Source organism: Pseudobdellovibrionaceae bacterium (genome assembly GCA_023954155.1).
GTDB lineage: Bacteria > Bdellovibrionota > Bdellovibrionia > Bdellovibrionales > UBA1609 > JAMLIO01.
In genome coordinates this window covers 115,344-173,014 of sequence record JAMLIO010000001.1, presented here as the reverse complement: position 1 = coordinate 173,014, position 57,671 = coordinate 115,344, and the positions used below count along the sequence as shown (strand labels likewise).

The 57,671-nt window shown below is 40.4% G+C and carries 48 protein-coding genes (1 of these 48 only partly in view); 20 read left to right on the top strand and 28 right to left on the bottom strand.

Annotation, left to right across the window (positions count from 1 at the left end; all coding sequences use genetic code 11):
* The 4 genes in view from M9899_00750 to mltG are tightly spaced (at most 48 nt apart) and all read left to right on the top strand, a layout consistent with a single transcriptional unit that may run on beyond the window.
* A protein-coding gene (locus M9899_00750) for an aminotransferase class III-fold pyridoxal phosphate-dependent enzyme (protein ID MCO5112682.1) crosses the window boundary here: on the top strand, positions 1–503 show its end. It extends 874 nt beyond the left edge of the window; only the last 503 of its 1,377 coding nucleotides appear in the window; its start codon lies beyond the left edge, outside the window; its stop codon occupies positions 501–503.
* Positions 500–1,843: a hypothetical protein gene (locus tag M9899_00745; GenBank protein MCO5112681.1), complete on the top strand. Its 1,344-nt coding sequence runs from the start codon at positions 500–502 to the stop codon at positions 1,841–1,843. The genes M9899_00750 and M9899_00745 overlap by 4 nt, the downstream gene beginning before the upstream one ends.
* 9 nt (positions 1,844–1,852) lie before the next feature.
* Positions 1,853–3,355, top strand: coding sequence for a succinylglutamate-semialdehyde dehydrogenase (locus M9899_00740; protein MCO5112680.1), 1,503 nt, complete (start codon positions 1,853–1,855; stop codon positions 3,353–3,355).
* Between the two features lie 48 nt (positions 3,356–3,403).
* On the top strand, positions 3,404–4,459 hold the full coding sequence (mltG, locus tag M9899_00735; GenBank protein ID MCO5112679.1) for an endolytic transglycosylase MltG: 1,056 nt from the start codon (positions 3,404–3,406) through the stop codon (positions 4,457–4,459).
* A 110-nt stretch (positions 4,460–4,569) separates the two neighbouring features.
* Here the strand turns inward: mltG and M9899_00730 are convergent, their stop codons facing one another.
* Both M9899_00730 and M9899_00725 read right to left on the bottom strand, forming a co-directional pair.
* On the bottom strand, positions 4,570–5,568 hold the full coding sequence (locus M9899_00730) for a hypothetical protein (protein MCO5112678.1): 999 nt from the start codon (positions 5,566–5,568) through the stop codon (positions 4,570–4,572).
* Positions 5,569–5,650: 82 nt separating this feature from the next.
* Positions 5,651–6,961 carry a hypothetical protein gene (locus M9899_00725; protein ID MCO5112677.1) on the bottom strand — a complete coding sequence of 437 codons (1,311 nt, stop codon included), beginning with the start codon at positions 6,959–6,961 and terminating at the stop codon, positions 5,651–5,653.
* A 388-nt stretch (positions 6,962–7,349) separates the two neighbouring features.
* Here M9899_00725 and M9899_00720 point away from each other — a divergent pair, with 388 nt between their 5' ends.
* The 9 genes from M9899_00720 (at position 7,350) to M9899_00680 (ending at position 16,961) form a co-directional block, all read left to right on the top strand.
* Positions 7,350–7,988, top strand: a complete 639-nt coding sequence (locus M9899_00720; GenBank protein ID MCO5112676.1) for a MotA/TolQ/ExbB proton channel family protein — start codon at positions 7,350–7,352, stop codon at positions 7,986–7,988.
* A gap of 31 nt (positions 7,989–8,019) precedes the next feature.
* Positions 8,020–8,502 carry a biopolymer transporter ExbD gene (locus tag M9899_00715; GenBank protein ID MCO5112675.1) on the top strand — a complete coding sequence of 161 codons (483 nt, stop codon included), beginning with the start codon at positions 8,020–8,022 and terminating at the stop codon, positions 8,500–8,502.
* Positions 8,503–8,506: 4 nt separating this feature from the next.
* Entirely contained in the window at positions 8,507–8,983 is a 477-nt protein-coding gene (locus M9899_00710; protein MCO5112674.1) for a biopolymer transporter ExbD, read from the top strand.
* The gene (locus M9899_00705; GenBank protein ID MCO5112673.1) at positions 8,983–11,796 is read left to right on the top strand and encodes a tetratricopeptide repeat protein; all 2,814 of its coding nucleotides are present in this window, start codon (positions 8,983–8,985) and stop codon (positions 11,794–11,796) included. The genes M9899_00710 and M9899_00705 overlap by 1 nt, the downstream gene beginning before the upstream one ends.
* On the top strand, positions 11,793–12,050 hold the full coding sequence (locus M9899_00700) for a hypothetical protein (GenBank protein MCO5112672.1): 258 nt from the start codon (positions 11,793–11,795) through the stop codon (positions 12,048–12,050). The genes M9899_00705 and M9899_00700 overlap by 4 nt, the downstream gene beginning before the upstream one ends.
* A complete protein-coding gene (locus tag M9899_00695; GenBank protein ID MCO5112671.1) occupies positions 12,047–13,645 on the top strand; it encodes an AgmX/PglI C-terminal domain-containing protein in 1,599 nt (532 codons plus the stop codon). Before M9899_00700 ends, M9899_00695 begins: the two co-directional genes overlap by 4 nt.
* A gap of 22 nt (positions 13,646–13,667) precedes the next feature.
* Positions 13,668–14,387 (top strand): outer membrane beta-barrel domain-containing protein, encoded by a 720-nt coding sequence (locus M9899_00690; protein ID MCO5112670.1) that lies wholly within the window; start codon positions 13,668–13,670, stop codon positions 14,385–14,387.
* Between the two features lie 16 nt (positions 14,388–14,403).
* Positions 14,404–16,032: a hypothetical protein gene (locus tag M9899_00685; protein MCO5112669.1), complete on the top strand. Its 1,629-nt coding sequence runs from the start codon at positions 14,404–14,406 to the stop codon at positions 16,030–16,032.
* Between the two features lie 80 nt (positions 16,033–16,112).
* Positions 16,113–16,961: a hypothetical protein gene (locus tag M9899_00680; protein ID MCO5112668.1), complete on the top strand. Its 849-nt coding sequence runs from the start codon at positions 16,113–16,115 to the stop codon at positions 16,959–16,961.
* On the opposite strand, the gene M9899_00675 is transcribed toward M9899_00680, so the two are convergent.
* From M9899_00675 to priA, 15 genes are all read right to left on the bottom strand, one after another.
* Positions 16,958–17,431, bottom strand: a complete 474-nt coding sequence (locus tag M9899_00675) for a hypothetical protein (protein MCO5112667.1) — start codon at positions 17,429–17,431, stop codon at positions 16,958–16,960. The genes M9899_00680 and M9899_00675 overlap by 4 nt on opposite strands.
* Before the next feature lie 2 nt (positions 17,432–17,433).
* A complete protein-coding gene (locus M9899_00670; protein MCO5112666.1) occupies positions 17,434–18,120 on the bottom strand; it encodes a polyphenol oxidase family protein in 687 nt (228 codons plus the stop codon).
* Entirely contained in the window at positions 18,098–19,081 is a 984-nt protein-coding gene (locus tag M9899_00665) for an RluA family pseudouridine synthase (protein ID MCO5112665.1), read from the bottom strand. Before M9899_00665 ends, M9899_00670 begins: the two co-directional genes overlap by 23 nt.
* A 1-nt stretch (position 19,082) precedes the next feature.
* Positions 19,083–19,718 (bottom strand): helix-turn-helix domain-containing protein, encoded by a 636-nt coding sequence (locus M9899_00660; GenBank protein MCO5112664.1) that lies wholly within the window; start codon positions 19,716–19,718, stop codon positions 19,083–19,085.
* A 6-nt stretch (positions 19,719–19,724) separates the two neighbouring features.
* On the bottom strand, positions 19,725–20,699 hold the full coding sequence (locus tag M9899_00655) for an AAA family ATPase (GenBank protein ID MCO5112663.1): 975 nt from the start codon (positions 20,697–20,699) through the stop codon (positions 19,725–19,727).
* Positions 20,696–21,430 carry a tRNA (adenosine(37)-N6)-threonylcarbamoyltransferase complex dimerization subunit type 1 TsaB gene (tsaB, locus tag M9899_00650; GenBank protein MCO5112662.1) on the bottom strand — a complete coding sequence of 245 codons (735 nt, stop codon included), beginning with the start codon at positions 21,428–21,430 and terminating at the stop codon, positions 20,696–20,698. Before tsaB ends, M9899_00655 begins: the two co-directional genes overlap by 4 nt.
* 1 nt (position 21,431) lies before the next feature.
* Positions 21,432–23,141 (bottom strand): RIP metalloprotease RseP, encoded by a 1,710-nt coding sequence (gene rseP / locus M9899_00645; protein ID MCO5112661.1) that lies wholly within the window; start codon positions 23,139–23,141, stop codon positions 21,432–21,434.
* 74 nt (positions 23,142–23,215) lie between these two features.
* Positions 23,216–24,028, bottom strand: a complete 813-nt coding sequence (locus M9899_00640; GenBank protein ID MCO5112660.1) for a phosphatidate cytidylyltransferase — start codon at positions 24,026–24,028, stop codon at positions 23,216–23,218.
* Entirely contained in the window at positions 24,025–24,795 is a 771-nt protein-coding gene (gene uppS / locus M9899_00635) for a polyprenyl diphosphate synthase (protein MCO5112659.1), read from the bottom strand. Before uppS ends, M9899_00640 begins: the two co-directional genes overlap by 4 nt.
* A gap of 1 nt (position 24,796) precedes the next feature.
* Positions 24,797–25,357 (bottom strand): ribosome recycling factor, encoded by a 561-nt coding sequence (gene frr, locus M9899_00630; GenBank protein MCO5112658.1) that lies wholly within the window; start codon positions 25,355–25,357, stop codon positions 24,797–24,799.
* A gap of 23 nt (positions 25,358–25,380) precedes the next feature.
* Positions 25,381–26,100 (bottom strand): UMP kinase, encoded by a 720-nt coding sequence (gene pyrH / locus M9899_00625; protein MCO5112657.1) that lies wholly within the window; start codon positions 26,098–26,100, stop codon positions 25,381–25,383.
* Between the two features lie 173 nt (positions 26,101–26,273).
* Positions 26,274–26,927 (bottom strand): translation elongation factor Ts, encoded by a 654-nt coding sequence (gene tsf / locus M9899_00620; GenBank protein ID MCO5112656.1) that lies wholly within the window; start codon positions 26,925–26,927, stop codon positions 26,274–26,276.
* Between the two features lie 57 nt (positions 26,928–26,984).
* The gene (gene rpsB / locus M9899_00615; GenBank protein MCO5112655.1) at positions 26,985–27,926 is read right to left on the bottom strand and encodes a 30S ribosomal protein S2; all 942 of its coding nucleotides are present in this window, start codon (positions 27,924–27,926) and stop codon (positions 26,985–26,987) included.
* Positions 27,927–28,065: 139 nt separating this feature from the next.
* On the bottom strand, positions 28,066–29,205 hold the full coding sequence (locus tag M9899_00610; GenBank protein MCO5112654.1) for an NAD(P)-binding protein: 1,140 nt from the start codon (positions 29,203–29,205) through the stop codon (positions 28,066–28,068).
* 79 nt (positions 29,206–29,284) lie between these two features.
* A complete protein-coding gene (gene priA / locus M9899_00605; protein MCO5112653.1) occupies positions 29,285–31,291 on the bottom strand; it encodes a primosomal protein N' in 2,007 nt (668 codons plus the stop codon).
* Positions 31,292–31,417: 126 nt separating this feature from the next.
* On the opposite strand from priA, the gene M9899_00600 reads away from it, so the two are divergent.
* Both M9899_00600 and M9899_00595 read left to right on the top strand, forming a co-directional pair.
* Positions 31,418–32,797 (top strand): hypothetical protein, encoded by a 1,380-nt coding sequence (locus M9899_00600; protein ID MCO5112652.1) that lies wholly within the window; start codon positions 31,418–31,420, stop codon positions 32,795–32,797.
* A 269-nt stretch (positions 32,798–33,066) separates the two neighbouring features.
* Positions 33,067–33,951, top strand: a complete 885-nt coding sequence (locus tag M9899_00595) for a hypothetical protein (GenBank protein MCO5112651.1) — start codon at positions 33,067–33,069, stop codon at positions 33,949–33,951.
* 216 nt (positions 33,952–34,167) lie between these two features.
* Here the strand turns inward: M9899_00595 and nagZ are convergent, their stop codons facing one another.
* The 4 genes from nagZ to M9899_00575 are packed head-to-tail and all read right to left on the bottom strand — an operon-like array spanning position 34,168 to position 37,875.
* Positions 34,168–35,235: a beta-N-acetylhexosaminidase gene (gene nagZ, locus M9899_00590; protein MCO5112650.1), complete on the bottom strand. Its 1,068-nt coding sequence runs from the start codon at positions 35,233–35,235 to the stop codon at positions 34,168–34,170.
* 50 nt (positions 35,236–35,285) lie between these two features.
* Positions 35,286–36,104: an ABC transporter permease gene (locus M9899_00585; protein ID MCO5112649.1), complete on the bottom strand. Its 819-nt coding sequence runs from the start codon at positions 36,102–36,104 to the stop codon at positions 35,286–35,288.
* Complete coding sequence (locus M9899_00580) at positions 36,104–37,024, bottom strand: ABC transporter permease (GenBank protein ID MCO5112648.1); 921 nt, start codon at positions 37,022–37,024, stop codon at positions 36,104–36,106. Before M9899_00580 ends, M9899_00585 begins: the two co-directional genes overlap by 1 nt.
* A complete protein-coding gene (locus tag M9899_00575; protein MCO5112647.1) occupies positions 37,009–37,875 on the bottom strand; it encodes a hypothetical protein in 867 nt (288 codons plus the stop codon). Before M9899_00575 ends, M9899_00580 begins: the two co-directional genes overlap by 16 nt.
* 24 nt (positions 37,876–37,899) lie before the next feature.
* Between M9899_00575 and M9899_00570 the strand changes: the two genes are divergently transcribed.
* The 4 genes from M9899_00570 to M9899_00555 all read left to right on the top strand — a co-directional run bounded on the left by M9899_00570 (position 37,900) and on the right by M9899_00555 (position 43,521).
* On the top strand, positions 37,900–39,966 hold the full coding sequence (locus tag M9899_00570; GenBank protein ID MCO5112646.1) for a Tad domain-containing protein: 2,067 nt from the start codon (positions 37,900–37,902) through the stop codon (positions 39,964–39,966).
* Positions 39,967–40,097: 131 nt separating this feature from the next.
* On the top strand, positions 40,098–41,357 hold the full coding sequence (locus M9899_00565) for a hypothetical protein (GenBank protein ID MCO5112645.1): 1,260 nt from the start codon (positions 40,098–40,100) through the stop codon (positions 41,355–41,357).
* Between the two features lie 13 nt (positions 41,358–41,370).
* Positions 41,371–42,252: a hypothetical protein gene (locus tag M9899_00560; GenBank protein MCO5112644.1), complete on the top strand. Its 882-nt coding sequence runs from the start codon at positions 41,371–41,373 to the stop codon at positions 42,250–42,252.
* A 150-nt stretch (positions 42,253–42,402) separates the two neighbouring features.
* The gene (locus M9899_00555) at positions 42,403–43,521 is read left to right on the top strand and encodes an anhydro-N-acetylmuramic acid kinase (protein ID MCO5112643.1); all 1,119 of its coding nucleotides are present in this window, start codon (positions 42,403–42,405) and stop codon (positions 43,519–43,521) included.
* On the opposite strand, the gene M9899_00550 is transcribed toward M9899_00555, so the two are convergent.
* Both M9899_00550 and M9899_00545 read right to left on the bottom strand, forming a co-directional pair.
* On the bottom strand, positions 43,518–44,375 hold the full coding sequence (locus M9899_00550; GenBank protein ID MCO5112642.1) for a sugar phosphate nucleotidyltransferase: 858 nt from the start codon (positions 44,373–44,375) through the stop codon (positions 43,518–43,520). The genes M9899_00555 and M9899_00550 overlap by 4 nt on opposite strands.
* Positions 44,363–45,385: a phosphotransferase gene (locus tag M9899_00545; protein ID MCO5112641.1), complete on the bottom strand. Its 1,023-nt coding sequence runs from the start codon at positions 45,383–45,385 to the stop codon at positions 44,363–44,365. The genes M9899_00550 and M9899_00545 overlap by 13 nt, the downstream gene beginning before the upstream one ends.
* 342 nt (positions 45,386–45,727) lie before the next feature.
* Here M9899_00545 and M9899_00540 point away from each other — a divergent pair, with 342 nt between their 5' ends.
* Positions 45,728–46,549, top strand: a complete 822-nt coding sequence (locus tag M9899_00540) for a hypothetical protein (protein MCO5112640.1) — start codon at positions 45,728–45,730, stop codon at positions 46,547–46,549.
* Positions 46,550–46,603: 54 nt separating this feature from the next.
* Here the strand turns inward: M9899_00540 and M9899_00535 are convergent, their stop codons facing one another.
* The 5 genes from M9899_00535 to M9899_00515 form a co-directional block, all read right to left on the bottom strand.
* On the bottom strand, positions 46,604–48,154 hold the full coding sequence (locus tag M9899_00535; GenBank protein MCO5112639.1) for a sigma 54-interacting transcriptional regulator: 1,551 nt from the start codon (positions 48,152–48,154) through the stop codon (positions 46,604–46,606).
* A 305-nt stretch (positions 48,155–48,459) separates the two neighbouring features.
* A complete protein-coding gene (locus M9899_00530; GenBank protein MCO5112638.1) occupies positions 48,460–50,286 on the bottom strand; it encodes an ABC transporter ATP-binding protein/permease in 1,827 nt (608 codons plus the stop codon).
* The gene (gene uvrA, locus M9899_00525) at positions 50,249–53,122 is read right to left on the bottom strand and encodes an excinuclease ABC subunit UvrA (GenBank protein MCO5112637.1); all 2,874 of its coding nucleotides are present in this window, start codon (positions 53,120–53,122) and stop codon (positions 50,249–50,251) included. The genes M9899_00530 and uvrA overlap by 38 nt, the downstream gene beginning before the upstream one ends.
* Positions 53,119–55,764: a PBP1A family penicillin-binding protein gene (locus M9899_00520; GenBank protein MCO5112636.1), complete on the bottom strand. Its 2,646-nt coding sequence runs from the start codon at positions 55,762–55,764 to the stop codon at positions 53,119–53,121. The genes uvrA and M9899_00520 overlap by 4 nt, the downstream gene beginning before the upstream one ends.
* A gap of 212 nt (positions 55,765–55,976) precedes the next feature.
* Positions 55,977–57,482, bottom strand: a complete 1,506-nt coding sequence (locus M9899_00515) for a hypothetical protein (protein MCO5112635.1) — start codon at positions 57,480–57,482, stop codon at positions 55,977–55,979.
* Between the last annotated feature and the right edge of the window lie 189 nt (positions 57,483–57,671).

Below are 57,671 nucleotides of genomic sequence, written 5' to 3'. Positions count from 1 at the left end.
TCCAAAAGATGGACCTAGGCGAGTATGTGGATGTGATCACAGTGGCCAAAAGTTTACAAGGTGCTGCCACACTTTACACAGAAGAGATGAACCCACAGCCAGGATTGATTTCTGGAACTTTTGCGGGCTCAAGTGTAGCGCTGAACGTAGGACGTAGAGTTCTGGATTATTTAGATACAGATCAGTACATGGGTGCTAACGGAAAAATTCAAAAGATTCATGAGAAATTCATCAAGATGCTTAACGAACTTAACGAGACCACATGCAAAGGACTTTTGCGTGATGCAGGTGGAATGGGTCTCATGGTCAGCGTGATTCCTTTAGATGGCAGTAATGAGTCAGCGAACAAAGTAGCAAAAACTCTATACACAAACGGCATTATTGGTTTCACTTGCGGCCGCGGTCCATATAAGTTGCGCTTTTTATTACCTGCGATTTTAGAAGACAAACATATTGCTGAGGCCAAGGCCATTTTTGAAAAGACAATTCTTGAGTGTAAATGAGCTTAGATAAAAAAATTGATTCTCTTCGCAAAGCCCTCTCCATTGACAGTTCAGAATCTTCTGGCACGGGGGAGTATGCACAGTTTTTGACAAAGCTTGCCGAAGAGAATGGGTTTTCATGCTCTACTTTGTCTTACACACTTAAGGACGTCGATTTCCATAATGTTTTTATTGGTTATGGTGTGGGAATCAAAGATGATGCCGAGTTAGATTATCTTTTTGTAAATCCTTTGGATACAGAAAACCCTGGACCCTTCAGGGCTTGGTCAGAGATGGCAGAAGATCCGTTTGACTCTATGGTGAAGGGATCTCGCTTATACGGATTGGGAGCAAACTCTGGGAAACTCAGCTCACTTTTGCAATTAAGAGCCTTACTGCGCGTGGATGAAACGCAAAAACAAAAAGTAGGAATTCTGGGTACCTACGGTAGAACCTTACGATCTTATGGTGTGATCAAATTTTTGCGTGAGTGTCAGCTCAAGGTTAAAAATATTGTCGTGGGGTTCCCCACACAAAATCAAATTGTGTCCACACAAGCGGGTCGTCTAAGAATGCGCATCAGTCTTCCATTTAGCGAAAGCGAAAAAGAAATGCGCCAAAAACATGATGAGCTAGAAAACAGTTCATCTCAAAGTCAGTATTTCAACTCCAAACCCAGAGAGGCTTTGAGTGATGGAAGTTGGCAAAGAAACACGATTGTACAAAGTTTTGAGTTTTTAAATAATTTACCCGAGCAGATTGTGATTTTAGATTTGGAGGGTGGTAAAGACACTTCCTCAGAACCAAGAAGTACATTGCTTGAATTTGACCTGGCCAACGACATTCTTGATCCTATGAGTGTGAAGTTGCGCACGTTATATTCTTATCTTGCGGATTTAAACCAAGAGTTTGAGAAAGCCACAAACAAGGACTTTGAACCCTCAAGTCCACAGATCAACTTTGGGCGTGTCAAATGTGACTACGATCAAATTGAGATCTATGGTGAATGCGTTTTTCCTCCTGGAATCAATAGTGAAGTTTCAGATCAGTGGATTGGAAAATTGCGCGGGGACATTCAGAATTTAGGAGGAGACTCAAAGATTCTATCCCAAAGGTTTCCTTATTTGTTTGAGGGAGACTCTGATTTTTTACAGAAGGCTTTAGAGATCTGTGACACTAAGGAGGCCAAATCCTTAGCCTACACCACAGAAGCTGATTTATTTAAACTGGCGGGATACAATCCGTTAGTGTTTGGGCCTGGTCGATTTGAGTCGTTATTTTTACCTAATGAAAGTGTTGAATTGGAAGAGCTAGATCGAGCAGAAGAGTTTTACTTAAGCTTGATGACATCTAAAAAATAGGAGTAAGTCATGCAGTCGATTGAATTTAAAGGATCATTTATAGATGGAGCATTTCATAAAATCTCTAAAGCAGAAGAGAGTTGGACGATTCACAGTCCTGCTGATCAAAGCGATGAAGTGATTTCGATCGAAGCTTCTTATCAGGATGTGGACATGGCCGTTGAAGCGGCGGCAAAGGCTTTTACAAGTTGGTCCGAGCTTCCTATGGGTGAACGTATTTCGCATTTACAAAGGTTAGCCACTGTATTTGATGCCCACAAGGAAGAGATGGCTACTATTATCAGTCGTGAAACGGGTAAGCCTTTGTGGGAGACCCGAACAGAGGCGAGTGCTTTATCAGCCAAAATCAAAATTACAATTGAAGAGTCCTTAGACTTGGTTAAAGACGTTCGCGTTCCGAATGCGCTTCCAAGCGTGGAGGGTGTCATTCGTTATAAACCCAAAGGGGTGGCCGTAGTCTTGGGTCCATTTAATTTTCCCGCGCATTTACCCAATGGGCACTTTATTCCTGCGTTAGTGATGGGAAATACAATTGTTTTTAAACCTTCGGATAAAACTCCAGCAGTGGGGCAGTTTATGGCCGAGCTATTTAGACGAGCTGAGTTACCTCCTGGGGTTTTTAATATGATTCAAGGTAAAGCCGAAGTGGGAAGCCGACTGGTTAAGCATTCTGATGTAAATGTTATTTTATTTACAGGATCTTATGATGTGGGTCTTAGAATTAAAAGAGACACATTGGACCACTACTGGAAATCTTTGGCACTAGAAATGGGCGGCAAGAATGCGTCCATCATTTGGGAGGATGCCGACTTAGAAAAGACGGTGTATGAGAATGTGGTGGGGTCTTTTTTAAGTGCAGGACAAAGATGTTCATGCACTAGTCGTATGTATGTGCACGAGAAAATTTATGATGAATATGTAGATAAATTCAAGAGACTGACTAAAGGGCTTAAGGTGGGACATTGGGCCAAAGATCATTTCATGGGATCTTTGATTGATGGCGATGCTTATCAAAGATTTTTCCGTTTTCAGGAGATCGCAGAAAGAGAAGGCGCCAAAGCAATTTTGGCAGGTGAAAAAGTAGAAAGTGAATACGAAGGCTTTTATGTTTCACCAGCGATTTATGAAGTGTCGAATGTGGATGCAAGTAGCGTTTACCAAAAGACAGAAATATTTGGCCCTAACGTGGCCGTTTACAAAGTCAAAGATTTGGATCAGACTTTAAGTTTGGTCAATCAATCTAGTTACGGATTGTCTTCGGCGATCTTCACAAAAGATAAAAAGAATTATGAGCGTGCAGTGTCTAAGCTGGATGTAGGTTTGCTTAACTGGAATAGAACAACAAATGGTTCAAGTTCTCGCCTGCCTTTTGGTGGGACTAAAAAATCTGGAAATGGACAACCCTCGGCGGCGTTTGCTGTATATTATTGCTCTACGCCACTGGCCTCACTAGAAGACGCTACAGCATTTGACAAGACGAAAATAATGCCAGGGATAGATTATAATATTTAGATTTACTTACGGAGATTGCGAATCTACAATAAAAATACGGGAGGCAGGATGAAGTTCCTAGTTGGTCTTGTTGTAATTGCTTTATCTGTAGTGTTCACGGGGATGATGAGCGGGTATTTAATCCTTAACTCCACGCTCAACTATCAAGCACCTCTTATATTTGAGATATCTAAAGGTGAAACTTTTAACAGTGCATTACAAGATGTAGCTAAAGACGTTAAAGGTTTTCCAATGAGAATGGCTAAAATTTATATTAAGCTCAGTGGCTTATCTAAGTCACTCAAGGTGGGAGAGTATGAAATCCCCGCAGATCAAAGTGCACGCCAGATCATTGAGTTTATGACTAAAGGACAAAGCATTGAGCGTGTGGTCACCTTTCAAGAGGGGCTTAATATTTTTCAGATTGCTGAGATTTTAGAACAGAATCGTTTGACGACCAAACAAGAATTTCTTGCGGCAGCCAGAAACCCTGATTTGATTATGGAACTATTGGGTTTTAGAGCGGATTCTATTGAAGGGTATCTATTTCCTGATACGTACAAACTCCCTAAATCTTGGACGGCTGAGCAGTACATACGAACTTTTGTGAGTCATTTTAAAAAAGTTTGGGCTTCGGTAGAAATTCAAAATAAAACAGGAATGATCAGACATCAGGTGGTCACCTTAGCCAGCATTGTTGAAAAGGAAACGGGCGCACCTTTTGAACGCCCTATGATCAGTTCAGTCTTTCATAATCGTTTAAAAAAATCTATGCGTTTACAAAGTGATCCCACTACAATTTATGGTGTTTGGGTTCAGACAGGGGAAATGCTTCGGAACATTACAAGAAAAGATTTGCAAACCTCAACACCTTATAACACATACACTGTGAATGGATTGCCTAAGGGTCCTATTGCAAATCCTGGTAAAGCGGCTCTAGTCGCAACAATGAATCCCGTAGAAAGTCAGAATTATTTTTTCGTAAGTCGAAACGATGGGACTCATAAATTTTCTAAGACCTACAAAGAGCACCAAGAAGCAGTAAGACAGTTTCAGCTTGATCCCAGAGCACGCCAAGGAAAATCATGGCGTGATTTAAATAAAAATAATAGCGCCAATAACTAAAATTTGATTTTCTCAGCTCTCAACTCTCAACTGCCTGCATTCTTGCAGGCTAGAGTAGACACAGTGGTGGGGTAAATCTTTGCCATGAGGCTGTGTGAACTAGTTTTAAATTACAGAGCAATATTTAAGAAATGATCGTTAAATCTGTTATTGGGTGATGAAGTGGACTCGACAAGATCTAGTTTTCCACTGACGCTGATTTCAACAGTGGGTACGGCAGAGCCTTTTTGTCCAGTAGATTCGTTGATAAGATTTGTTTCGATAATATTAGCACCAAAGTAGCCTAAATTTTCGGTTACAATCTTTAATCCTGTGGGAAGCTCTTGATCGGCACTGACTGTGATATGACTGTTATAAAAGATCACATTCTTGGCTTCAATTGTTAGATGAGTATTTAACAGACTAAGGCCACCACAAATAATGACCGTTTCTGCGATATAGCTGCTGGTTTCGGCATTGTAACCTAGGCCTTCGCTGTCGGGTGTGAACTCTATAGTATTGGGTAAAAAGGGGCTATTGCTTTTTGCGATAAAATTCTCTGCTTCAATAAGATTGCAAAATCCTGCATCACCAAATTGGTGAGCGGGTAAACCTAAACGGCTTTGAAATAAAATTTTAGGTTTTTGTGGTGGGGTAAGAGTGGCACCTTCAGTTGAAGTAGAACCTTTAGAATTAAAAAATAAATAAGGGCTGGGCTGTGGATCAAAAATATGGATAGCGCTTTCAGGTTTTGAGGCAAGAAGTTTCAGCGCACTATCAGCTCCCAACACTTTTATATGCTCATTGATCTTCCATTGTTGATCGTTCTCTGTTTGAAATAGAACAGGTCCTTTCAGCACAAGTTGACCTCTCATAAAGGCAAATTCAGTAGAGATATCTGTTTCGACGGGTTGTTCAGTAACACAGTTCGGACTGGCAAAGCAGTTGCTGCCATATTGGCGGTTCAAAAAATGGTCCTCGCCTCTTTCATCAAGTGGGAACTCATCATATTCTTGAACAAGGGGCTTTGATGCGAACTTTTCTTTTTCTATACATCCAGAAAAGACAAACAAGCCCACGATAAGGCTTGTTGTTAGGTTTATAGTAAGAGTTGTGTTTTTAAGATTCATTTGCTGACCTCAATAAAAGTTTGTGAAGGTGAGCTAAGCCGACTTTTAATTAAAAGTCGACTTAAGTTAAAATTTGCTTCAATTACTGCTTCAAATGATCGTTGGTGCCGTAATTTACTTTTCCATCAAAGCCAGCAGGCTTGTAGGGTTGAATTTTAACGATATCGTTAAACGGAGTATATCTGCTATCTAATACGATTTCGTTTGTTGTTCCATTATAAGAAAAACCGTTGTTCATGACCATAGTTCTTTCCCAGACTTGGTTGCCCTTTTGAGTCCAGCCTAAACCTTCAGGAAGAGACTTGTTTTCTCTTTCCATTTCAACAAGCAGTTGTTCTGCTTTGTTGGCGTCAGTGATTTTTCTTGTGATAACAATCTTTAAATCATTTGGATCAGCAGGTTTTCTAGATAAGAAGAAAGTTTTAAGTGCAACTTGCTTTTCTACATCATTACCAACATCCGTTAAAATATCGGCAATATTACCACACAAAGAGTAAGTCTTATTCTCAGTTGCAGCGGCAACTTCATAGTATCTTACACCAAATGACATAACATACGCAGAAATAGACTTTGCTTCTTCAGGAGTAATGCCACGTGCTTTTTCTTGAATACAAGCATAAGCATTAGTCTTTCCGATATCTGAAGGTGGTTGTAAAATAACGGGTGCAAAAATATGCCCACGCTTTCTTATCACACCATCATTTTCTTTATCTTCATAAGTTAGATATTTATTGAAAAATTCTGAATAACGAGAAGTTTCATAAATTCTATCATCCTGTGTATTACCAAAATCAGTCACAGGTACGCTTGTTCCTGGGCGAGCACTTTGATCTTTACATTGAGATTCATAAGCAGGATGTTGATCAAGGTCTCTTGAACAATCATCTTCATTAGTTACGATCATAGTTAGTTTTACGGCACTAGGATCTAAAGCCTTAGAAGCGATCACTTTTTCCCAAGTTTTCTTTGCGGCCTCAAGACCTCTTTCATCGCCATCACCAGAAACTAAAGTGGTATTGATACACTTTCCGATATCTTGGCTTAAGCGAGCAAAATCAAAACCTGTTGCAGTTCTATAATTTTGAACTTGGAGAGACGTGATTTCGCCTCCATTATAACTTGTGGTTGCACAAAAGATATCAAAGTTAAATCCAGTTTGGACTAACTTTTGTGTAAAAGCTGGAAAGCTATGTTCTAGCTTTTTTTGTGCATCCGCCATTGATTTAGTAGGGTCACCAATGATTACCATTTGTAATCTTTTGGGTTCATTGGCTGAAAGCTTAACATTCATAGATGCTGATAAAAGTGCAATAGATGCATCTCTTTCTCCGCAACCTACAAATAGTGAGCTGACGTAAAGCCCTCCTAATATATATATCCACATACGTTTCACTGTAACCTCCAATAGGCATACGTTTACGAAGGGTACTTATCAAAGTTTATGCCATTTAAAATAAGGCCGTGTGGGCGTTATAGATGATAAAACTTTGGTGAAAGTGACAAATAGTGTCTCTTAAAAAAGAAATAATTTCGTTTTAGAGCTTGAAAAGGGCTGGAATCAAAAGAGTAAGAGTTAGGTGCCTTAAAACAGACATAATTTGTCACAAGAGAGGGTTTGGGGGCCGTGGATTTGAGGTTTAAGTAGAATTTTTGTCAAACCCTTGATTTTGTAAGTGCCTGGAATCACTACATTTTGAGCTTATTTCTAAATAAATACATCTGGCATAGGTGTTGCTCATTAGCATGAAGTCAAAAACCTAATGTAAGAAGGAGTTATTATTATGTCAGGAATGATGTCAGTTATCGAATCTGTAAAAACGAGTGGAGCACCAGGATTACTAATCGTAGGCTTAGGTGCAGTAGCGACCTTTATTATTATAGATAAATACAGAACATTAAATTGGCGCACAAAAGAAGATTCTGGTGAGCTTATGGATTCTGTAAAAGAATATCTATTAAAGGATCAAGTAGGAAAAGCTATCACTTTATGTGATGCCCACAAATCAGTGCCCGCATCTTATGTGGTTAAAGCGATTCTTGAAAGATCAAATAGAGATGAGGCTTCAATGTTAAATGCAGCAGGTTTAAAGCTTGCACAAGTTGAATCTTCAATTTCTAAGAGATTAGATTATTTACCAGCTATTGCAAACGTTGCAACTTTGGTTGGATTGTTTGGAACAATCATTGGTTTAATTATGTCTTTCTCTGCTTTAGGTAGCGTTGAAGGTGCGGCTAAGCACGAAGCACTATCTGCAGGTATTTCAATGGCAATGAGTACAACAGCGATGGGTCTTGCTGTAGCAATCCCTGTATTGATGGCTTTTGCGCATTTAAATAACAGAATGAATAAGTTAATGGACCAAGCTGAACAATATGGTTCGATCACTGTCGATATATTAAAAAGCCGTCTGTTTAAATAATTTGACTTAAGTAAAAACGAGAGAGGATACGATGAAAACTCTAAAACTAAAACGTAAAAGAAATAACGCGGAACATGAGGATTTAGATTTATCTCCGATGTTGTCGTTAATGGTGACCATCATTCCGCTATTATTGGCATCGGCGGTATTTTATAAAATTCGTATCTTCGACTCTTCTGTTTTTCCAACGTCAAATAAAGTGGAACAAAAAGATGGTGCCGACGAGCTTCCAGTTACCTATGTTGAAATGGGTTCAGGTAGTAAGGCCATTATTTTAGTTAAAAAAGGCGAGAAGACTCTTTTTAGAACAGAAAAGAACATAAAAGAACTAGATTCGGCATTTAAGAATCTTATTGTTCAGTTTCCTGAAATGAAGTCATTAAAAATCAGCTCGGATAAATCTGTAAGCTATAAAGATTTAATTCTTGTTTTTGATAAAGCAAAGCAACCTATTGGTGAAGATAAGAAGTCATTATTTGATGATGTAAGTCTTGACGATATTTTTAAGGGTTAAGGTTATGAGAAATAGAAGAAAAAGAAAATCAGTCCAAAAAGTGCAATTAACAGCACTTGTTGATGCGTTTACAATTCTTATTGTGTTCTTTTTGTTTCAGTTTTCGGCTGATCCAGAAAACATTAAACCTGAAGATAAAGTAAATCTGCCAATAGCAGAAAATGCTTATGCAACAAAAGAATTAAAAAACGTAAATGTTATTATAAGCGATAAGTTTATTAAAATTAACAACGAAGAAGTATTGAGACTTAATTCTGGAGAGATTTTATCAAATAACTTACATAAACTAGACTCTGAATTCATTGAAGGTCTATTTGATAAAATTCAAAAAGATGAAAATTTACAAGAAGAAAAAGAGCAACAATGGGTCATTTTGGCGGATGAAAAGATTCCGTATGAAACAGTTAAAAAGACAATCTATACCTTAGCGGTATCTGGTTTTACAAAAATTAAACTTGCATCCACAGTGGAGTTTAAATAATGAAGAACTATATTATTAAAGGCTTTTTAATTATTTTTACATTTCAGAATGCGCTAGCTTCTGATTATGTAGATACTTTAATTAAAAAAGAAAAAGTCACAGAATCGGAATTTATTGCTCATCATAACGAAACAGAAGCAATTAAAAGCGTTATTGATTTGATCCAAAAACACCAGGGTAAGCCTCTTGAGGCAACGCTTAGACATAGATTGGCAGATCTTTATGTAAGACAATCACAAACAAGAAATTTCGTTGATCAAATTAAAAAACATAAAGGTAAAGATTTAAAAGATGTATTTTCAACTTTACCAAGCAAAACTGAGCTTCTTAAAAAAGCTGTACTTGAATTGCAAACAGTTGAAAAGCAATTTCCAAGGTACCCAGATATGGACGTAGTACTCTATACAATGGGGATGTCTTATTTTAAAATGGCTGAGACCAATCTGGCGGAAAGACCATTTTTAAAATTAACAAAAAGTTACCCAAAGTCTACATTATTACAAGACGCAAGACTTTTGCTTGCTGAGATTTATTATTTTCAAAAAAATTACCCTACAGCCATTCAGTATTTTACTTACATAGCAAATGATAAAGATAACAAAAGTCAAAGCTATGGGTTTTATAAAAGAGGATGGGCACATTTTTATTTAAATAAATTTACCCCTGCCTTTAATGATTTGAAAACAGCCTATCAGGTCTCGTTGGCAAGCAAGGATAAATTTGATCTTAAGCAAGAAAGCTTAGATGATATGCCATTGTTTGCTGCTGAAATCTTTAAGGGCAAACAAATTGAAACAGAGTTTTCTAAGTTTATTAAAGATAAAAATAGTCTTGAAAACGTATTAAACGCACAAGCTGTGGTCTTTTCTGAAAGAGCAGCTTATCACGATGAGATTGCGGTTTTAGATGTGCTCTATAAGAGAAAAAAAGCCATCTCAGATCAATTTGATTTAGGATACAGATTAGCAAAAGCTCACGAAAATACTGACAATTTAGTCCAAATGTCTAGATACTACAAACTATCTGATAAATTGTTAGATAAGAAAATAGATCAAGGTACAAAAGATGAGTTTTTGGTTTTTGGACGAAATGTTGTTAAACAAAGATATAAAGAATGGGTCAAAGGGGACAAAAAGTTTAATATTGTTCCAGTCATTGAAGTGGGTGACTTAGCTCACGAACACATTAAAGATCAACTTGAAAGATCTAAGTTCATCAACGTTTTGGCTGATTTGAATGTTGACGTTAAAAATTATGCTAAAGCCAGTCATTACTACGAGATGGCCAGTGACCTGACGAAAGAACCAGGTTTGGCTCATGATTTAATGTATTCCTCTTTATATACGTTGGAACAATCTATTGTGAAGCAAAAATGGAAGTCTGATCAAGTAGAGAGACAACGCGTGTTGGTCGGAAAGTATAGAAAGAGATTTCCAACAGGACAACACATGATTGACATCCTTTATAAGTATGCACGTGTTGAAAATGTACATGGAAGTAAAAAAATCGCTCTAGAGGTATTTTTAGAGCTAGGTGAAAAGTATGCGTCATCTATCAAAGGGCAAGAAGCTCAAGATTTTGTTGTAGATATCTACAATAAAGAAAAGAATTTTGAAGCTATCAATGCGTATTTAGAAAAAGTAATACCTAAAACAAACAATGCTAACAGAAGAAATATGTTAGCGGATGTGTATGATAAATCATTTTTTTCTATGGCACAGATTGAGGAATCAAAAAGAAACCATACAAAAGCTGTTGAGCACTATAGTAATTACTTAAAGAAATCAGTTTTAAAGAAAAATCTTGTTGAAGCTAAATGGAACATCCCAATGGCTTTAGAGAAAGGCAAAAAATATAAGGCCGCAGCAAATGCGTACGTGGATTTTTACAGAACAAATTCAAACCATAAGAATGCAATCCCAGGTCTTGAACAAGCCTTTAAGCTTTATGAAAAATCTAAAGATTTAACAAATATGGAAAAAACAGCACTTCTTTTGGAGCAAAATACTCAGGGCGTAGCAAAGCAAGAGTGGAAGTTTGCTAGAGCCAAAGTGCAAGTTTTATCTAAGAAAGAGAAAGAACCAGAGACACTGTTTTACTCTTTAGTTAAAGAGACCAGTGGTAAGTTGAATGAAACTGTTCATCAGTACCTTTTTGACCATGTGGATAAAGGCCGTTCTGGTTTTAAACAGGCTTCACTCAGAGTGTTGCAGACAGGAAAAGAGCCATTTAAATCTGAAGCCTTTATTCGTGTAGGTATAGAATATCTAGGTGCCAATAACGTGAAAGCGGCGCGTGCAAAATTTAATGAAGTGCTAAATTCCAAACAAGCTCTTGCGGAATCAAAAGCTAAAGCGTCAATTTTTGTCGCAGAAATGGATGTTAAACAGCTAAAAATTACAGCCCCAGCTGGGACTTTGAATTTTGATCAAGCCGTGAAATATCTTGAAAGTGTTATGGCTAGAGTGACACCTGTGAATCAAAGACTACAAGCCGTCTTGGGATTCAATCACGCAGAAAGCTCTCTCAGAGCGTATTTAAAGCTAGCTCGTGTATATTTGGACCTTGGAGTGGTTTTAAACCAAGTCAATGTGAACGATAAGCCAGATTTAAAATTAGCCATCGAAAGAGAACTAAGAAACATAAAAATGACAACAAAGACGTCGTTTTATGAATCTTATGAAATGGCATTAAATTTGATAACAAAAGATAGAAGTTTAAAGAGAAAGTATAACAGCGAACTTAAAAAGATCAGAAAAGAATTTGATGAATTCTATGATGCTCAGAGAGTCGCAGTTAGAGGTGGACAATGATTAGAACGTTAGTGATATTGCTTAGCCTTCAGCTATTTTGCGCTGAGGCTTTTGCAGCAAAAAAAGTCTATAAATACCGAAAGTCTCAAGATCATAAATTTACAGGATCTGAGTTGATGGGTGAAGGATTTGACCCATCGGGTTCAATCATGAACGAAGAACACCCACAAACTTTTGATTACATTTTTGATAAAGAAGTAAAGGTATTAAAAAAAGTAAATAAACTGTCTAAGTACGTTGGGAGATCCTTATGAAAAACCCTATTTTAGTCGTAAAGTATTTTAAAAAAGATGCGTTATACACGACTCAAATTTTAACTCCCAATACTGAGTCTGCAATTGCTGTTGGTCAAAACTCAAAAGTTAGCAATGGTTTTTTTGGCGTAGATTTTAGTTTTAATCAAGATAAGCAAACATGGGATTTGTGGGTTAATGCAAAGAAAAGAGTTTTGTCTACAGATAAAAAGATCAAGGTTTCAGACAGTGTAAGCATTATGATTTCTGAGCCACCAATATTGAACGTTGCTCCATTGACAGTAGATAAAGGGACAGTCAGAAAGATCCAAGTGAAGGTTTTGGATGCAAAAGGTGGATATATTGAGTCTGATCTTTTGCCCAATAAAAGAAAGCAAACTTATAAATTTGCCCAAACAAAGCTTAAGATCAGTAGACCAGAGGGAAAAGACTGGGAGAAGATACACTCAACGCCTAAAGGCTATAGTGTTTTTGTAAAAACTGTTGAAGTTCCAAATGATTCAGATTTAAAGAAACCAGTTGCTTTTAGTTTATATGAAAAAGATCTTATTAAAAAAGTTGCAATGGCTTATGCTGGTGTGATCCTTTTAACCTTAGGAATTTTTTATGCTCATAAATTATTCCAGCATTTCTTTAATAAGGATAAAAACTTTGATGTAGTTAAAATTGATGAGAATCTTTTAGAAGAAAAACGTGAGTTGATCTTCAAAGAAAAACCAAAAGTTGTTAAACCATCTGAAACGCCTGTTTCTAAAAAGAAAGCTGTAGCAAAAACGGTAAAAGCTTTTGAAAAATCTAAAAAAGTAGAACAAGGACAACCGAAAAAGGCGATTGCAGAAAAGAAAAAGACCAAGAGCAGTGGTGGTGGTGCTAAAGGTACTAAAGTTGCTGTTGAAGGTGTAAATTCAAATAAAATGAAAATCACTCAAGGTCGTACAGGCGCTAAAGGCCACTACGGTCAAGCAGATGCAACACAGTCTAAGTTAAGTAAACTTTCTGGGCTGAGTGGTTCTATTGGTTTCAATGCCTCATCTACCAAAAAAGCCAACAACCTTTATGAAAAAGGTACTGGTGGAGACTTTGCTTCTTTAAGAAAAGGAAGCCCAACAGGAAAAGAAGGTGGCAGCGGTATTGGTGGCAGCGGATCAGGTACGCATGGTATTGGTTCTTATAAAGTAGGTGGAGTAGGTACATTGTCATTGGGCGGAGCCGCTCGTGGTGGTGGTACAGGTGCTTCATTGTCACAAGGTAAAACAAGTAAAGGTTATGTAGATGGTCTAAGTGAAGAGATCATTGTTGCTGGCGGTTTGGATCGTTCAGTAATCGAAAGAATCATCAGACGTAACTTAGGTGATATTAACTACTGTTACGAAAGACGTTTGAATGCCAGACCTAATTTGTCTGGTGTATTTGAAGCTCAATTTTCAATTGGTGCGAACGGTAGAGTTCAAAATGTGAAAGCCGCAAGAAATTCATTAGCTGATGGTATTTTGGATCAATGTATTCGTAACTCTATTAAAAATTGGCAGTTCCCTAAACCAGTGGGTGGAACGGTTGTGAACGTAAATTACCCATTTATTTTAAAATCGACTTGATAAGAATTTGAAGGAGCGAGTGATGAAAAAGCTATGGATGGCAATTATTCTTGGAGCAGTAAGTTTGAGTGTTCAAACTACAACTGCTTTTGCCCAAAGTAAAAGAATAAATACCCGACAATTGGTAGAAGACTATTGGACCCCTCAAGAAAAGAAATATGCTTTAATTCAAAAAAGATATTTCGTTAAAGAAGGCAGACCTATGCTTTCAGCAACAGGTGGGATTCATGTCAATAACCCTCAACATGATGGTTATTTTGGTACACTATCTCTAGGATATTACTTTACTGAGAAATGGGGTATTGAAGGACATTACTCTACATCTTCTTTACAAAACAATGATTTGATTAAAGAGTTAGAAGATCTTTCAAGCGGAGCAGCCACTCTTAATAGAGGTAAGACTAAGTCTTATATGGGTGCTTCAATTAACTATTCTCCGATCTATGCGAAGATGAGTTTATTAGGTTATAAAATCCTATATTTCGATTTAATTTTATCAGGACATTTAGGACAAACGACCTATGAACAAGCCAGAGATACAGGCAGTCCAACTCAGTCAGCTTTGACGTTTGGTGTAGGCTTGTCTCAAATCTTTTATTTGAATAAGCACTGGTCTGTAAGATTTGATTTTACAAATCGTTGGTACAATTCAGAAGTTGTGGAATATGATACAGGAAGTAAAGTTAAGGATCGTTGGATTAACGATACTATGTTGGGAATCGGCGCAACAGTAATGTTGTAAACTCTAGGAGTCGAACGTGAAATTTTTAAAAGTATTTGTACTTTTATTGCTTACCTCAAATGTTTCTAAAGCAGAATGTATTGATCGCATTGTAAGCTTCAGAGCAACTCAAAGAGGAGACCTGAAAACAGCAGAGTGTTTTCATAAACACAAGTTGTATTCAGAATCTTTGCCTTTGTTGACAAAGTTGGCTGAAAACGATTCGGCGGCACTAGAGTATCTATTGGCGAATTTGCCATCAGGTTATGAATCTGTGGTTGAAAGCTTTCTATCAAGAATCAAACCTAAAAGTTTATCCTCAAAAACCCAAGGTGATTTTATTTATTGGAGAGCTTTAGGTTTAAACCGAAAAGAAAAGTATTCTGAAGTTCTAAGCTTCACGAAAGACTTTCCAGCAAAACATGCCAAATATAATGAGATTCTTTATTTTAGAGGTGTAGCCTATCTAAACGCTAAAAATCATAAAGAGGCAGAAAGATTATTCTTACAGGCTCAAGAGAGATTATCTAAACTGAAAGTTAAAAACAGCAAAGAGCAGTTATTGACAGACGTGGTGTCTTCGACTCTTGGTAAAATGTATTTGACTAAAAAAGATTATAAAAAGGCCGAGGAACAATATAAAAAGATCAGTCCTCAAAGTCCTATTTGGTATGAAAACCTTATGGAATTAGGTTGGAACCAGTTGGCAAGCAAAAATTATTCTGAGACTTTGGGTAATATGTACTTTGTGGATCAAAATACAAATAGAGCAGCATGGAAGCCAGACACTTACATCATTCGATCTATTGCGTTTTTGAATCTGTGTTATTTTTCAGATGCTAACGATGCTTTAAAAATTATTGAAACCTTCTATAAGAAACTATACGAAGAATCTATTGTAGCTCATAGAAAAAAACCAAACTATTATAATCTATTGGTCCAAAGCATTGGTTCTAAACTTGATACTTATGTGGGTGGAGTTCCTGTTCCGCTCTTGCGATATGCAGCTATTGATATCGACTTTATCCATGTTCAAGAATCTATTAACAATTTGATTGATGAAATCGAAAGTCAGAAAAATCTTGAAAATCAAATCGTTAAAACAGTAAGTAAACATGAAGACTACAGAATTTCAAACATTGATAGGATTGCAAAATTAAAGTCTGATATTGCAAACCTTAAAGGTAAAAAACGTGCTGAAAAGCAACTTGCAAAAAAGACTGCTGAACTTGCCGAAGCTCAAAAAGAGTACGAAGGGTTAAAAAGCTCTATCACTTCTTTGAGTAAAGGCGTGAACTGGCAGGTTGAAAAATTAGCCAGTAAAGTTAAAAGTCTACAAAATCTACAAAGCAAACTTGAGGTCAATGCTGCTCAAATTTTAAATGTGAAAGTGGATAATGCTCTAGCATCTTTAAAGGAAAAGCTTGATCAAGCTGAGTTGATCCGTTTTGAAATCTATTCGAGATCGGGAAACAACATCAGATTTAGACTAGCTGGCGGTAAAATTGAGGACAAGGAAAGCAAAGAAACAGCCTTTAAAGCCTTTGGTTCTAAGGAGCTGAAATGGGATTATATTGGCGAAATTTGGAAAGACGAATACGGTTCTTTGAATTCTGCTGTAAAAGACCAATGCGATAGCCTCAATAAAGCTGCGCGTAAAGAGTAAAAATAGCAAAAACAAAAATAATAGCTGTTTGTAAGGTCATTTTTTGGTATAAAAAAATGACCATTTTTTTAGGACGTAATATGAAAAAAATAGCACTAATAATGACGATTATGGGACTAGTGACGGCTTGCACTAGTGACAGTGGTACGCCTAGTTTTACGGGGAATCCAAGTACTCGAGGGTTCTGTGGACGCCCAGATCAACCATATAAAAATCCTATTACAAATGATATTGATCCTGAAGAGTATGAAGTGGTTGCGGAAATTGAGGCTGGGGAGTACGCCGCTGAACAGGTTTTGGTTTATTACAGAGAATCAGAATCCGATCTTGAAAGTCCTCAGGCTTTAGGTGTACAGGGTCACGTATTTTTAAACGATACTTTTGCCCAAAAGACCTTTATTAAAGACTGTGCTCGTGGGCTTGAATTTGGGTCGGAAGGTAAGCACGAAGTCACATTGCCTATTAAAGTTCAATTGAATGCAGATAAGACATGGAAGACCATTCAGGCAGCCAAATATGCTATTGAATATAGTCCCAAACTGAGTGAAGGATTGGTTTTCAAAGCCGAGTTAGACGAGAGCGCAAGTCCTGCCAGTGATGATCGTGATTATGTTGAGACGATGGTCATCATGTCTGCTAAGCCTGCTAAGATCAACGATGTGTTTGAACCTAAAAGCTATGAAGAGTTCAGAGATCTTTATATCAAATCTAGATTTTTGGATCGTGTTATGGGCGTAGGGTATGTAGATGTCACACGTGAGTATGATAAGTATTTAAAGCGTGAAGAAAGAAAACACAAAAAGCTTTTGGCGTTAAACGAAAAGCCACGCAAAATATTTCTACAAATTGAAGCTCAGTCAGATCCAAAAATCTATGCTCGAATTCAAATCAGCAAAGTCAAAAAAGTAGAAGAAAAGTCAGAGGATTAGAATACGGGATTTTGTGACGGGTCTAATAATTTGAACTCTTCTAAAATAGGGTCATACTTATAGATATTTAAAATAGGACTCATAGAGCGGTCGTAGGTGGGAGCCAGAATTTCCAAATCTCGATCAGAATCGATATTGGCAATAGCCAGGTTTGAGGCGCGTTCCTGAATTAAAATATGACCGTCAAAAGCCCCACGCAAATTTAGTTTTTTATGCAGTTCGTTTTGAGGAACTCCCTCCTCATCAGTAATCAGAAAATAAACTTCTAACCACAGTTCGGGTCCTTCTTTGATTTTTAAAATTTTAAAAGGGTGTGGTCCTCTTAATGTGGTTGTTTCTATGGAAGCCAAAATAGTTCTCTGAGATGCTCCTCCCCATTCGTTGATGAACGATCGGGCTTTTGGATTTAGATACATAAAGATGGCTAGAGCAGTGAGTAACGTTGATGCCACAATAGAGCTGAGTTTCATTCCTATCCCTTTTTCCAAACCAGACTTAAGTTGCGTTCTTGTGTTTGTTGATCCCTTCTATAGCTATTGTAGTTCTGGTCTGTAAAAGTGTCGATTTTTAATTCAAAAATCTGGGCTAGAGGAAAGTGAGCCTGGAGTTGCTCACGAGCAAAAGTGCTTAGACAAAAGCAATGTCGGTCATTTAAAACTTGTAATGCTTGAGATTGGGGATAACTCTGTTGAATCTCTTGAAATAATGTGGAACCAATTTCGTAGCTCTGAGCATGAATATGCGGTCCGATATAAAAGCTATGATAGGGGGTCTGTAAAGACTTTGAATATAATTGATCAAGGATACCGCCAAGTAGTCCTTTACGACCGCAGTGTAAAATAGCAATGTCAGTGTTGCTAATGGCAACAAGAGGCAAACAGTCCGCAGTACGTACAACCAAAGCTTCAGAGATGTTAGCTGTTTGTAGACCGTCGCAAACAATACTGTCATTTAAGGGTGTGGATAAAATAATGTCAGTATGTTGTTGATTCATAAACGAAGTATGAAGTTGATTGGTGCTCACATAGTCCAGCAATTGATCGAAATTAAAGTGTTTATTTCCAAATATAATAGAATAACCGTTGATTTCTAGAAGATGTCCCATTTGAGTGTCGGCATTTGAAAAATAAAAGGCATCAAACTGCGTGATTCTGTTCATTCAGAAAGTTTATCAAGTTTTCAAAGCTTAAGGGTAGTGGAACCTTAAAGCTTAAGTCTTTTTTAGTTTTAGGATGAACAAAGCGAAGTTCTTCTGCAAATAAAAGCATGTTACTGATTTTTTTAATATTAGACTTTAATCTAGGGTCTTGAATATTATTGATCATATTTTCTGAGGCGTAAATGTCGTCGTGAATAATGGGATTTCCCATTTCAGAAAGATGCACACGGATTTGATGGGTCCGTCCAGTATCAAGCTGAAGTTTCACCAAAGAGACAGGGCCGTTAATCAGCACCTCGTAATGTGTTCGTGCAAATTTTCCTACTTTGGGGTTGTGACTTGAAGAGAACTTCATACGATTTTTAGGATGTCTTGTAAGGTGAGTTTCTATCGTGCCAGAATTTAGTTTAAATTTATTAAAAGTGAAGGCCTTATAGATTCGACCAGCAGTTTTGTTTTTAAATTGCTCAGCCAAATGAATATGTGTGGGTTGATTTTTAGCTACAACAATCAAACCCCCAGTTTCTTTATCCAATCTATGAACTATGCCAGGTCTGTGTTCGTGAAAACCCATCGAGAGACTTTTACAATGATACAAAAGGGCATTTACTAAAGTGCGATCGGGATGACCATTACTGGGATGAACCACCATGCCGAAATCTTTGTTGATCACAATTAGATCCTCATCCTCGTAAACAATATTTAAAGGAAGATTTTGTGGTTCTAGGGTTGTTTTTTGCGTTTGAGGAATAAAAATTTTAATCGTATCTTCATTGTTCACTAGGGTGGAGCTTCGAGTGACAATCTTTCCGTTAAGTTCACAAAAAGAATTGGTAATGATTTTTCCAGCTAGACTTCGTGAAGTACTTTCTAAATGTTGACTGAGAAAAATGTCTAAGCGCAGGGGCTTGGTAAGGCCTTGAGCTTGGATGATGATAGGGTTTGGGACGTTTGGGCTCATTTTACTCTGTATAGTGTTTCATATACATATTGGCAACTTTTTGCTCGTCCAATTCTAAAAGCTTGGCCAGCTGGACCACAAAACCTCTTACAAAAACCTTGGCAGGTAAGGAATCGAAATCGTGTGATTCTATGGCCAGAATATAGGTTTTGCTTATCTTTGATTTTTCGCTCAGTTGATCGAGAGTGATATTTTTATAGTGGCGAATTTTTTGCAGAAATGATCCATCAATTTCTGTGGCATTTAAAATCTTGGCTTCAAAATCTTCGTCATAGACATAACTGCCAAAAACAGAATGGCGAGTAGAATCGTCAGAAGATTTGGATGCAGAAGACGTTTCTGGTGTTGAAGATTCATCAGCAGTGGTAGATACGTCTGTTGTTTTGGGGCGTTTTTTTTCTATGGTCTTGTCATATTCTAAACGTCGCCCAGGATGACTGAGAACATTGTAGGCCATCTCTAAAAGCCGATTGAGCTCTTGTGTTTCTTCTTCTGAAAAGATGGTATAGAGGGCTGGGCTGGAAGGGCTATAGGCCATTTTGGCTTTTTCATAGGCCACTCTGATCTCGTGCGGGGACGCGTCGAGAGATACCTCTAGGATGTCGTAAAGAGTTTTGCCCTCAAATAGAGAATTCATAAACTATTATATAGCTATTCTAGTGAGGTTGCGCAATAGTTTGTCGTCAAAAAGGTTATCGTAAACTCGTACTAATTCATTTGAAGTGTTAGACTTAAATTGTTCGATTTGGAACGGCTTGAGGGCGCGTAAGGACTGCCAGATCGCACTCTCATAATTCACAGAACCTAGAGCCACACATTTCATATCAAAGTATTGTGCACAGATTTTTTGTATAGATTCAGGAAGCATTTGATCTTGATGTGATCTTGCTTGATTAACTAAAATTTGTGGACTGATCTCTCTGATTTTCTTTTTTAATGCACGACCAATATTGGGTTCTCTTTCTTCTAGAAAATAAAGAAGTTGAGCAGGAGTTTTTAAGTTAAATCTTTCTTTATGTAAAAGAAGTTTGGCGATTTCATCATGGCAATTTAACTCTTGGCTGGCTTTCATTAGTTGCTTATGAAAAGCTCGTTTTAAAAACTGATAAGAGTTTTCTATACTTGTGGGTTCAGGCGTTGTGACAACAACTTTTTTGTCGCTGGCTAAAAAGAACTCAATAGTTTCATTATGAGTTCCTGCTGCAAGGTCAAAAATAATGTCATCAAAATCACAAGATTTTAAAGCAGTAATTAAGTTTTGTATTTCTTCTTCACTGATTTTAAATTCAGAAGTCCAATCATCCAAGCCTTTGATCAAATACAGATTAGGAGTATTAGTAGGAGCGATGACGTCTTGAATTGTATTTACTCTACCACGAAGGAAATCCTTCAGATTGTGTCCATGAGGTTGAACGCCTAAATAGGTATGAGCATTCGCACCACCCAAGTCTAAGTCCACGAGTAAAGTTTTTCGCCCTTTTTTTGCTAAATAAATAGAAAAATTTGAACTTAAGAAGGTTTTTCCAATCCCTCCTTTACCGCCACCGAAGGCATAAAACTCTGTATCACTGTCTTTTGCTCGATCTCTCATTTTTTTAAAGGGTAGAAGAATACTCATAGTGTCCTTTTTTTATGTACTTTTAAGTCGCCTAATTTCATCTTCTCTTCGGCTTCTGAGGCTCGAATATAAAGTGGATAAGCATTCTTCCAGTCACTTTTTTCTAATTTGATGAGATCCTTTTCATGAGTAAAGTAGTGTAAATGATTTAGACAATAATTAAATCTTTCGGGCTCAGATACAAAATTCACCTTTTGGGCAAACCCTTCTGACCACGCAGTTGCTGTGACAAGCTGTCTAGGACCTTGTACGTTTAATCTTTCAACATCTTTAAACCTCTCCTCGATCTGAGCGAGGGTGAGAGTCTCTGGCAACACTTTCTCAACAATAGTATGGGATGTGTCTAAAAAGTATTGGGCTACATAAAATCTATTTTGTAGAGCAGGACGAAGTATTAGAACCTGTTGAAGTAGGTGTAAGGTTTTAGGAGCCAGCACGCCTCTAAAACTAGGGCTTAAGTAAATGGGGAGTTGATAACTGTATCCTAGACTTTTAGCAAAGTTTAAACCTACACGTAGACCAGTAAAGCTTCCTGGCCCATAAGACACCAAAATATCTGTTAAGAGTTGGGGCTCAAAATGATTTTGTGCTAGCAGCTCTTGATATTTTACGGTGAGGATTTCGCTGTGTGTGTATTCCTTATCCCAAGTACTTAGGGCGATAAGGTTTTGGTTATGAAAAAGGGCGATTTCCCCTTGAGTGGTACTGGTTTCAATGCAGAGTAGGTGCACATTACCACCCCGAGAAGAAGATGCGTTGGATGTCGTTAAATAAAGTAAATCCCATCAGTGAGGCTAAAACTACAAAACCAAATAAGAACGCAATTTCCATTTTTTGTGGACTAACAGGTTTTCCGCGCAAGGCTTCAATAGAGAAGAAAAGCAGGTGTCCACCATCAAGTACAGGGATGGGAATAAGGTTAAGCAAAAATAAGTTAATAGAAATAATGCCCATCATCTGTAGGAAATAAGTCCAGCCCACTTTAAAGCTTTGACTTGCCACTTGTCCAATGGTGAAAAGGCCACCTAAATTTTTATGCGAGACCTCTCCAAAAATCACTTTTTTGATACTGTTAATGGTCCAGACAGTCCATTTGTTGGTTTGGGCCCCAGAGTAACGTAGAGAGGCCAAAACCCCACCAGCAGGAACACTGACTTGTGCGGGAAGTTGTAGGAAAAGTCCTGGCACAATACCAATGATAGGGCGTCGTTCTTCTTGAGCTTTGGCATTCATCATAGACTTCATAAGAGGAACCACTTTGATTTCTTGCTCTTCAAAGTTCCGTAGAAATGTCACTTTAAGCTCACCTTGGGATTCATCATAGTTTTTCACTAAGTTTAAAAGCGAGTCCCACTTTGCTATAGGAGTGTCATTGATTTGTAGAATTTTATCACCCACTCTCAGTCCAGCTTTTTCTGCAGGCGAGTTAGGTTGAATATGTCCTAAGTAAAGTTCTGTGTCGTCCAGTTTACTCAGCTCTTTATTGTAAGTGGCTTGGGCAGTGACCTTTACAGGTGTGTTGGCCGCATTTTTACTTGCTGGTGCCTCAGTCACTTTCGGTGCAGGGTCTTGTGTTTCGTGAGGGGCTTCAAAATTATTACTGATACGTGAGGCCACAATGGTCATGGCTTCGCCTTCATTCAATTGGCCCAAGACTTTGTGTAGGTCACGTAGAGTGGGAGTTTCTATTCCGTTGATGGACTCCACTTTATCCAAAGGCCTAAGTCCTGCTTGTGCCCACAACGAATTTTTATCAAAGCTGATATTGGAAGCGGCAGAATACATAGTCAGACCTTCGATCTGAGGAATCTGGCTTTTGGTGCTTAAAATATTGGGGTTCTCTTGCATGGAGGTGGGGGCCGTGGCTGTCATTTCCACAGAGTCACGCAGCACTGTCAGAGTGACATCTTGATTTGGGTACTTGGCAATTTCATTTTCAAGTTGCTCAAAAGATTTGACCTCTTGTTGATTGACCTTAAGCACCTGGTCGCCAGAGCGCAGTCCTGAATTGTAAGCTACAGAATCAGGTTTGATGTCTCCAAGTGTAGAAGCCACTTGAGTCTCACCAGATAAACCGATCACAAAGAAAATCACAAAAGCTAAAATAAGATTAGCAATGGGTCCAGCAAGGACAATCGCAATGCGCGGCCAAACAGGTTGATGGATAAAAGAGTATTTTTTTTCCGTTTCAGGAACTTCAGCAGTAGGATTATCCCCATACATCTTCACAAATCCACCAAGGGGGAAGAGAGCAAGACGATATTCTGTATCTCCACGTTTGAACTTTAAAAGAGTCTTTCCAAAGCCAATCGAGAAGACTTCAACACGAACGCCAAAGTAGCGAGCTACCGCGAAGTGACCCAGCTCATGAAAAAAAATCAAAAAGCCTAACAATAAACAAAAGGGACCAAAAGTATTTAACAAGTATAAGATGTATTCCATATCTTTAATTTAACAGTTTCTGGCAAAAAGATGTAGCTCTTTGGCTCGCAAAGGGTACAAGATGAGACTTAAGACTAAAAGGACCAGTAAGATAGGCTCCAATAAAAAAATGGGGCACTCAGTAAAAGGCTGTCCGTGCGGTCTAACAGACCACCATGTCCAGGCATCAGCTGGCTGGTGTCTTTTTTATTGAAGTTACGTTTCATCAAAGAGACGACAAGGTCACCACTGATGGCGACAAAGTTAGTGAGGGCTAAAATTCCCCATACAATAAGCGGGAATTGGGCAAGATCAAAGTATTGCAGTACACCACACAGTAAGAAAGGCCAAATCAGTGCACCTACAAGGCCTTCAAGGGTTTTAGAGGGGCTGATCAAGGGTTGGAACTTGGCTTGAAAAAAGCGTCTTCCCAAGGTCTTACCGCATAGATAAGCCACCGTGTCTGCGCCAAAAACTAAAAGGATCAAAAAATAAAATTCTTTGAAATAGGTCTCTTCGCCAAAACTCATGATCGAGAAAATATAAACAGGAGCAATGAAACTATAAAAACAGGCATAGAATAAGGCCGTCAGTGTTTGATAGCTTTCTGTAATGGATTTATTTCGGTTAATCCATGGTACTAAAGCAAAGGCTAAAAAGAAAATAAGATAACTATTAAAAAACTCTGAGTAAAAAAAATGGAGCAGTAAACTTGTAGCAGAAAGCAGTGCAAAGCTGGCTGCTTGAACTTTGCTGGTCGAAAATAAACCAGAGATTTCTGAGGCGATGATAGGGGCAACCAGTGTGATTAAAACAATGGCTCCATTAAGACCAAATAGAGATAATGTGGTTACAAGTACGATCAGCGCGATCAGTGCGGAAAAGGCCCGTAAAAGGAAGTTGGTCATAAAGGAGCATCCATGTCTGTAGCGGTTGTAGCAACGTCTTGCACCTGTCCAAATCGACGTTGTCTCTGGGTATAAACCTGAAATGCACGATGCAGTTCTTCAATTGTAAAATCAGGCCATAAGAGTTTTGAGAAGTAAAATTCGCTGTAGGCCATCTGCCAGATCATAAAGTTAGAAATTCTTTCTTCTCCGCTTGTTCGGATAATCAAATCAGGATCAGGCCACGAGGCTGTATCGAGCAGTTCACTAAAACGTTTTTCATCGAGAGTGGTTTTGAGTTCTTCAGCTAAAACAGGAGAATTTAAAACCTTTAAGATGCTTCGCACGATTTCGTTACGACCACCATAGTTAAGGCCAAAGATCAAAGTTAAACCCGTGTTAGGCTGACTTTTCTCTTTAAGTTTTTGAATGCTTCTTTGTAAGGATGCAGGAAGCCTAGAGATATCACCGATAGTCTCCACTCGAATATTTTTTTCTACCAGCTTGTTACCTTTTTCGTTGAGGTGCTTTTCTAGCAAAGCAAATAAAAAATCTACTTCACGTTTTGGGCGAGACCAATTCTCTGTACTAAAAGCAAACATGGTAAGGTAGGGGACTTGGCAGCGTACACATTCTTCAATGATCAATTCAGCGATTTCAGTTCCCTTAACGTGTCCCTTAAATCTATTTAGACCTCGTTCCGTAGCCCATCTGCCGTTGCCATCCATAATGATCGCAACGTGCTTAAGGTTAGGGGTTAAATGAAATGAGGGAGAGTCACCGTTCATATTAAACTTTCAGAAGATCGGCTTCTTTTTGGGCAGCAACTTCATCCACTTTTTTAATAAAGTTATCGGTAAGAGTCTGAATTTCATCGGAGTATTTTTTTTGTTCATCTTCACTGATGGCTTTGTCTTTTAAAGCTTTTTTATAAGCCTCATTGGCGTCACGACGGCCCATACGAATGGCTACTCGAGCATCTTCAGCGATCTTTTTGACACTTTTTACAAGGTCTTTTCTGCGCTCTTCTGTAAGTTCGGGCACTTTAAGACGAATGACTTTGCCGTCATTTTGAGGAGCCATACCCAAATTAGCTTTGATCAGTGCACCTTCGATATCTTTTAGAATGCTCACTTCCCAAGGAGCAATAAGAAATGACTTTGCATCAGGGCAAGAGACACTTGCCACTTGATTTAATGGACTGGGGTTTCCGTAGTAGATCACGCGTACGCCATCTAACATACTCACATTGGCTCGGCCCGTGCGAACTTTTTGCAGTTCATCGGTAAGTGCATGAAGGGCTTGTTGCATTGATTTTTCGGCATTAGCCTTTACTGTACTGTGTTCCATTGTGTTTCCTCTCCTAGCTCTCTTTAGTTGATAAGAGTTCCAATCTTATCACCTTTTATCACGCGGGCAATGCTGCCCTTTTCAAATAAATTAAAAGTGATCATGGGCAGGCTGTTGTCCATACAGAGACTGACAGCAGTGGCATCCATAACCTTAAGTCCTTTGTTTAACACATCAATATAGCTGATCTCATTAAACATAACGGCGTCTTTATGAAGCTCAGGGTCTTTATCGTAGATACCGTTGACCTTTGTGGCTTTTAAAAGAACCTCAGCGTCGATTTCCATAGCTCTTAAAGATGCGGCGGTGTCGGTGGTAAAATAAGGGTTTCCAGTACCTGCGGCAAAGATGACCACGCGTTGCTTTTCTAGGTGCCTGATTGCACGACGGCGAATATAAGATTCTGCAATTTCGTCCATTTTGATGGCGGATTGAACGCGCGTGTCAACTCCCGCTTTTTCTAAAGCGTCCTGTAAGGCGAGGGCATTGATACATGTGGCCAGCATTCCCATATAATCAGAGCTGGCTCTATCCATGCCCTTTGCGGAAGCGGCAACTCCACGGAAGATATTTCCTCCGCCGATGACAATTCCGATTTCGACACCGAGACTGATGGCCTCTTGAATGTCTTCAGCCATTTTTGTTAAGATGTCTGTGTTGATTCCGAATTTTTGATCACCAGCAAGAGCTTCGCCAGAAAGTTTTAACAGAATTCGTTTATATTTAATTTTATTTGCAGCCATAATTGTCACCATTTGCTAAGAAGTTTTAATTTTGAGTTGTACTTAAACTGTTCTCTTGTTCGAGTTTTTGTTTGAGTCGCCTGCCTTTGTTTGCAAACACCAGAAGGTCACAAAGTGAAAAGACAGAAAAAAAGCCAAACTTGTGTTTGGCTTTTGGTGTCCATAGCTTGAAACTATGAATTCAGTTGAGCTGCGGCCACTTCCTCCGCAAAGTTAGAGACTTTTTTCTCTAAACCTTCACCCAATTCATAGCGCACAAAACGACGGATAACTAAGTTTTCACCGATACGAGCAATTGTATTGGTAAGGTGTTGCTCTACTGTGATGTCTTGGTTTTTTACAAATTTCTGATCCATCAAGCAAATTTCAGCAGCCCATTTTTTGATTTGTCCTTCAAGAATCTTTTCGATGAATTCAGGTTTTTTGCCTTCTTCAAGTGCCTTGGCTTTTAGGATGTCTTTTTCTTTTTGAATGACAGAGGCCTCGATCTCATCTTGTTTTACATATTGAGGTCCAATAGCGGCAATGTGCATACAAATGTCGCTCACAAAGGCTTTGAAGTCTTCGTTACGGGCAACAAAGTCCGTTTCAGAGTTCACTTCGATAAGAACACCAATGCGTCCTTCGCCGTGAATGTAGGATTGCACTAAACCTTCTGTTGCAGAACGGTCTGCTTTTTTTGCGGCTTTAGAAAGCCCTTTTTTTCTTAACCACTCGATGGCAGCTTCTTGATTTCCGCCGTTTTCTTCTAGTGCTTTTTTGCAATCAAGCATTCCTGCGCCAGTCATTTCTCTTAAGTTTTTTACATCAGATGCGGTAATAGACATTTTAATATCCTCTCAAAATTTAAGTTTACGAAATTGAATTTAACTCAATGCCGAGAGTTACTCAGCATTGTCATCATTATTGTTGTTTACGAATTCGTTAGTTTCACCGCGTGAAACTTCTTCTTCGATTTCAACTTCATCAGCTGTACCCGCAGCCACTAGCTTACGTTTAGAAACTTTAACCACAGAAGGTCCACCCGCAGCAGCAGCCTTAGGTTCTTCTTTAGTTTCTACTTTTACTTCTACAGCTTGAGCCACAGCTTCTTCTTTATCTTTTCTTAAGCTAGCTGTTTTTTCCCATTCTTTTGCGCCTTTCATGAAAGAATCACTCATAAGGTCACAGAAAAGTTTAATAGATCTGATGGCGTCGTCGTTTCCTGGGATAGGATAGTCGATGGCTTCAGGATCAGAGTTTGTATCGGCAATAGCAACAATGGGGATTCCCAGTTTCTTAGCTTCAGCAACAGCGATGTGTTCTTTAGTGATGTCTACAACGAACATGCAAGATGGAGATTCTTTCATGTCACGAATACCATCTAAAAAATCCACAAGGCGTACATATTCTTTTTCGATTTTAGCTTGTTCTTTTTTCGAGAAGTAAGAGATCTCGCCAGTCTCTTTCATTTTTTCGATCTTTCTCATGCGATCAATACTGTTTTTGATTGTAGAAAAGTTTGTGAGCATTCCACCCAACCAACGTTTAGTCACATAATATTGACCCGAACGGGCAGCGGCTTCTTTGATGGGTTCCATAGCTTGTTTTTTTGTGCCTACAAAGATCATCTTTCCGCCTTGAGCCGCAATCTTTTCTACAGCTTGAGCGGCAGCCTTTGCTAGCTCTAAAGATTTTTGTAGATCAATGATGTGAATCCCACCACGTGCAGTAAACACGTAAGGTTTCATTTTAGGGTTCCATCTTTGAGTTTGGTGTCCGAAGTGTACGCCTGCATCGAGCATACTTTTAAGAGTCACGCTTGGCGCGCTAGTTTGAGTTTCCATATTTCCTCCTGGTTAATCCTCCCTTTAGAAACAAATGAAACCTGCCCTATGCAAGTTCACCAGGCCTTCTAAAGGTGCGTTTTTGCATTTAAAATGCTTAAATTTTGGTAACAAATTAGACTGGTGATGGCAAGAAGATTTACAGATTATTTTCCAGCTTCATGGCTCTGTCTAAGGCCCCCATCAGTCCTTGAGCGGGAGAGCAGAGACTGGAGACACAAAACAAGTTCGAGATGTCCTTAAGGTAGCCGTGGTCATTCTCTTTAAGTGGTAGATATCCGTAGGCATTTTCGCTCAAAATGATCTTCTCTTCGGTGCTGACCTGTTCAAACAGATCAGGGAAAGGCCTTTTGATTTGTTTTTTCATATTTTTAATCACTTTGGCCACAAACTCGTTATCTAGGGAAAGTTCAGAGGGGACTAGGGTCATCCAGCAAGACGAATCAGAAGAGATAGTTCCAATCACAGGTTCAAATTCATCTTGTGAGCCGTACAGGCAGAGAACCTCGGGGTGAGCCTTAAGGGGCCAGTTTTCAAGTAAAGGGGAATGTGTTGCACTGCTTTGATTATCGGAAGGCTTGAGGCGGTCATGGGTGTAACCTTTATGGCTGAGATTGAGCATGATCGCATCAAAGACCTTTGTTGGCCGTTTGAGCTTTTTGGCATCAGAAGGGCTTAGATTTTGAGCACCCACGACATTAAGCATATTTTGTGGAGGCTGTGCCCAGATCAAAGCTTCAAATTCAATATTGGTTTTTCCGTTGAGGGTCAGGCTTTGGGCTTTTTTGCCTTCGACGTGCACAGAGGTGATTTCAGAGTGCAAAACATATTCGTCTTCTTGCAGTTGAGAGATCAGGCGTTCCACCCAAATATGGGGAAGTTGAGTCAAATTGGCCTTTTCAGGTTGAAGACAAAAAGAATTGTACTCTTCAAGGGCCTCGTAGTTTTTGTCACCAAAACCCGTAAGGGGTTTAAGTTGTCCATCTTTAAGATGGGACGCAGGGGCACTGAATTGGCCGTCTACAATGCGAGTGTCTAAGGTGCTTTCTAACCAACCAAAGAGTTGGTGGTCGAATTCACTAGATAGGGCAAAGATATTAGGGTTAGAGGGGAGTTTGTTTTCTTGAGCTGTCCACGCTGTTAAACGTCCACCCAATTTGTCAGAGGGCTCAACAAGTAAGAAGGATTTATTTTTTGCTCTTAAAATTTGGGCGGCAAGCAATCCAGAAAAGCCACCTCCAAAAACAACAGCATCATACTTCTTCTTAATTTTTGCCATCTTAACTGATCTCCCTTCAAATAAAAGTCGTGTTTGTGGGCATTCTGCGCCAACGTTTCAACTCTTGTACTATGCCGTATTAAAGCATGTTTAAGGGGTCAACGTCCAAAGATAACTTTGTTTTAGCGGGTAAGCCATCAGAGGTGTGTGTCAACTGAGCAAAAAGTTTTTGTGCCAACAGCGGTTTTGAGGATTTTAATAAGAACAGGTGGCGATATTGGTTTTTAATTTTTTGAATGGGTGCGGGTGTGGGGCCTAAAATTTCTAAGGTTGTATATTCAGGATGCTTTTGTTTAAGGGCTTCGATTTTTTGTGAAACCCATTGACACGCAAGAAGCCCTGTTTCTTTTTCTGCCGTCTGTACTCGTAAGCATGAGAGTCTAGAAAAAGGAGGGTATAAAAACAAATTTCTTTCCGTCAGTTCTTCTTGGGAAAATCCTTCAAAGGAACTTTCTTGCGCCCACTTAAAGACCGAGTGCTCTGGAGAAAAGCTTTGAACTAAGACTTCTCCATCCAGCTCTTTGCGTCGTCCTGCACGGCCACTGACTTGAGTGATCAGTTGAAAGACTCTTTCGCTAGCGCGAAAGTCAGGAATATTTAGTCCCACGTCGGCAAGAATCACTCCCACAAAAGCCAGCTTGGGAAAGTCCAAACCCTTAGCAATCATTTGTGTTCCGATCAGAATGTGGGCTTCGTGGGCTTCGGCGGTTTTGATAAATTCTTCCATGTCAGCACGATTTTCAATGGAGTCTCTATCGGCGCGGACAATCTTTTTTTCGGGAAAAAGTTCTTGCAGTACGTTTTGTACTTTTTCTGTGCCCAACCCTAAATCTAAAAGTTTTTCAGACTGACAGTGAGGACAGCGAAGAGGTTTTTTTTCATGATAACCGCAGTAGTGGCACAGCAGATCGTGTTTATGGTGTAGAGTCAAACTGATGTCACAATTGGGACAGTCTAATTTTTGGCCACAATCTAGACACTGAATGGTTTGAGCGAGTCCGCGACGATTTAAAAATAATGCGACTTGATGATCGTTATTAAGATGTTTTGTAATCTTCTCGTGTAAGGCTTTTGTGTACCAAAACTCTTGCCCAGGGTAGGCTTCGGACTGTCTAAGATCAAGGATTTCCACTTTGGGCATGGCCTGTTTAAAGACACGATCCTTAAGGGTATGAAGTTGGAACTTTTTTTCAAGTGCTTGGTTCCAGCTTTCTAGTGAAGGTGTGGCAGACCCTAAAATGATAGGAAGGTTCAGCAATTTGGCGAGCATAATCGCGGCATCTTTTCCATTATACTTTAGTTTTTCGTCCTGCTTGAAACTGGAGTCATGCTCTTCATCAACAATGATGATGCCTAAATTTTTGAAATTAGAAAAAAGTGCAGATCGCGCCCCAATTAAAATAGATTTATTATGTTCAGAGATGTCATACCATGCGTCTGTTTTTTTGCGTGGGGTGATCTGTGAATGTACGACGGCCACTTGCGATTCACCAAAGCGTCTTTTGAAACGATCTTCAAGCTGAGGAGTTAAAGAAATTTCTGGTACAAGCACCAGCGCTTGTTTGCCTTCAGCCATCACCTTATCGATCAACTGCAAGTAAATCTCGGTTTTTCCAGAGCCCGTGATGCCGTGAACCAAATGTACATTAAATGAATTTATTTGTTTGTATATAGAATCAAATACGGTTTGTTGTTCATCTGTAAGATTCAGAGGTGTCTCGGTGGAGGAGGGTTTAGCAGAGGGTGCTCGTTCTTTTCTTTTAACCGTGGGGAAAAAGTGATTTAGCACTTGTCCTAAAGGATACACATAGTATTCGCTCAGCCACTTTCCCCATTGAAGCATGGGAGTGGAAAGCATGACTGGGGCCTCTAGGTCTACATCAATAGATTTTGTGGTAAAATCAATGTCTTGTGATGGAACTTCTTTTAAAATCACTGCGTTCACTTTACGTGATCCAAACGGAGCCTTAACCATAAGGCCAGGTGATAAGACCTGTTCGGAGTCGTAATGATAAGTGAAGGTTTTTGAAATTGGCGCATTGACGGCCAATTCATAGTACCTTCGACGGGGCTGAATTTGGTTCAATTTGAAACACTCCAACATTTTGGCGAGGGTTTGGGTTATTTTTAACTTAAACTTCATCTAAGTCCAGCTCTGCTATACTGTTTGCGCCATTTTGCCGATAAAATAATAAGGTGAAAAAGGTGATAAATGGTAAGAGTCTCTCCAAAAAGAAGTATTAGAAAAACCTTTTGGACATTATTATTTGGTTTCTCTACGATTTTGCTTTTTCAGAATTGTAGTGATTTGAATAATAGGCAGATGCCGTCTATTGATGCTCTGATTCAGGGTGAACTTCAGAATATGCCCTTTGCCTTTGAAACGACCATTGACCAAATGGGTTATATGTCGTGTTCAGGAAGGTTTGCCGATGCAGATGGGCGAGCGTTTACCATTAAAGCGGGAGCGTTCTTTCCTGGCTCTGGTGTGCGTATTAAACCTAGTGTTTTATCGCAATTGAGTGCGTACAACACAGATATACAGGCGAGGGCTTTGCATATCAGTGAGCGAAACACCGAGACGGGTGCTGTATTGTCAATACGTGAAAGAAATTATTTGCAGGATTACCAAGCGCCTCAGCAAAGCGAGAGGATCACAGACGCTTATGCGAGACTGATGTTTTTTGAAGGCAAAAATTATTTTAGCAATGAGCACTATGTAAGAAGAATGTTAGCCATGGGAAGTGGTAATTACATGAATTATATCTCTGGTCTTCCAGGGCTTGTGTACAAAAATTTTGATGGGTCGGTAAAGTTTGCCACCAATGAAAGTACGGCAGCGGGTATTAGAAGTCTATTGGCAAACTCTCACTATATTACAATCACCTTCCCGCTTCCTGTGGGAGAGCAGGCTGGGGGTAAGCCCCATGGTTGGGTGCGTTCGCCCTATAATACAGCATCTGGTGACTCGAATGCTTTGACTTCAGTATTTGGACGAGGCTTTGATGTGCGCTTCCAACAGTATGATGGAAGAATGCTCAGTTCTCCTGCGAGAGTGATGACAGTCAGTAACGTTGTGAATTTAGAAAATCAAAGCATCGTGGGTGAATCTTGGAACTGTAATGAACGTTTTGTGATTGTTAGACCTGAAGATGCAAAACGTTTAACCTTTGACCCTACACCTGATGATGACCTTACGGCGGCAGAACAAGCGGAAAACTATGAAGTCTGTGAAGTGGGGCCAGACCCTGTCCCTTCAAATAATGAAGAGAGGATGAGACTTGATAGAATTCGTAATATTTTACCTGCTGACGCATGGTTTGTGACTTTACCCCGACCCATTGTGGTGGGTGGTGTCACCTATATTAAACCAGGATGTGTGGTTCCGAAGGGCCCCGATTTCTGCTATGACATGCAACAAGAAACGGGCAACGTGCAAAACCCTAACTTTAGAATCGCGTACTACTATGAAGAAGACCGCAGTAGCCCACGTTGGGGGCATACTGTAACTGGAATTACTTATGACGGACGTTGTGGGTTAGGAACGCTCTTCGTCTGCCCCCACTATGTCACGATCTGCCACAAGAACTAATTGTCTTTTGTCTTTACTTAAAGCTTGAAGTCTCTTTTTAATTGTATATGGTCGAAATGCGAGTTCGGCTTGGCGCTGTTTTGCGAACGCAAAACTGTGCCAAACGTCACTGTCTGAGCATTTTGAGTATGTACAATTAAAAAGAGACTTCAAGCTTTAAGTAAAGACAAAAGACAATTAGTTTTGCGTCAGCTCGTGCGGAAATGGGATTTCGGTTTTAGTATTTAGGGGTGAAGTTACGAAAGCCCTTTCTTTTTTTAGTAGTTGCTTTGAGTTTTTTGAGTGCATCCTATGCTTCGGCGAGTGTGGGGGATACGCCTTATAATACGGCTCGTATGTTGTCTGTGGGGCGTGCGGGGGTTGCGGCGACGGCTCGGAATATTGAAGACGTGTTTGTGCTCAACCCTGCGCTTTTAGCCACCAAGGCGCAACTCAGTGCTTTTGGATCTTATGTGACTGGGGATGACTCCTTAGGTGGTGATCAGCGCCAGTTCAGTGCGGGGATGCTTGATAGCACCATGGGGACTTGGGATCCTATTGCTGATCTGAGTATTCGTGAGTTTAAGGTCTTTCCCATTGCCTCTGCTCTGACCTATACAAATATCAAAAATGACGATTACCGAGACCAATTATTCACCTTAGGTGTGGCGCAAGCCATGTCTCAGAGTTTGGCCATCGGACTTATCGCTAATTATTCACGAGCAGAATTGCGTTCTGTCAGTGGTAAAAAGACTCACTTTGATGTGGGTGTGGGGTTTGCGTACAGGTGGGGAAGTCGGTTCAGTTTAGGGGTCACGGCCCAGAACATTTTAGATGATCGTAAGGACTTTTCTTCTACGTATTTGCGAAGGGCTATCGGGGCGGGTTTGCAGCTGCGCCTAGTGGAGTTCGCTCATTTGCGGCTGGATGCTTGGAATACAAAAGACGCTAGTGATAAGAACCAATGGATCTATCGTGTGGGGCTTGAAAACCAGTTCACAGACCATTTCCATTTTAATATAGGCTTGGGACGGGATAATGTGCTTAAAACCAATACAGTGGGTGCTGGTTTTTCTATTGTGGGCCCAAGGCTTTCTATGAGTTATGGGGTGCAGCGTGAAACTTCTAAGGACAACCTCTTGCACAGCGTTGACTTCCATTTGCCGCTTTGGTAACAGATAGAGCTTAATTTAAAAAGGAACTTGGCAGAGGCATAGGGTTCTTAAAAGACCTAAGCCGCTGAAATGAGGAGAGAATATGGCTTCAGCATCAAAAAGAACAGAAACAATCCGTAGCAACAAAAAAGCGAATGCTGGTAAAAAGCGTAAAGCCCAAAACCGCAATAAAGGAACAACTCCTACTAAAGCGGCTCTATTCGGAGACAAATAGTTTTAGACTTTTATCTTCTGCACAAGCTCTTTGTGCTTTTCACACCCAATAATTTCTAGAGAGGGTGTTTCTGTAGGGAGGTTGTCTTTGACCTCCAAGATCAAATCAAAAGATTCTTTTATATGATTTAAGTGGGCTTCATCAAATTGGCCCACTCTGTCCATCATGGCTTCTACGGCCAAGGTGTGAGACTCGGGGTTATTGCAGAATAAAAACATATTCGCACCTGCTTGCAGAGCCTTAAATGTTAAGTCTTCTGCAGAAGCGTTTTTGCTTAAGGCTTTCATATCAAGATCATCAGTGATCACAAGTCCTGGATAGTTTAATTCTTCTCGTAGATGTTGTTTTAAAAACTTTTCTGAAAGTGTCACAGGGTATTGGGCGTCGATATTTTCAAACAAGATATGAGCGGTCATTAAAAATTCAGCTTTAGATCGGAAACATTTTTTGTAAGGGATGATTTCTGATTCAAGCAACTCGTTCCAAGTTCTGGGATCTACAGGCAGATCAAAGTGACTGTCTACAGAAGTGTAGCCGTGCCCAGGGAAGTGCTTCACACAAGACACCATGCCTACTTTTTTAAAACCACGAATGATACCTGAGGCGATCTTTGCCACCTCTTCGGGATCATCGCTAAAGGCTCTGTCACCAATGACCTCATTTTTAGGATTTAAAAACACATCAATACAAGGAGCAAAATCCATATTGATTCCCACAGCTAAAAGCTCTGCTCCTAAAGCTTGTCCTACTTCAAAGGCCAGCTGCGGAGAAGATTGATCGCCCAAATAGCGCATAGGAGGCCAGATGGTGAAGGGCTCTTTGAGACGCGCGACTCGTCCCCCCTCCATATCAATGGAGATCAACAGTGGCAGTTGGGATTCGGTGTGTTGGGAAAGTTCTTGAATCTCTGTGGTCAGTTTAAGGATCTGTTCTGGTGTGCTGACGTTTCTGGAAAAAAGGATCACTCCACCAATATCATTTTGAATGATGAAGTCTTTTTCTTCAGAGGTGAGTGTGTGACCAGAAATACCAATCATGAACATTTGGCCTAGCATAGATGTTGTCTTCATAGTCGATCCTTTATCTGTGTGAGTTCAGTTTATCCGTTGTCATATTGAGTTTAAAGGTTATTTTTAGGGTCTAGTATTTCTCTTAAGCCATCACCCAGAAGATTAAAACCTAAGACCAAAAGTAAAATCGCAATCCCAGGAAAAATACTGATATGAGGGGCTTCGGTCAGGTAGTAACGACCAGAGTTAAGCAGCATTCCCCATGTGGGTGTAGTGGGAGGAGCGCCCAAACCTAAGAAGCTAAGTCCTGACTCTACGATCAAGGTTCCTGCCATAGCAAAGGTGGCTTGCACGGTCATAATTCCAATAAGGTTAGGCCAAATGTGTAAGCAAACCGTTCGTATAGATGATGCACCTAAGGCTCTGGAGGATTGTACGTATTCTTTTTCTTTAAGATGTAAGATTTCACCGCGAACTAAACGGGCAACGCCTGCCCAACCAGTAAGTGACATTGCTAAAATCAAATTTTTTACAGATGGTCCTAGTGAAGCAACAAGTGCGAGGGCAAGAAGAAAGCCAGGGAAAGCGTGAATCATATCAATAAAACGCATAATAACAAAATCAGTGTAACCACCTTTATAACCAGCGACAGAACCTACGATAAGACCAACAAGTGTTGTGATAAAAACTACGCTAACAGCAACAGTAAGACTTAAGCGTGCGCCCCAAAATATGAGAGTCATCACATCCACCCCATTTTCATCGCGGCCAAAAGGCGCGCTCATATTGGGGGCATCATAGCGTTGGTCTAACATATAGTGTTGAGGGTCAGGTAAGGGCAAAAATGGGACGGCAACAGCGATAAAAATATTTGCCAGAACAATAAAGCTTCCAATAAATATAAATACACTTCGTTTGCTTAACTTCATCAGCTGATCCTCATCTTAGGATGCACAAGGACATAGGCCATATCGGTTAAAAAGTTCACAATAATGTAGATCAGAGCAATGATCAGAACGCAGCCCTGTACCAGAGGATAATCGCGGCGTTGGATGGCATCAAAAAGTAAGGTTCCAAGTCCTGGCCAATCAAAGATGGTCTCGGTGATCACAGTGCCCGTAAGAACAGAACCAAATTGCAAACCCACGATGGTGATGATTGGAATAAGTGCATTTCTTAAAGCGTGGACAAAAAAGATTTTAAACGTAGAACACCCTTTGGCTCGTGCCACTTTCACATAGTCTTCATGTAAGACATCAAGCATAGAGGCCCTTGTCATGCGCATAAGAATAGCACCAAGTGGAAGTGCTAAACTGAGTGCGGGCAAAATGAGGTGTTCTATCCCCCCGCGCTCTCCAACAGGTAACCATCCTAAAAGAATGGCAAAGAGATAGATGAGGAGAGGTCCTAAGAAAAACCCAGGGAAGGACATACCCACCAGACCAAGACTTACAAGGGCGCGATCAAAAAAGGTGTAGCGTTTTACAGCAGCAATCACCCCAAGGGGAATCCCCCAAAGCATGGCGAAAAGCATCGAAGCCAGTGACAGCTCAATGGTGGCCCCGATTCGGTTTGCGATCATTTCAAAAACGGGCTTTTGGGAAAATAAAGAGGTCCCCAATTGTCCCCGTGAGGTGGAAGTTAAAAAGCGTACATATTGCGTCTGTAGGGGTTGGTCTAAGCCCAGTTGCGTGCGCATTTCTTGTTTGTCTAAGGGATTGGCAAGGTCTCCCAGAATCAAGTCCACGGGGTCCCCTGGAATCCAATGGATAAGAAAAAAAGTCAGAGTGAAAACACCAAAAACAACGGGGATGGTAAGCAGTATTCTTTGGATTAAAGCTGACAACATGATTTAAGAATCTCTTTTTCTTTCTGGGCAAAAAATGTTTTATAAATAGAATGAGTTTCTGCTGTTTTGATATGGGGTTCAACAGATTTGCATTTTGACAGTGTGATATTTTGTCGTTGATCGACAGAGCGTAACAAGTGTCCATGATAGGTGTGCTCGGTGCTAAAGTTCTTCCCATCCACGCTATGAATCAGTTTAATACCGTCAGAATTTTGATCCAAGCGAGATTTGGAAGATTTAAGTTTTCCTGACTTGGCGTCAAAGACCTGAACGACTAATTCCTGCTGGGGCTTGAGGTCCTCAATCTTTTTTTGTGAAAAGATCAGATCGGTCACTCGTGATAAAAAGACGGTTCCCTTGGGCACACTTAAGGTGTGTTTCTTGGCTTTATTTTTAGGAGTGTTTTGTGTGTAATCCACAGAAAAGTTTTGGTCTTTCTTTTTAAATTTTCCCGTGAGCTCTTTAGAAATCTTGTTATCAACGCTTAATTTATACTGAAATGAAATGGGTGAGAAGTAAGAGTCACTTGTGGTGTTGAGCTGCTCTTCTAAAGAGGAGGTTTTGTTGTGCAAATAAGTGTAGAGCTTGTGTTCATGGTGGCCATTTTTTTCATTGAAGGCCTTGGTCTCTAGGATAAAGCCGACGTTGTTATTGCCTGCTAGGATCTCATAGCAAAAACCTCCATTATGCAGACTGTTGCCAGAGTGTAGGTCTAGGGCAGAGGTCGTGGTGGAGTTTGCATTAGGAGTGGTATCCAAGTCTAAAGTCTTGCTTTTTGCTGCCCACGTCAGGTCCGTGGGGCAAAAGAACAAATAAACAGTGCTAAAGACTAATAAACTAAGTGCTCTCATCCGATTTATAATTTTAAGGTGCATATGCTCAGAGTCAATCCATGTTCAGATAAATACAAAAATCAAAAAGGACAAATCTCCGTTTTTGTCGGTCTGACTTTTTTAGTTCTCTTCACACTTTTTGCGATGACGATCAATGTGGGCATGATTGTCCACGACAAGATCAATGTGCAAAATGCTGTAGACTTCGCCTCATTGTATGTGGCTCAAAAACAAGCAGAACAGTTAAACGCCATCGCTCACATGAACTACCAGATTCGCCAAGCCCACAAGTTGATGACGTATCGGTATATTGTGTTGGGCACGGTGGGGATTCGAGATAACTCGGATACGGCACCAGGAGCTGTAAGAGCGAGTGAGACAAAGTACGATTTGGCGGATAAGATTCAAAAACCTGCCTGTTATGCTTCGAAAGAACTTTTTACTAGTGTGACAAATGATAACTTTTGTCGCGAAGAACGCTATGCCATTAGATTTTCAGGTATTCCTCACCTTACTGTGATCAATAACAGATGGGGTGGGAACTCCAGTTTGCGTCAAACAACAATCAACTTAGGGAATAAAATCGAAAGAGATACAATGTCTGCTAACGCTTTTGACTGGTGGATGGCATCTATCAATATGGCATCATATAGGATTCAAACAGGTTATAGGCGTGCCCTGATTAAAGCTCTTGCAGAAAACCTTTCAAAGCCTATCAATGCGGGAGGCATGAAAGACCTTGATGGGAAGAGTGTATTTGAAGGAGCAAGAAAGACATTTGAGTACAACCTATCGGAGTCCAACAAAACGACCGCAGTGACTAACTTTCAAATTAGGAATTCCTTACAGGGTCTTGATCGAAAACAATGGTTACCAGAAATTAAAACATGGATGGCACTAATTTATGCAGATAGAGAACTGGGCTCTACTGGTGGACGAGGCGGTGTATTTGAGCCCATCAATCAAAGATTTAATTTTGAGCTTCCTCGGTCTTGGAATCATGCTAATGCTGCTGATGCCAAAGCTTGGGTGAGTAGAGCAGATCCTGATGGTGTGCTAATGAGTTTTACTCAAGGTGCATATCTGGTGTTGCCAGAGGACAGTGCTTTTGAAGATGTATTAGGCTTTGAGAAAAACCCTTGGTATATGGTTTACAATCAAGTTGTAGCTACAACTACATCTTTTGCGCTTTTTAGTCCTACTGGTGGTGTTTCTATTAGTGCTAGAGCCTTTTCGAAACCATTTGGAGGTCGAATTGGTCCTTGGTATTCCAAGAACTGGTCGTCTGGATCTCCTATCTCTAGTGGTGGAAAAACAGTTCCTTTGTGGTCGCCACGTCAAATAGCGGCAGGGCAGGCCCCACCGCAGGACAATTCAATTTCACCAAATTCACCAAAGTACCCAGGAGATCAATTAGGTTGGATGTCTAATTTGGGTATTACTTCGACGGGTAAGATAGCGGGAGCTGGAGCTAAACTCCACTCTAACGATTATGCACATTTAGTTCAATCGCTTTTGTACAACGGGGGTGATGGAAACGCAGTAGCCAAAAATCTAATGCGTGATCGTGAGTTAGCAGCTGTTGCTCCTGACCTTTTTGATATCTACTACTATTCTGTAGATTCTAATTTTCATGAAAATTATCTACACAGGAAATTAGATACCTGGCTTGTCCAAGAGGCAGACTTTAAAGAAATCCCAAGACCTAACCCAACTATTTGGCGTGATATTGGTTTTATCAATACTCCTGCAAATAATAGTTTCTCTGTGCATAGACAACTTAGAGAATCTACACGGGGAACTTATGCTCCTCAAATTTTTTATGCTCTTGAAACGCCTGATCCTACAGGTCGAGCTCATCTTTTGACCTCGTGGGTGGGTGGGATCAATGTGGGTGAATATAGATCGCCTGCATCTGGAACTGTAAAAAATAGATTTGGAAAATGTAAACAATTTAAAGCCTCTCATCCAGCGAATGTTCCTGGAGAATGTTTAGAAGACGGTGGTCGTACAGGGTATTCCGTTAAGATGGTTTCAGGGGATTATTTAAGGTCGCCCAACCTGTCACTTGGAGGAAACGTAGGGCGCATTTTAAACCCTCCTGAATAGCCTCAAATGTTGGTATTGTTGCAACAGTTATAGAGATTCGGTGTTCTTGTTTTATACTGAAACACATCTATACCCAAAAATTTATATCATTAGTCTAAAGTACCGAAACAGTAGAAGTAAGGGTGTATAGTATGAAAAAGAAAGCTTATATATCTGTTTTTGAAAAGAGTGTGGCCATACTTTTAATGGTGGTAGCCTTATCAGTAAATGCTAATGCAAATGAAGTGACTGCAGCAACAAAATCGTTAGAAGCTGCTCAACCTAGGGCGACAACTGCGGAAGAAATGGAACAGGCTACATGTGAAGAACAAAAACCAAAGAGTATTAAAGAGTGCAACCAACCAAGTAATGGTGGATGGCAGGCGGCGGCTCAGATGTTTGCAGGCGTAGCAGGTGCGGCAGCAGGTTTTATGGCAATGGACTCTAGTTCAGATGAAAGCAAATCAGGTCAAGCTTCGCAAATGTGTGCCTTAGCTGAAATGCTAAATAAACTTTCAAGTGCATTAAATGGTGGTCAGAACGACACTTGCCAGAACGCCGCCAATGTTTGTGAGAAAGTATGCAATAAAGAAATTAAAGAGCATCAAAAGAAAAGAGAAGAGTATCTTAAAATGCAACCTCCCCAAACAGGTCTAGCTCAAATTGAAAAAGATAAGGAAGATAAAGCAAAAGAAAATAAAAAGGAATGTATAGACGAAGTTACAAAACAAGCTCAAAAAGCCCAACAACAACAGCAAGCCAATCAAAGCCCTGGGCAAGGTATGAGCCAATGTCAACAAGCCTTAAATGGTGATAAAGAGTCTGAAGAACCAGTAGATTGTTCTAAAGATAAATTTAAAGGTCATCCAAGTTGTGCGGGTATGTCTAACAATCCTGGAAATATGATTGCAGGTAATCGTGATCCTTTTAATATGAGTGGAAGAGATGAGGGCGACTTTGATTTGCCTTTAGATGAAAATAGCTCAGCTTTTAATGGTAACGGATCAGACGGCGGCGGAAGTGGCAGCGGATCTGGTGGTATGGGCTTTATGGGCGGAAGTGGCAGCGGATCTGGTGGTGGTGAATCACAAAAGACAGGTGGAGCTGCAGGCCGTAGTGGTGTTGGATCTCTATATGGTGGCAGTGAAGGCGGTGGAGCTGGCGGTGCTTGGGGAAGTATGGCTGGCGATGGTAAAGGCGGTAAGGGTCTTTCTCGCCTTGCTAATAAAAAGTCAGGGGTGAAAGTTCCTACGCAAAGAAAATTAGCAGGCCATAAATTAGGTGCGGGTGAGTTTGGTTTAAGCACAGATGATATTTGGACCAGAGTGTATTTAAGAACAAATACCAGATGTACTAAGCAATTGATTTCATGTGCAGCAAATAAGTCAACAGATCCTTATGGAAGAAAATAAATTTAAGAGGTTTATGATGAAGAAGTTATTTGTTTTACCTACCTTAGTTTTGACACTTTCGTTTGCGAATCCAGTTTTGGCAAGCAGCGCAGGTGGAACTGCAAATGGTCTTGGTATTGGTGAAATGGCCAACGCAGGTATTAACGGTGCGATTGGTGCGGCGAATGCTCCTAGATGTTTTAAAACTCCACCTAACCCAGAAGCTTGTATCACTATGATTTTGAGTTTCTTGCAGTTAGCGATGAGTTTGATGCAAGGGGGGCAGTCTTTTGATGCGCGAGACGCTCTTTCTCCTGGCGTAGACTGGTCTATGGATCCAGGTGTGATCAACCCCGAAGATAATCCTATCCCAGGTCACTTGGACCCAGGTTGGTTAGATCCTCTTAAAGATGCCATGAAGACAGGAAAAAAATCTGACTATGAAAATGCCAAAATCCAAATGGAAAAAAAGGCACAACCTTATTTAGATAAGTTAGCAGCTATGGGTTATTCTGTGGATGCAAATGGGAATGTGAAAGGACCGAATGGTGCTATTGATCCTTCGAGTCTTTTAGGTGATGGGGCTGCTGATAAATACCTTGCAGGCTTATCTAATAAACTTGGTGAACTCGACACCTCTGGTGGTGGTGGAATGATCGCGGGCAGTAGTGGGTCTGGCAGTGGTAGTTTTGGCCGTGGCTTAGCCAGTGATGACGATGACTCCTCTGGTAAAAAGGGTGGCGTCGATGACTTTTTAAATAAGCTTAAAAAGGGTGAAGTCGATGGCTCAAAGCTTTCAGGTATGTCTAAAGGTGCAGATGGTGACCGTTTGGGCGTGGCTATGAATAATATCTTTAGAATGATTCAAATTAAATACACAGCCATAGATAAAGACAAGCAATTTTTAGAAAAATAAAACCTAAAAACCCAATTAAGATACAAAGGGATTTCAATCCCACGACAAAAAGACTTGGTGCAGACTAGGTCTTTTTTTTAACTTGTCCCGATTTTTAATTCCCACGTACAATAGAAGTCGCAAAAGAAAATTCTTACAAGGAGTTTGTGGGTGAAGGTCGTTGGAATCATGAGTGGAACAAGTCTAGATGGTGTGGATTATGTGTTATGCCAAGATCGCTCTGCAAAGTCCAAAAACACAAAGTCCTCTTCATCCAAGTTGGGTCAGCCTCTTAAATATTTAGATCAACATTTTATCCCTTTTAAAAAAGACTTACGTGATGCGCTTTTAAAAGCTACGGCCAATGAACTTAGCCTCTGGGACACAGCCCGTCTGCACTATGAACTGGGTGCTTTTTATGCCGAGGGTTTAAAGAAGATCGTTAAAAATAAAAAATGGAAATTTGATTTGATAGGACTGCATGGGCAAACGGTATTTCATCAACCTCCCCATAGCACATTACAGATTGGGGAACCTAGCTTTTTAAAGCAAGAATTTAAAGTGCCTGTGGTGGCGCAATTTCGCAATATGGACATTGCACAGAAAGGACAGGGCGCACCTCTAGCCCCCTTTTTTCATAAGGCTTTAATGACTCCCTATAAGGACTGGGCCTTTCAAAATATTGGTGGCATGGGCAATGTCACCTATGTAAATCAAAAAAAACTATGTGCCTTTGATACGGGCCCTGGAAACATTTTGATGGATGAGACCATGACCCACCTCTATCAAAAGACCTTTGATAAAGATGGCGCTATCGCCCATAAAGGTTTGCCGCATGTGGAGCTGGTTGAGGATTGGCTTAAGGCTATCCCTTATTTTTCTAAGCCTGTTCCCAAGACATGTGGGCGCGAAAATATGTCTTTAAAAGTGTTAGAGAAATCTTTGGAAGGACTACGCAAACTTTCGCCAGAAGATCAAATGGCGACACTTATGGAGTTCACCGTACTTAGTCTAAAGGATCAGTACCGCCGATTTATAAAAACGCCACCTCAGTTGATTGTGGTATCAGGCGGGGGCGCGAAGAACAAGCGTCTTATGCAAAGAATGGTCTTCCATTTTCCTCAAAGCCGTGTCACCACCAGTGACGAGCTTTTGGGTTGGCCAGTAGACGCCATTGAGGGAGGGGCTTTTGCGTGGTTGGCTTTAAAAAGATATAGGAACGAAGCCATCAGTGACTTGCCCACTGTCACGGGGGCCAAGACTGCGGTCACTTTGGGTGTGATCTGTTAGTGAGAGCCTAAGATTTCTTTTTCAATCCCAGAAGAGATAAACTGTTCTGGGTCCCAGTGGGGAGTAAAATATTTTTGTGTTTTATAAAACGACGAGAAAGAGTCTAAAGAGTAACGCCCCGATTGCAGATGGGCTTTGACCGCATCAAAACTTTCCACAAAATCCTTGGTCTTTCCAAGTTCAAACCAATCCCAATCGTTTAAAATAGAAACATGAATATTTTCCTGTGAAGCCAAAGGAACAAGAACATCATGAATGATATTCTGGGGGCCACCCGTGAGATGAGAAAATATTTTTTTTGAAAAAAGCCCAATGCCTATGTAATGCGTGCACGCCCCTGTCATTGCTGTATTTTTTGAATGTAAGCCCGCGCCCGTCAAAGTTCCATTGTGCGAATGTAATCCTGAAAATGTAACCCCCGCACCTTCTTTGGCAATGGTGAATAAGGTAGCTAAACGATCTTCATGGATATGTTTAAGAATCTCTTGCTCAAACTGCATAAGGTTTTGATAGATAAATAAAGAGTCGGCGTTGATCACTAAAAAATGCTCTTCAGTTTCTAAAAAACTCTTGGCATTAAAGATGCCACCACCACTGTCTAAAAGGTCTTTTTCAAAAAACTCTTGCCCTTCAGTAAGCTGGAATTGTGCTAGGGCCTGTTGCAGTGTCTGTCTGTGATGATGGGTGTTATAAGCCCAATGTTTAATCCCAAGCTGTTGGGTGAAATGATAGGGATATAAAATTTGGGGTAATCCCCAAAACGGAATAGCGGGTTTGGCTATCTGATCTGTAAATGGCTTTAGGCGAGTGCCTAGCCCTGCGGCTAAAAAGAAGACTTTATTTATATTTTGCAAGATCGTTCACTTATTTTATGTGTGGTAAAAAGCTCTTTTAAAGCCTCGTAGCCTTCGAGTGTCGCAAGTAAGGTCTCAACATTCTTAAGTGTGGGTTGGATGTACTTCAAATAACGAGTGTCTTTTTTGGCATTATAAAAGCTTGAAAAACTTCCGCAGGCTTTCAGTGTTCTTTGCAAAATTTGGATTTGATAATTTTGATAGAACTCCTCCCAGCTTTCTGGATAAAGGTCTGAGGTGCGATCAAAATAATATTGCAAAAGTTCGAGTTCAATTTCTGAGGGCAGGGTCACATAAGAGTCCCGCAGTAAAGAGACCAAGTCATACTGTTTGGGGCCTAAACGTGCATCTTGAAAATCAATCACATAGGTCTCGTTTTTGTGAAGCATGATGTTTCTGGAGTGGTAATCCCTGTGACAGACCACCTGGGGCAGTGAGCTTAAGTGATTGCAAATACTCTCAAAATCCGAAACAAGATTCTGTTCAAAATCAGCGCTCAAGTCCAGCTCAAAGAACTGCAGCAGCAGGTTCTTGCGCATGTAGTTCATCTCCCACAGAAGTTTTTCTGTATCAAACTCCATGTGGAAACAGGGGTAAGATAGATTTTTATCAATCGGAATACGGTGAATTTTGATCAGCTCATTGATGGATTTGATGTAAAAGGGCAGAGCTTTAAGTCGGTCTTGGCTTTCCCAAAAACGTCGTTCTAGGGTGAGGTCTCCAAGATCCTCAAGAAGGATATATCCCAGACTAAAGTCATGGCCCAGCAGCTTGGGAACATGCACCTGCTGTTGTTCAAACAGGTCTCGGATCTGCATAAAGTGTTCGCCCATGGTCTTTTCTTTTTTAGGAAAGATCATAAGGATATAGCTGGCGTTAGAGTTATAAATGCGAACATATCTTCTCGCACTGGCATCCCCAGCTAGGGCTTGGAATTTCAAATCCTGTAAAGAGATATGGCGGTTAAGAAAATCAATGGTGGATGGATTGTCTCGAAGTTCTGGGCACATATTTAAAGGCTACTCTGAGAGAGTGGAATTCTCAAGATGATTGTCAGAACCTCGTGCCAGGAACTTGGGGCCACAATCCCACTTTAAAAACTATGCCCCTGCAGTCGATACTTTTGCTGAACTCCAAAGGCTTTGTGCTCCACAAAACCCTATGAAAGTAGAAGCCATCGAGGCAATGGCTAAAGGATAGGGACTCGCTATTTTTTTCTTACAAAAAATGTAAATTTCTCGTAAACGACAGGACCTTAGGCGAGAGCCTATTGTGCCCAGGGTCTTAACTCTGCTATATGCGTTTTGGAGCAAAACGGGTATGGCCTGAGGTTTGCTAATATTTTACAGGATATGAATAACTTATTCACGCTTTACACCACTCAAAAACCCCTAGAAACCCCTATCATGAACGGGGAGCAGGTCGCTGTGCAGAACCTGATCCGCATTCTAAAGAACACTATGAACATGCGTGCAAAATGTCTTTTAACGTCTATAAACTCGCCTGTATTTGAATATTTTGACAAAAAACGTCCCAACTATCGAATCCTCAAAGGAGGACAGACGGGGCTGTTTCCTGTGTATAAGCAGGGCAGTCTGTGGGGTCTGATTCAGGTACAGTCCTTTGAGCTGATTGATCGTAATCGCGCCCAAAAGGTCCTAAAAGCGATTAACGAATTGTTACTCCCTCACCTCTGCCAAGATGGAAAATTTAAGCCCAAGTCTTGTGAAGGTCTAAATGTCTTTTTAAGCTGTAAAGTTCCAGATGATCGCATCAAGTTTGCTTTAGAAATTTTGGACCAAACGACAAAGTCGTGCATGCTCTATTGGGAGGCCTTAACTCCTATGCCCAGTCGTGTGAGTGAGTTGTATGATATTCCTGATACACTGATTTTTATCAAAGAAGTGTTGTCTTTAACCCCTGAACAAAGAAAATTGATCTCTCTGTACATGAACCTGCCTGATGAACTGCGTGGCGCACAGCTTGTGATCTCCAGTTCGTATGGGTTTTCTGAAGTGAAAAAGATCCTGCACGATGACCCCTTATTTTTAGACACCTTAAAGAGATACAGATTTGATATCCAGCAGTCCTTCCAAGAAACTTCTAAAGAGGATTTTGTAAAAAAACTCAGCCACACTTTGTTAAACACTACATCCTACGGCCATCTATACTAAAAAAGCCACCTTGCGGCGGCTCCTTTTAATTTAATTGTTCTTTGCAAAAAATAATTATTTAGCGATTTTGCGTTTTTCAAGTTCGTATTTTTCAACTTTCATAATGAGGCCAGCCCTGCTGATCCCAAGTTCTTTGGCCAAGCGGGATTTATTCCATCCTGTTCTTCTTAAGCCTTCACGGATCATTGTGCGTTCTAAATCCTCTAAAGCATCTTTAAGTTTACCATGAACTCTTGTGCCTTGAACTTTGCTTTGCTCAGTCACTTCATTGATTTTTCCAGAAAGCATATCAGCTGTGATTTTAGTTTCATTACTGCTTAAAACCAAAATGCGTTCCATCTCGTTTTGTAACTCACGAACGTTACCTGGCCATGCATAATCATACAGTTTTTCTAAGGCTCTTTTATTAATGATCTTTTTGTTACTGTCATTGGTATTCTTGTTTAAAAAGGCTTCGGCTAAAAGAGGAATGTCCTCTTTGCGATCTCTTAAAGAAGGTACACGCAAGTTGATCACGTTTAAGCGGTAATACAAGTCTTCTCGGAATTCGCCTTTTTCAACCATCTCTTTAAGATTTCTGTTGGTCGCAGCAATAATTCTCACATCTACGCGTCTAGGCTCAGTAGATCCCACAGGGATAAATGTACCTTCTTGTAAAACACGAAGAAGCTTCACTTGCATTTGTGGAGAAGTGTCCCCAATCTCATCCAAAAAGAATGTCCCTTTGTGGGCCATTTCAAAAAGACCTTTTTTATCTTTGATAGCACCAGTAAATGACCCTTTGACGTGTCCAAAGAGTTCACTTTCAAGCAAGTTATCGTTGAAGGCCGAACAGTTTTGAATGATAAAAGCTTTATCTTTTCTGGGTGAGTTGTAGTGAATGGATTTGGCGATCAGTTCTTTACCTGTCCCGTTTTCACCTTGAACAAGAACTGTAGTTTCAGAGTTTTTGATTTTATCTAATAAACTGTACAGATTTTGCATGGCCTTAGACTTACCAATCATGTTGTCATATTTGTATCGGCTTCCAAGTTCTTTGTTCAGTTCTTTAATTCGATTTTCTCTATTAGTGATTTCAAGGTGAAGAGTGATGACCTCTTGGCTCACAAGCTCAATTAAGTCCACAAAGTGTTCGCGGTCACCTTCATCAATCACTTGAATTTTTGAAACAGCCTCTTCGATTTCACTTGGGCTTAAACCAAATACAGCCAGTCGCTCTTTAATGTCTGATAAACGTGCACTGTCAGAGCTGTCTTTAATGAAACCTAATGCGACGACAGTACCCATAAAATCATTTTCAATAATGATAGGGAAGACGGCAACGTCATATCCGATGGCATCCCATTTACGAAGAGCAAATCTATTATCTGTTAGTTTTAAATCGTCTATGGCTTTGACAACAGTTTCTGACAAGCTATCTGCTGCAGAATCTTTAGACAACAAATGAACGGTAGATGGGTTAAAGTATTTTTGTTTGTCAATGCCAGAAAGTTTCAGCTTTCCTCGGTCATCAGTGAACAAAATGTCGGCATTCCACCAAGAGCCTACGATGTGTTTAAGTTTACGAATCACATGTATATGCTCGAATTCATCCCAATTGATCATAATCTTGTCTCCTTTGTCGACAAACTTTTTGACATAACAACTTATCGACTAATTTGTAGACATCTTTAATCGACCAAAGTTTAGTTTTACTCGACCACCGCCTCCTTAATTTTCGTTAACTTCTATCTAGGTTTTGAATGTAAATACCTCATCAAAACAGCCCAGCCGACTTCGGGTGCAAAGCGTCTTCGGCATGCATTAACCTCTGGGACTAAAGTCCCACAGGCCAACGCATGTCGGATACGCATTGCTCGCCTCGGAGGGCTGTTTTGATGAGGTATTTACATTCAAAACCTAGATAGAAGTTAATGAAGATTAAGGAGGCGGTGGTATTCGCCTTGTTGGTCGGCGAGTTCTTGGTGTGTTCCAGTTTGAACCACTTCGCCGTTTTTAAGGACGATGATGCGATCAGCGTTTCTGATGGTGGACAGCCTATGAGCGACGACAAAGCACGTTTTATCTTGCATAAGGGTCTGTAGACCCTTCTGGACCTCGACTTCATTGTCGGTGTCTAAGGCGCTTGTGGCTTCGTCTAATAGAAGGATGGGGGCGTTCTTTAAAAAAGCGCGAGCGATGGAGATGCGCTGTTTTTCGCCACCGCTGAGCCTTTGTCCTCGGTCTCCCGCTAAGGTCTGGTATCCATCGGGTAAAGATTGAATAAAGCTATGAACATTAGCGGCTTTGGCAGCGGCCTCGATATCAGCGTGAGTGGCGTTGACTATAGAGGCTCGGATGTTTTCTTCTAAGGTGTCTCTAAATAAAAAGACATCTTGGGAAACTAAAGAGATATGTCTTCGTAGTTCATGTAAAGGAATTGCCGTGATGTCTGCGTTTCCAATATGGATGCTGCCTGAATCAGGACTGATAAATCGTTCTAAAAGATTAAGTAAAGACGTTTTTCCAGATCCACTGGGACCGACTAAGGCTACGGTTTCACCACGTTTAATAGTCAGATTGATATTTTTTAAAATATGACGATCGCCAATGCTATAGTTGATATTGTTAAACTTGATGCTGTCCCAATCTGTAGGCATGGCAATGACATTTTGAGGATCAGAGATGTGTTCTTCCCCAACAAGTAAAATCTCTTGCAATCGTACGCGAGCGACTAAGCCTTGTTGAACACGAATGATAGCGTCTTGAGTCTTCTTTGCCGAATCAAATAAAAGTCCAAGAGCCACGCCTGAGCCCATAAATTCGGCAACAGTCATTTCGCCTTTTTTAATGAGTAGACCCACAGTGATCAAAACAGCAGCCACAATCACAGTGGTGAAGGATTCCGTGATTGGACCACTGGATTCTTCTAAGAGGGTGATTTTTTTTCTGAATTTGTAGAATTGATCGACCTGCTTTTTGAAGCGTATTCTGATTTTTTCCTCAAGGTTAAATGAACGAATGATGCGTGAGCCATCTAAAGTTTCTTTTAAGGTACTTGTGATTTCTTCTAAATTTTCTTGGTTTCTACGACTGTTTCTGCGGATGGACTTAGTAAGAGCGACCACAAATACAGCGACAAAGATTAACAAAACAAAAAGGAAGGCCATCTGTTTAAGGCTTGTCACGTATAAAAGAAAAAGTAAGGAGCCCAGGCACACCACGGGCTCTTTAAGAAGGTCTGCGGTTTTGGTAAAACCATTATAAATTTGGTTGATGTCATTGAGCATACGGCTGATCAGCCCGCCTGAACCAGATTTAAACTGTTCTAAATAAGAAAGCGGGGACTGTAAGTATTGATTTAAAAGTTTTTTGCGATGATCAATGCAAATTTTTTCTGCGATAAGACGGGTTTGAGAGCACACAATGAAGCGTGCAATGTTTGAAAAAATATAACAGGCAAGAATCACCAGAGGTAACCGAATGATCTGGTCATCACCTGTAAAGAGGTAGTTATAAAGTGGAGCCACAAACTCTCTAATGGCCACGATAATAGGGTGTGAGGCTTCTTCAAGAAAAGAAGTAGAAAGTTCCTCGGGACGTTCCCATAAAGTGAGCAAGCGTGATGTGAGCCAAGGTAAAGTGGACTTTGTGATCCCCGCGATCAGCCCCACAACAATCAAAGCGATAAAGCCTCCCAGATAAGGGGCAATATCTTTTTTAAGTAAGTGAAGGAGCTTGATTTTCTTTTGATCCATAGAGGGGTTCACCGCTTAAATATTGTTTTAAGTAGCGGGCAGTGTAAGTCTTTTTCTTGGCAATATCAACAGGAGTCCCTTCGGCAATGATCTTCCCGCCGCCTGATCCTGCCTCAGGGCCAATATCAATGACCCAGTCTGAATTTTTTATAATCTCAAGATTATGTTCAATAAGAAGCACTGTGGCACCGCCTTCTACAAGCTTTTGTAAAAGTTTAAGCAAAAGTTCGATCTCTCTGAAATGTAAACCAGTTGTGGGTTCATCCAGAATATATAAGGCGTTGTGGGCTTCAGAAGTTAAAAATTGTTTGGCTAATTTGAGTCTTTGAATCTCACCACCACTGAGTGTGGAAAGGGCTTGACCCAATTTAAGGTGTTCTAAGCCCACCTCTTTAAGAATACTCAATGGTTTTCGTATACCTTGATAGGCCACAAAAAACTTAAGAGCCTCTTCTGCTGTCATTTCCAAAACTTCATGAATATTTTTGTTGTTAAACTTCACTTTCAACACTTCTTGACGAAAGCGTTTACCCTTACAGTCTTCGCAGGGAATTAAAATGTCATCCATAAAAATCATATCCACCAGCTCGTGACCTAAGCCTTTACAGGTGGGGCAACGTCCCCCATCAACATTCAAGCTGAAGGTGCCAGCGGTAAAACCTTGGAATTTGCTTTCTTTGGTGTCGGCGTAAAGACTGCGAATAACATCATAAATTTTAAGATATGTAGCGGGATTGGAACGTTGAGTTTTTCCAACAGCATTTTGGTCCATTAAAAAAACGTTACGCAAAAGATGTTCACCCACTAATTTTTTAAAGGGAAGTGGTGGCTCGGCACTGATATTGAGCTTCTGTGCCAATGCTGGATATAGGGTTCCTGTGATAAGGCTCGATTTTCCAGAGCCACTCACGCCTGTCACTGTAATGAGTTTTTTTAGAGGAATTTGTAAAGTGACATTTTTTAAATTATTTCCAACTGCACCTTCAAGGGTGATGAAAGAATCTTTTCGGCTGACGGGTCGAACTTCACGAGGTGGCGTCCAGCTTTGCAAAGTTTTAAGATAATGAGCGGTAAGACTATTAGAAGCTAAGAAGTTTTTGGTTTCACCAGAATAAATGATCTCTCCGCCTTTGTGCCCAGAACCAGGCCCTAATTCGATCACGCGTTCGCTGTTTTGAATGACATCGTGATCGTGTTCCACAACGACAACGGTATTGCCCAGCTCGTGTAGACCTTTAAGGATTTCAATCAGCCGATCGTTATCACGAGAGTGCAAACCAATAGTAGGTTCGTCTAAGATAAATAAAGTTTGTGACAAACCCATGCCCAATTGATGAGCCAAGTTCATTCTTTGGTATTCCCCTCCAGAAAGAGTGCGAGTTAAGCGATCTAACGTAAGGTACCCAAGGCCGACTTTGTTTAAATATTCTAAACGTAATTTAAGTTGCCCTAAAACTTCTTTGCAAAGAATTTGATCGTGCTCACTCCATTTGAAATTATAAAAAGCGTCCAGTAACTCGCTCAGGGGCATATTGCAATACTGGGTGATGTTTTTACCTTGAACGGTGATGTCATCCACCTCAGTTTTGAGGCGAGAACCATGACAGGTCTTACAGGTGAAAGAGCTTTTATAACGAGCCAGAAAAACCCGCACGTGCATTTTATACTTTTTGGTTTCCAGGTACTCGAATAAACCTAAAACCCCAAACCACTTTTTGTGTCCTTCCCAGACTTTTTGTTTATCTAAGGGTTTCATTTTTACCCATGGGGTATGAACATCAATCCCTTCGGCTTCGCAAAATTTAATAAGCTTTCTAAAGTCGGCTCTTCCAGAGGGCATGGCAAAAGGGGCAATAGCTCCTTCCATAAGAGTTTTCTGTGGAAAAGGAATCACTTTGTGTTCATCAACTTCAAGTCGATTGCCAAACCCACTACAGCTTTCACATGCACCTAGAGCACTATTAAAACTAAAGAGCTGAGGAGACAGAGGTGGAAATTTAAAATCACAGATCGGGCAGGCGTTCTGTTCTGTATAGCGCTGCAAAATATTGTCTGTAGTCCAAACAAAAGCCTCACCATGGAGTTCTGTGCTGTGGCAACTTAAATAGGCGTCATAAGCTTGTTGAAAGGAATCAAAAATACGCCCAAGATCATCCTCTTCGATCACCAGTCGGTCTACGACAATAAAGAAATCTTCCTTGATGTAGTCTAAAGCTTCACTTGTATTTAGATCAAAGACATCAATTTCTGAAGTTTTATAAAAGGAAGTGCCTTTTTGCCAGGTTTCTTGATCAAAAGCAGCTCCTCGTAAAAACCCTAACTGTATCAAATGTTTTAAAAGTTCTTTGTCTTTATAGGCGACCAATTTTTGATAAATAGGGAAAAGAATGTAAGCGCGAGACTGAGGAAAAGCCTTAATGACGTCCTCGGCAGCATCAATGGGGCTTACTGTTTTAAGTCTGATATTGTGGTCAGGACAAAACGTTTGTCCTACTTTTGAGAAAAGCAGTCGTAAATAATCTGTGATTTCCGTACTTGTACCTACAGTAGAGCGTGAATTACGGACTCCATTTTTTTGTTGAAGCGCGATAGCAGGTGGGATGTTTTCTACAGAGAGCAGGTCGGGCTTGGGGGCTTTGTTGATAAATTGTTTGGAGTAGTTTGACAGAGATTCAATGTAGCGACGTTGTCCTTCGGCAAATAAAGTTTGAAAGGCCAAAGAACTTTTACCAGAACCACTAGGGCCACAGATAACAGTAAAAGAGCCAATGGGAATAGAGACATCAATATTCTTAAGATTGTTTTGTTTGACTCCCTTTAGCTCAATGTTTTTCATCCAGACAAATCTTCCTTCAAAAATTCTTTTTCATCTATCTGTTCATCAGAAGATGAATTCTCTTGAGGTTCCATGCCCTCTTCAAAAGCTTGGGGATACTTCTTGTCAGAATAGTCAGTGGCAAGCTTTCCTGTTTTGGCATCGATCTCGACGGTCACAATACCACGTGGGACAGGAAAGTCTACAATAGGAAGGTCCTTGTGAGCCTCTCTCATGTATTGAATCCAAATGGGCAGAGCAGCACGGCCACCTACTTCGCCACGGCCCAGAGTGCGCTCCTGTTCGTATCCTACCCATACTCCTGTAGCAATTTGAGGAGAGTATCCAATAAACCAAGCATCATAATAATTATCGGTGGTTCCCGTTTTACCTGCTACGGGTCTATTGATGGAAGATGCGGCACGCGCAGTACCACTCTCGTCAAAGATCACACCACGTAAGATGTCGGTCATGACATAAGCGGTTTGTGGTTTGATCAATTGATCCTCGTCTCTTTCAAAAACAAATTTATCCGAGACATCACCAAAGGCCTGTCTATCAAGGACCCGCTCTTTCCATTGCTGCTCTCGATTTACAATCTCTTCCTGAAAGCGTTTATCGAGAGAAAGATTTTCTAAAAGGACTTCGCCTGCCTCATCATAAACTTTTTTTATGATTAGAGGACGAATGCGCTTTCCTAAGCGACCAAACTGCGAATATGCTTTAGTCATTTCATACAAAGTTACGCCACTTGAACCCAAAGACAGAGTGATGTCGTTGTTTAGGGGAGAAAAAATCCCTAAGCGTTGCGCATAAGACATCACCCAGTTCACGCCAACCTTATCAGTAATACGAATGGTGGGGACGTTAAGAGATCTTACCAAAGCATCACGAAATAAAATATCGCCATGAAAATCTTTGCTATGGTTGGAGGGCTTATACTTGTTGTAAATGGTTTCGTCTTTAGTGGATTTTTCTTTGTCTTCTTCTTTAAAAACGATAGGGATATCAAAAATTTCTGTGTTGGGTTGAAAGCCTTTATCTAAAGCGGCAGCATATACGATAGGTTTAAAAGATGAACCTGTTTGGCGAGCCGCTTGAATGGCTTTGTTGTACTCGGTTCTTTCAAAGCTGTACCCGCCGACCATAGCAATGATCTCTTGGGTCTCTTGGTCTAAGGACAGCAGAGCGGCATCGGCTTCAGGTTCTTGCTCCAGTTCTAGGTGCACGTAAGTGTCGTATTGAAAGATCTGACTTTTTTCTTGTGGCTTCAGTTTGCTAAAGGCTTCAGTTTTAATGCGAGAGCCGACAACTCGAACTTGAATGATGTCTCCCACTTTTAAGGCTTGCGAAGGAAATTTGATCTCTGCAAACTTCGCCGCTATAGAAGGATCGGGTTTACGTGCCCACTTCATACTTTCAAAGTCGATCAATCCTACGGTGTCTGGAAGTTGCACTTCGACAAACCCATACTTATCTAAGACCTTAGTGACAATCCCTTCAACCACATCACCAGTGGCAATAAAGCTGGGGAGTGTATTGCTGCTACCAGCGTTGGCCATAACAAGGTTGTTGTCTTCACTGACCTCCACCACCTTTCCTTCGGCGTCAATAGTGATAAAGGGTTGTTGTTTGTTAAGAAGCTCTTTCTTTTTTTCGGCTAAAAAATTAAGAGCTTCAGTTGGATCAGAAATATTTTTAATAGGTCCACGATAGCCTTGTCGCTTATCTAATTCTTTAAGTCCTTGTTTTAAAGCCTCTTGAGCTTGCTTGTGTTTTTCTATATCCAAGCTGGTAAAGACTTTAAGTCCTTTATCAAGCACAGTCTCTTCACCAAGTTCTGCGACTAAAAGTAAACGGACGGTTTCAAGAAAATATGGAGCCACTTCTTTATAGTCTGACATGTAGTTCACTTTAAGCGACATCTTTGCGCTTTCTTCACGTTGTTCTTCGGTGATGAATTTTTCGTCGCGCATTCTTGAAAGCACATACAGTTGGCGAATCTTAGCTCTCTGAGGGTTACGTACTGGGGAGAAGCTAGAGGGAGCCTTAGGTAGCCCTGCTAAAATAGCAGCTTCGTGAATCTGTAGCTCCGTAGCGGGTTTTTTAAAGTAAACCTGAGAGGCCATTTCGATTCCGTAAGCCCCTTGTCCAAAATAAATTTGATTCAGATACAGATACAGAATCTCTTCTTTGCTAAGGTCCTTTTCCATTCGTCGGGCTAAGATGGCCTCTTTGATCTTTCTATCAATGCTGCGTTCAGAGGTTAATAGGATCTGTTTGGCAACCTGTTGGGTGATGGTAGATCCACCTTGTACTGTACGCCCTGCGCGCAAGTTGGCAATCATAGCCCTAAAGATGGCTTGAAAATTAATGCCGTTATGGCGATAGAAGTCCGAGTCTTCGGCGGCGACAAAAGCTTGCACCACATAAGGGGGAAGTGTTTTGATGTCGATGACAATACGTCTTTCGCGTAAGAACTCGCCAATCTTCTCGCCGTTTCGGTCAAAAACTTCGGTGACTTTTAAGGGGGTATAGTCTTCGGCTTTAATGATTTTAGGGAGTTTAGAAGAAAAACGAGAGATGATGATGGTGAGAGTGAGAACTCCCACGAGTCCTAAAAACACAAAAGCACCAAGGATGTATTTCCAATATTTTAACATAAAATTTTAGCCTCAAGTTGTCGAGTTTATGTGGATTTTGCCAAAAGCAAAGTTATCTCAAAAATTTACCATTCTAATAGGGTGGGATCAATCACTGTCTTGTGAAAACTGTGCTTATATTGCGAGAGAGGTGGGGCTAAAAACAAGACCTCACTTTTATTCGAAGTGAGGTCTTTAAAAAAGGTTTTATAGGTTTTAATTAGGCTAAAGTTTTATTCTGTCGTAGTAACACCTGATGTTGCGTCAGCAGAGGTTCCGTCACAGATTCCGCCCACATAGCTATTGACGGTTTTGATAGCGCTTTCGCAACCACAACCTCTTAAGTTGTCAGAAGCCAGACTTTTGATGTCGTTAATGCCTGCCATAGCTTCTTTAAAACGCTTAAGGTCGTCGTCGTTCAGTGCAGAGGCTTTGGCTTTTTCGGCCTTTGCGATCTTAGTGTTCACTTCATCCACCTTTTGCTTTTCTTTTTCAATTTTCTCTTGGATGGCTTTAACCTTAGCAGCAGCTTGCAGTTGTTTCATCATAAGCTGTTGCTCTTTTTGGGTTAAGCCTTGATCAGCCTGTGCTTTTTCTATCATGCTTTGTGTGTCTTTGATGGAGTTCTGAGTAGGAATGGTTTGGATCTGAGCTTGCAGCTGAGTCTGTTTATTTAAAAGCTCAGCACGTTGGGCATTCAAGAACTCTGTTTTTCTGGCGATTTGTGACTGTAAAGCCATATATTTCACGCCAAAAGCATTGTTACCGCTGACAGACATACATTTTCTGACATGACGTTTTTGCAATTCATTTCCAAGGTCTTCTAGGCTTCTTTTTCCCATAGCATAAATGGTGGACTGTCTCACTCCACAATTACCGCCTCTTTGAGTACAAGTACGCATTTTAGTGACAAAGGTGGAGGCCTTTTCTCGACCTTCAGCGATACATTCAATGCGAGATGTAGCGATAAGGTTAGTCATGGCATTGCTGTCTTCCATTGTGGCAACATGCAGTTCACGAATCTTTTGTTGTAAGGCTTCAATGCCTGCTTGAAGTTTTTCGGCATGTGTAGCGGCCTCAGATTTGTTTTCAGCAAGTTTTTCTTTTAAAGCTTCTTCGGCAAGACGCTTCTCGCTGATCACATCTTCTTGTTGTCCTTTTAGGTCTTCGATTTCACTTTGAGCCTTATCTAAGTCTTCTTTCAGTTTTTCTTCAGCTTTTTCTAGCTTCTCTTTCTCTTTTTTAAAGCCTTCAATTTTATTATCAAGCTCTGAGCGTGTGTCAGCAGATTCTTGTTCTCTAATCTTCTTACATTCGTCGCTATCGCCTTGGCCGCTATGACATTTAAAAAGCTTACTTACACAGTCTGTACCTAGTTTGGTAGCAGAACAGGCTGAAGTCATTTTAGAGATCCTGTCATTGATATCTTTATTGTTATCATCGCACGCTTTTTGCAACTTTTCTTCAGGCGTAAGTTGTGGTGTGGTGTTAACGTTGATAACTTGTTGTCCTGTTGGAGCGGCGCCTTGAGCGGCAGTATCTGTAGCGGCTGCTTGTGGTTGCGCTGCGGCCTCGGCGGCAGGAGGAGTCGCTTCCTCTGCTCCTGTGATTACGGTTCCACCAGTGGCCCAAGCTGTGTTGGGTGCACTAAAATTGAGTGTAAGCCCGAATACGCAGGCTAAAATTATTGCGAAATTGTAGCCTACTGTTAAGTTTGTATACACTTTAAACTGTCTCATATGCTTTTTCCCCCTGAAATTGCACATTCATACCCCAATGAAGCAAGGACAGTGCCAAAATGTGTCACCTTGAGAAAAAAATAAACGCCGATAGAAGCAAGCCAGTAGAAATAAATCCACAAATCTAATAGCAAGTGTAAACAAGTTTAATACCATCTCAAAATGAGACAGATTATTTTTGCGACTCTT

Coding starts and splice junctions, on each gene's coding strand:
- M9899_00655 (MCO5112663.1), bottom strand. CDS start 20,699: ATGAGTATTCTTCTACCCTTTAAAAAAATGAGAGATCGAGCAAAAGAC.
- uvrA (MCO5112637.1), bottom strand. CDS start 53,122: ATGAAAAACATTGAGCTAAAGGGAGTCAAACAAAACAATCTTAAGAAT.
- M9899_00680 (MCO5112668.1), top strand. CDS start 16,113: ATGAAAAAAATAGCACTAATAATGACGATTATGGGACTAGTGACGGCT.
- M9899_00690 (MCO5112670.1), top strand. CDS start 13,668: ATGAAAAAGCTATGGATGGCAATTATTCTTGGAGCAGTAAGTTTGAGT.
- M9899_00580 (MCO5112648.1), bottom strand. CDS start 37,024: ATGTTGTCAGCTTTAATCCAAAGAATACTGCTTACCATCCCCGTTGTT.
- M9899_00705 (MCO5112673.1), top strand. CDS start 8,983: ATGAAGAACTATATTATTAAAGGCTTTTTAATTATTTTTACATTTCAG.
- M9899_00515 (MCO5112635.1), bottom strand. CDS start 57,482: ATGAGACAGTTTAAAGTGTATACAAACTTAACAGTAGGCTACAATTTC.
- rpsB (MCO5112655.1), bottom strand. CDS start 27,926: ATGGAAACTCAAACTAGCGCGCCAAGCGTGACTCTTAAAAGTATGCTC.
- frr (MCO5112658.1), bottom strand. CDS start 25,357: ATGGAACACAGTACAGTAAAGGCTAATGCCGAAAAATCAATGCAACAA.
- tsf (MCO5112656.1), bottom strand. CDS start 26,927: ATGTCTATTACCGCATCTGATGTAAAAAACTTAAGAGAAATGACTGGC.
- M9899_00665 (MCO5112665.1), bottom strand. CDS start 19,081: ATGAGCCCAAACGTCCCAAACCCTATCATCATCCAAGCTCAAGGCCTT.
- M9899_00570 (MCO5112646.1), top strand. CDS start 37,900: ATGCTCAGAGTCAATCCATGTTCAGATAAATACAAAAATCAAAAAGGA.
- M9899_00560 (MCO5112644.1), top strand. CDS start 41,371: ATGATGAAGAAGTTATTTGTTTTACCTACCTTAGTTTTGACACTTTCG.
- M9899_00710 (MCO5112674.1), top strand. CDS start 8,507: ATGAGAAATAGAAGAAAAAGAAAATCAGTCCAAAAAGTGCAATTAACA.
- M9899_00660 (MCO5112664.1), bottom strand. CDS start 19,718: ATGAATTCTCTATTTGAGGGCAAAACTCTTTACGACATCCTAGAGGTA.
- M9899_00585 (MCO5112649.1), bottom strand. CDS start 36,104: ATGAAGTTAAGCAAACGAAGTGTATTTATATTTATTGGAAGCTTTATT.
- M9899_00530 (MCO5112638.1), bottom strand. CDS start 50,286: ATGGATCAAAAGAAAATCAAGCTCCTTCACTTACTTAAAAAAGATATT.
- M9899_00670 (MCO5112666.1), bottom strand. CDS start 18,120: ATGAACAGAATCACGCAGTTTGATGCCTTTTATTTTTCAAATGCCGAC.
- rseP (MCO5112661.1), bottom strand. CDS start 23,141: ATGGAATACATCTTATACTTGTTAAATACTTTTGGTCCCTTTTGTTTA.
- M9899_00535 (MCO5112639.1), bottom strand. CDS start 48,154: ATGATCAATTGGGATGAATTCGAGCATATACATGTGATTCGTAAACTT.
- M9899_00520 (MCO5112636.1), bottom strand. CDS start 55,764: ATGTTAAAATATTGGAAATACATCCTTGGTGCTTTTGTGTTTTTAGGA.
- M9899_00700 (MCO5112672.1), top strand. CDS start 11,793: ATGATTAGAACGTTAGTGATATTGCTTAGCCTTCAGCTATTTTGCGCT.
- M9899_00610 (MCO5112654.1), bottom strand. CDS start 29,205: ATGGCAAAAATTAAGAAGAAGTATGATGCTGTTGTTTTTGGAGGTGGC.
- M9899_00565 (MCO5112645.1), top strand. CDS start 40,098: ATGAAAAAGAAAGCTTATATATCTGTTTTTGAAAAGAGTGTGGCCATA.
- pyrH (MCO5112657.1), bottom strand. CDS start 26,100: ATGGCTGCAAATAAAATTAAATATAAACGAATTCTGTTAAAACTTTCT.
- M9899_00600 (MCO5112652.1), top strand. CDS start 31,418: ATGGTAAGAGTCTCTCCAAAAAGAAGTATTAGAAAAACCTTTTGGACA.
- M9899_00640 (MCO5112660.1), bottom strand. CDS start 24,028: ATGACCAACTTCCTTTTACGGGCCTTTTCCGCACTGATCGCGCTGATC.
- M9899_00695 (MCO5112671.1), top strand. CDS start 12,047: ATGAAAAACCCTATTTTAGTCGTAAAGTATTTTAAAAAAGATGCGTTA.
- M9899_00540 (MCO5112640.1), top strand. CDS start 45,728: ATGAATAACTTATTCACGCTTTACACCACTCAAAAACCCCTAGAAACC.
- M9899_00675 (MCO5112667.1), bottom strand. CDS start 17,431: ATGAAACTCAGCTCTATTGTGGCATCAACGTTACTCACTGCTCTAGCC.
- M9899_00745 (MCO5112681.1), top strand. CDS start 500: ATGAGCTTAGATAAAAAAATTGATTCTCTTCGCAAAGCCCTCTCCATT.
- mltG (MCO5112679.1), top strand. CDS start 3,404: ATGAAGTTCCTAGTTGGTCTTGTTGTAATTGCTTTATCTGTAGTGTTC.
- M9899_00730 (MCO5112678.1), bottom strand. CDS start 5,568: ATGAATCTTAAAAACACAACTCTTACTATAAACCTAACAACAAGCCTT.
- uppS (MCO5112659.1), bottom strand. CDS start 24,795: ATGAACGGTGACTCTCCCTCATTTCATTTAACCCCTAACCTTAAGCAC.
- nagZ (MCO5112650.1), bottom strand. CDS start 35,235: ATGAAGACAACATCTATGCTAGGCCAAATGTTCATGATTGGTATTTCT.
- M9899_00545 (MCO5112641.1), bottom strand. CDS start 45,385: ATGTGCCCAGAACTTCGAGACAATCCATCCACCATTGATTTTCTTAAC.
- M9899_00715 (MCO5112675.1), top strand. CDS start 8,020: ATGAAAACTCTAAAACTAAAACGTAAAAGAAATAACGCGGAACATGAG.
- M9899_00575 (MCO5112647.1), bottom strand. CDS start 37,875: ATGAGAGCACTTAGTTTATTAGTCTTTAGCACTGTTTATTTGTTCTTT.
- M9899_00720 (MCO5112676.1), top strand. CDS start 7,350: ATGTCAGGAATGATGTCAGTTATCGAATCTGTAAAAACGAGTGGAGCA.
- M9899_00740 (MCO5112680.1), top strand. CDS start 1,853: ATGCAGTCGATTGAATTTAAAGGATCATTTATAGATGGAGCATTTCAT.